The 54,771-nt window shown below is 63.6% G+C and carries 53 protein-coding genes (1 of these 53 only partly in view); 20 read left to right on the top strand and 33 right to left on the bottom strand.

The genetic code is table 11. The features are described from left to right. The 3 genes in view from ccoG to AC07R0_RS16875 are tightly spaced (at most 21 nt apart) and all read left to right on the top strand, a layout consistent with a single transcriptional unit that may run on beyond the window. Positions 1-1,035 carry the 3' portion of a cytochrome c oxidase accessory protein CcoG gene (gene ccoG / locus AC07R0_RS16865; RefSeq protein WP_495105701.1) on the top strand. Its footprint begins 405 nt before the window's first position, so the window shows 1,035 of its 1,440 coding nt (coding positions 406-1,440); its start codon lies off the left edge, out of view; it ends in the stop codon at positions 1,033-1,035. A gap of 21 nt (positions 1,036-1,056) precedes the next feature. Further along, positions 1,057-1,329, top strand: coding sequence for a FixH family protein (locus AC07R0_RS16870; protein WP_495076743.1), 273 nt, complete (start codon positions 1,057-1,059; stop codon positions 1,327-1,329). A gap of 12 nt (positions 1,330-1,341) precedes the next feature. Beyond that, a complete protein-coding gene (locus tag AC07R0_RS16875; protein WP_495076742.1) occupies positions 1,342-1,590 on the top strand; it encodes a hypothetical protein in 249 nt (82 codons plus the stop codon). On the opposite strand, the gene fnr is transcribed toward AC07R0_RS16875, so the two are convergent. Then, a complete protein-coding gene (gene fnr / locus AC07R0_RS16880; RefSeq protein ID WP_495076741.1) occupies positions 1,568-2,287 on the bottom strand; it encodes a fumarate/nitrate reduction transcriptional regulator Fnr in 720 nt (239 codons plus the stop codon). The two genes, AC07R0_RS16875 and fnr, sit on opposite strands and share 23 nt — an antisense overlap. Before the next feature lie 146 nt (positions 2,288-2,433). Here fnr and hemN point away from each other — a divergent pair, with 146 nt between their 5' ends. From hemN to AC07R0_RS16895, 3 genes are read left to right on the top strand one after another with little or no spacing between them, the layout of a single operon-like run. Beyond that, entirely contained in the window at positions 2,434-3,816 is a 1,383-nt protein-coding gene (hemN, locus tag AC07R0_RS16885) for an oxygen-independent coproporphyrinogen III oxidase (protein WP_495105702.1), read from the top strand. 2 nt (positions 3,817-3,818) lie between these two features. Next, positions 3,819-4,505 carry a sulfite exporter TauE/SafE family protein gene (locus AC07R0_RS16890; RefSeq protein ID WP_495105703.1) on the top strand — a complete coding sequence of 229 codons (687 nt, stop codon included), beginning with the start codon at positions 3,819-3,821 and terminating at the stop codon, positions 4,503-4,505. 10 nt (positions 4,506-4,515) lie between these two features. After that, positions 4,516-5,334, top strand: coding sequence for a creatininase family protein (locus AC07R0_RS16895; protein WP_495105704.1), 819 nt, complete (start codon positions 4,516-4,518; stop codon positions 5,332-5,334). 77 nt (positions 5,335-5,411) lie between these two features. Here AC07R0_RS16895 and AC07R0_RS16900 read toward each other — a convergent pair whose 3' ends face one another. After that, entirely contained in the window at positions 5,412-6,053 is a 642-nt protein-coding gene (locus tag AC07R0_RS16900; protein ID WP_495105705.1) for a LysE/ArgO family amino acid transporter, read from the bottom strand. 112 nt (positions 6,054-6,165) lie between these two features. Further along, entirely contained in the window at positions 6,166-7,053 is an 888-nt protein-coding gene (locus tag AC07R0_RS16905) for a LysR substrate-binding domain-containing protein (protein WP_495105706.1), read from the bottom strand. Positions 7,054-7,197: 144 nt separating this feature from the next. Between AC07R0_RS16905 and AC07R0_RS16910 the strand changes: the two genes are divergently transcribed. Both AC07R0_RS16910 and AC07R0_RS16915 read left to right on the top strand, forming a co-directional pair. Then, a complete protein-coding gene (locus AC07R0_RS16910; RefSeq protein ID WP_495076734.1) occupies positions 7,198-7,485 on the top strand; it encodes a DUF1330 domain-containing protein in 288 nt (95 codons plus the stop codon). A gap of 68 nt (positions 7,486-7,553) precedes the next feature. Then, entirely contained in the window at positions 7,554-8,456 is a 903-nt protein-coding gene (locus AC07R0_RS16915) for an HTH-type transcriptional regulator ArgP (RefSeq protein ID WP_495105707.1), read from the top strand. Positions 8,457-8,502: 46 nt separating this feature from the next. On the opposite strand, the gene AC07R0_RS16920 is transcribed toward AC07R0_RS16915, so the two are convergent. Next, complete coding sequence (locus AC07R0_RS16920; RefSeq protein WP_495105708.1) at positions 8,503-9,456, bottom strand: MrcB family domain-containing protein; 954 nt, start codon at positions 9,454-9,456, stop codon at positions 8,503-8,505. An 869-nt stretch (positions 9,457-10,325) separates the two neighbouring features. Here AC07R0_RS16920 and AC07R0_RS16925 point away from each other — a divergent pair. Continuing rightward, entirely contained in the window at positions 10,326-11,453 is a 1,128-nt protein-coding gene (locus tag AC07R0_RS16925; RefSeq protein WP_495105709.1) for a YHYH protein, read from the top strand. A 13-nt stretch (positions 11,454-11,466) separates the two neighbouring features. Then, a complete protein-coding gene (locus AC07R0_RS16930; RefSeq protein WP_495105710.1) occupies positions 11,467-12,828 on the top strand; it encodes a GGDEF domain-containing protein in 1,362 nt (453 codons plus the stop codon). An 86-nt stretch (positions 12,829-12,914) separates the two neighbouring features. On the opposite strand, the gene pdxR (AC07R0_RS16935) is transcribed toward AC07R0_RS16930, so the two are convergent. Beyond that, positions 12,915-14,405 carry a MocR-like pyridoxine biosynthesis transcription factor PdxR gene (pdxR, locus tag AC07R0_RS16935; RefSeq protein WP_495105711.1) on the bottom strand — a complete coding sequence of 497 codons (1,491 nt, stop codon included), beginning with the start codon at positions 14,403-14,405 and terminating at the stop codon, positions 12,915-12,917. 85 nt (positions 14,406-14,490) lie between these two features. On the opposite strand from pdxR (AC07R0_RS16935), the gene gabT reads away from it, so the two are divergent. The 4 genes from gabT (at position 14,491) to AC07R0_RS16955 (ending at position 20,366) form a co-directional block, all read left to right on the top strand. Continuing rightward, a complete protein-coding gene (gene gabT, locus AC07R0_RS16940; protein WP_495105712.1) occupies positions 14,491-15,798 on the top strand; it encodes a 4-aminobutyrate--2-oxoglutarate transaminase in 1,308 nt (435 codons plus the stop codon). A gap of 13 nt (positions 15,799-15,811) precedes the next feature. Then, complete coding sequence (locus tag AC07R0_RS16945) at positions 15,812-17,281, top strand: NAD-dependent succinate-semialdehyde dehydrogenase (protein ID WP_495105713.1); 1,470 nt, start codon at positions 15,812-15,814, stop codon at positions 17,279-17,281. 314 nt (positions 17,282-17,595) lie between these two features. Next, positions 17,596-18,714: an ABC transporter substrate-binding protein gene (locus AC07R0_RS16950; RefSeq protein WP_495105714.1), complete on the top strand. Its 1,119-nt coding sequence runs from the start codon at positions 17,596-17,598 to the stop codon at positions 18,712-18,714. Between the two features lie 83 nt (positions 18,715-18,797). Next, positions 18,798-20,366, top strand: coding sequence for a methyl-accepting chemotaxis protein (locus AC07R0_RS16955; protein ID WP_495105715.1), 1,569 nt, complete (start codon positions 18,798-18,800; stop codon positions 20,364-20,366). Between the two features lie 66 nt (positions 20,367-20,432). Here the strand turns inward: AC07R0_RS16955 and AC07R0_RS16960 are convergent, their stop codons facing one another. Beyond that, positions 20,433-20,888, bottom strand: a complete 456-nt coding sequence (locus tag AC07R0_RS16960) for a GNAT family N-acetyltransferase (protein ID WP_495105716.1) — start codon at positions 20,886-20,888, stop codon at positions 20,433-20,435. 12 nt (positions 20,889-20,900) lie between these two features. Beyond that, positions 20,901-21,653 carry a hypothetical protein gene (locus AC07R0_RS16965; protein ID WP_495105717.1) on the bottom strand — a complete coding sequence of 251 codons (753 nt, stop codon included), beginning with the start codon at positions 21,651-21,653 and terminating at the stop codon, positions 20,901-20,903. A gap of 170 nt (positions 21,654-21,823) precedes the next feature. Between AC07R0_RS16965 and AC07R0_RS16970 the strand changes: the two genes are divergently transcribed. Then, positions 21,824-23,752: a bifunctional 2',3'-cyclic-nucleotide 2'-phosphodiesterase/3'-nucleotidase gene (locus AC07R0_RS16970; protein WP_495105718.1), complete on the top strand. Its 1,929-nt coding sequence runs from the start codon at positions 21,824-21,826 to the stop codon at positions 23,750-23,752. Positions 23,753-23,761: 9 nt separating this feature from the next. On the opposite strand, the gene AC07R0_RS16975 is transcribed toward AC07R0_RS16970, so the two are convergent. Then, a complete protein-coding gene (locus AC07R0_RS16975) occupies positions 23,762-24,928 on the bottom strand; it encodes an MFS transporter (protein WP_495105719.1) in 1,167 nt (388 codons plus the stop codon). Positions 24,929-25,108: 180 nt separating this feature from the next. On the opposite strand from AC07R0_RS16975, the gene AC07R0_RS16980 reads away from it, so the two are divergent. Further along, positions 25,109-25,504, top strand: coding sequence for an excalibur calcium-binding domain-containing protein (locus AC07R0_RS16980; RefSeq protein WP_495105720.1), 396 nt, complete (start codon positions 25,109-25,111; stop codon positions 25,502-25,504). Positions 25,505-25,632: 128 nt separating this feature from the next. On the opposite strand, the gene AC07R0_RS16985 is transcribed toward AC07R0_RS16980, so the two are convergent. From AC07R0_RS16985 to AC07R0_RS17020, 8 genes are all read right to left on the bottom strand, one after another. Next, positions 25,633-26,856, bottom strand: coding sequence for an ABC transporter substrate-binding protein (locus tag AC07R0_RS16985; protein ID WP_495105721.1), 1,224 nt, complete (start codon positions 26,854-26,856; stop codon positions 25,633-25,635). A gap of 277 nt (positions 26,857-27,133) precedes the next feature. Then, complete coding sequence (locus tag AC07R0_RS16990) at positions 27,134-27,556, bottom strand: DUF3617 domain-containing protein (protein ID WP_495105722.1); 423 nt, start codon at positions 27,554-27,556, stop codon at positions 27,134-27,136. Positions 27,557-27,644: 88 nt separating this feature from the next. Continuing rightward, positions 27,645-28,457, bottom strand: coding sequence for an NRDE family protein (locus tag AC07R0_RS16995; protein ID WP_495105723.1), 813 nt, complete (start codon positions 28,455-28,457; stop codon positions 27,645-27,647). Positions 28,458-28,521: 64 nt separating this feature from the next. Further along, entirely contained in the window at positions 28,522-29,037 is a 516-nt protein-coding gene (locus AC07R0_RS17000; protein WP_495105724.1) for a BON domain-containing protein, read from the bottom strand. 133 nt (positions 29,038-29,170) lie between these two features. After that, positions 29,171-30,046 carry a lipase family protein gene (locus AC07R0_RS17005; RefSeq protein ID WP_495105725.1) on the bottom strand — a complete coding sequence of 292 codons (876 nt, stop codon included), beginning with the start codon at positions 30,044-30,046 and terminating at the stop codon, positions 29,171-29,173. 147 nt (positions 30,047-30,193) lie between these two features. After that, the gene (locus AC07R0_RS17010; RefSeq protein WP_495105726.1) at positions 30,194-31,111 is read right to left on the bottom strand and encodes a glycosyltransferase family 2 protein; all 918 of its coding nucleotides are present in this window, start codon (positions 31,109-31,111) and stop codon (positions 30,194-30,196) included. Between the two features lie 221 nt (positions 31,112-31,332). Beyond that, a complete protein-coding gene (locus AC07R0_RS17015) occupies positions 31,333-31,749 on the bottom strand; it encodes a cupin domain-containing protein (protein WP_495105727.1) in 417 nt (138 codons plus the stop codon). 125 nt (positions 31,750-31,874) lie between these two features. Beyond that, positions 31,875-32,330 carry a carboxymuconolactone decarboxylase family protein gene (locus AC07R0_RS17020; protein WP_495105728.1) on the bottom strand — a complete coding sequence of 152 codons (456 nt, stop codon included), beginning with the start codon at positions 32,328-32,330 and terminating at the stop codon, positions 31,875-31,877. Positions 32,331-32,438: 108 nt separating this feature from the next. On the opposite strand from AC07R0_RS17020, the gene pdxR (AC07R0_RS17025) reads away from it, so the two are divergent. Beyond that, positions 32,439-33,941 carry a MocR-like pyridoxine biosynthesis transcription factor PdxR gene (gene pdxR, locus AC07R0_RS17025; protein ID WP_495105729.1) on the top strand — a complete coding sequence of 501 codons (1,503 nt, stop codon included), beginning with the start codon at positions 32,439-32,441 and terminating at the stop codon, positions 33,939-33,941. Positions 33,942-33,954: 13 nt separating this feature from the next. On the opposite strand, the gene AC07R0_RS17030 is transcribed toward pdxR (AC07R0_RS17025), so the two are convergent. The 5 genes from AC07R0_RS17030 to AC07R0_RS17050 form a co-directional block, all read right to left on the bottom strand. Next, positions 33,955-34,809 (bottom strand): PhzF family phenazine biosynthesis protein, encoded by an 855-nt coding sequence (locus tag AC07R0_RS17030; RefSeq protein ID WP_495105730.1) that lies wholly within the window; start codon positions 34,807-34,809, stop codon positions 33,955-33,957. Positions 34,810-34,886: 77 nt separating this feature from the next. Then, the gene (locus AC07R0_RS17035; RefSeq protein ID WP_495105731.1) at positions 34,887-35,819 is read right to left on the bottom strand and encodes a PhzF family phenazine biosynthesis protein; all 933 of its coding nucleotides are present in this window, start codon (positions 35,817-35,819) and stop codon (positions 34,887-34,889) included. Between the two features lie 347 nt (positions 35,820-36,166). Further along, positions 36,167-37,339: an aminotransferase-like domain-containing protein gene (locus tag AC07R0_RS17040; protein WP_495098520.1), complete on the bottom strand. Its 1,173-nt coding sequence runs from the start codon at positions 37,337-37,339 to the stop codon at positions 36,167-36,169. Positions 37,340-37,404: 65 nt separating this feature from the next. Continuing rightward, positions 37,405-37,995, bottom strand: a complete 591-nt coding sequence (locus tag AC07R0_RS17045; protein ID WP_495105732.1) for a LysE family translocator — start codon at positions 37,993-37,995, stop codon at positions 37,405-37,407. Positions 37,996-38,011: 16 nt separating this feature from the next. After that, positions 38,012-38,941 (bottom strand): DMT family transporter, encoded by a 930-nt coding sequence (locus AC07R0_RS17050; RefSeq protein ID WP_495105733.1) that lies wholly within the window; start codon positions 38,939-38,941, stop codon positions 38,012-38,014. 152 nt (positions 38,942-39,093) lie between these two features. On the opposite strand from AC07R0_RS17050, the gene AC07R0_RS17055 reads away from it, so the two are divergent. The 3 genes from AC07R0_RS17055 to AC07R0_RS17065 all read left to right on the top strand — a co-directional run bounded on the left by AC07R0_RS17055 (position 39,094) and on the right by AC07R0_RS17065 (position 42,008). Next, complete coding sequence (locus tag AC07R0_RS17055) at positions 39,094-40,500, top strand: aminotransferase-like domain-containing protein (RefSeq protein WP_495098517.1); 1,407 nt, start codon at positions 39,094-39,096, stop codon at positions 40,498-40,500. A 12-nt stretch (positions 40,501-40,512) separates the two neighbouring features. Further along, positions 40,513-41,502 (top strand): TraB/GumN family protein, encoded by a 990-nt coding sequence (locus tag AC07R0_RS17060; protein ID WP_495105734.1) that lies wholly within the window; start codon positions 40,513-40,515, stop codon positions 41,500-41,502. 266 nt (positions 41,503-41,768) lie between these two features. After that, positions 41,769-42,008, top strand: a complete 240-nt coding sequence (locus AC07R0_RS17065) for a hypothetical protein (protein ID WP_495105735.1) — start codon at positions 41,769-41,771, stop codon at positions 42,006-42,008. Between the two features lie 43 nt (positions 42,009-42,051). Here the strand turns inward: AC07R0_RS17065 and AC07R0_RS17070 are convergent, their stop codons facing one another. The 12 genes from AC07R0_RS17070 to flgC all read right to left on the bottom strand — a co-directional run bounded on the left by AC07R0_RS17070 (position 42,052) and on the right by flgC (position 54,754). Then, positions 42,052-43,254, bottom strand: a complete 1,203-nt coding sequence (locus AC07R0_RS17070) for an ammonium transporter (protein ID WP_495105736.1) — start codon at positions 43,252-43,254, stop codon at positions 42,052-42,054. A 252-nt stretch (positions 43,255-43,506) separates the two neighbouring features. Beyond that, on the bottom strand, positions 43,507-44,727 hold the full coding sequence (locus AC07R0_RS17075; protein WP_495105737.1) for an HDOD domain-containing protein: 1,221 nt from the start codon (positions 44,725-44,727) through the stop codon (positions 43,507-43,509). A gap of 10 nt (positions 44,728-44,737) precedes the next feature. Beyond that, positions 44,738-46,021 (bottom strand): flagellar hook-associated protein FlgL, encoded by a 1,284-nt coding sequence (flgL, locus tag AC07R0_RS17080; protein ID WP_495105738.1) that lies wholly within the window; start codon positions 46,019-46,021, stop codon positions 44,738-44,740. A gap of 16 nt (positions 46,022-46,037) precedes the next feature. Then, positions 46,038-47,936, bottom strand: coding sequence for a flagellar hook-associated protein FlgK (gene flgK, locus AC07R0_RS17085; RefSeq protein WP_495105739.1), 1,899 nt, complete (start codon positions 47,934-47,936; stop codon positions 46,038-46,040). Positions 47,937-47,945: 9 nt separating this feature from the next. Next, the gene (flgJ, locus tag AC07R0_RS17090; protein ID WP_495105740.1) at positions 47,946-48,800 is read right to left on the bottom strand and encodes a flagellar assembly peptidoglycan hydrolase FlgJ; all 855 of its coding nucleotides are present in this window, start codon (positions 48,798-48,800) and stop codon (positions 47,946-47,948) included. A gap of 115 nt (positions 48,801-48,915) precedes the next feature. After that, the gene (locus tag AC07R0_RS17095; protein ID WP_495098585.1) at positions 48,916-50,013 is read right to left on the bottom strand and encodes a flagellar basal body P-ring protein FlgI; all 1,098 of its coding nucleotides are present in this window, start codon (positions 50,011-50,013) and stop codon (positions 48,916-48,918) included. 114 nt (positions 50,014-50,127) lie between these two features. Then, positions 50,128-50,811 carry a flagellar basal body L-ring protein FlgH gene (locus AC07R0_RS17100; protein ID WP_495105741.1) on the bottom strand — a complete coding sequence of 228 codons (684 nt, stop codon included), beginning with the start codon at positions 50,809-50,811 and terminating at the stop codon, positions 50,128-50,130. 21 nt (positions 50,812-50,832) lie between these two features. Continuing rightward, positions 50,833-51,615, bottom strand: a complete 783-nt coding sequence (flgG, locus tag AC07R0_RS17105; RefSeq protein ID WP_495098505.1) for a flagellar basal-body rod protein FlgG — start codon at positions 51,613-51,615, stop codon at positions 50,833-50,835. A gap of 27 nt (positions 51,616-51,642) precedes the next feature. After that, positions 51,643-52,383, bottom strand: coding sequence for a flagellar basal-body rod protein FlgF (flgF, locus tag AC07R0_RS17110; protein ID WP_495098504.1), 741 nt, complete (start codon positions 52,381-52,383; stop codon positions 51,643-51,645). Positions 52,384-52,412: 29 nt separating this feature from the next. Then, the gene (gene flgE / locus AC07R0_RS17115; protein ID WP_495098503.1) at positions 52,413-53,630 is read right to left on the bottom strand and encodes a flagellar hook protein FlgE; all 1,218 of its coding nucleotides are present in this window, start codon (positions 53,628-53,630) and stop codon (positions 52,413-52,415) included. A gap of 38 nt (positions 53,631-53,668) precedes the next feature. Then, positions 53,669-54,328, bottom strand: a complete 660-nt coding sequence (locus tag AC07R0_RS17120; RefSeq protein WP_495098502.1) for a flagellar hook assembly protein FlgD — start codon at positions 54,326-54,328, stop codon at positions 53,669-53,671. Positions 54,329-54,349: 21 nt separating this feature from the next. Continuing rightward, positions 54,350-54,754 carry a flagellar basal body rod protein FlgC gene (flgC, locus tag AC07R0_RS17125; RefSeq protein ID WP_495098501.1) on the bottom strand — a complete coding sequence of 135 codons (405 nt, stop codon included), beginning with the start codon at positions 54,752-54,754 and terminating at the stop codon, positions 54,350-54,352. Between the last annotated feature and the right edge of the window lie 17 nt (positions 54,755-54,771).

Below are 54,771 nucleotides of genomic sequence, written 5' to 3' on the forward strand. Positions count from 1 at the left end.
GAGCGCCATATCGAGGGCGACCGCGCCGCCCGCATGCGCTTGGATGGCGCGCCCATGTCGGCTAACAAGTTGGCCCGCAAGTCGGCCAAGCACGGCGCTTGGCTGTTACTGTCCCTGTGGACCGGTTTTACCTTTGTCTCGTATTTCACACCCACCTATGCGCTGCTGCAGGAGTCCATGAGCGGTAGCTTTGGTTCGTGGGAAGTGTTCTGGGGTCTGTTCTACAGCTTTGCCACCTATGGCAACGCCGGCTTCATGCGCGAGCAGGTCTGCAAATACATGTGCCCCTATGCGCGCTTCCAGAGCGCCATGTTCGACAAGGACACGCTGATCGTCAGCTACGACACCACCCGTGGCGAGCCCCGGGGCTCGCGTTCGCGCAAGGCGGACCCCGCGGCCCTGGGCCTGGGCTCTTGCGTGGACTGCACGCTGTGCGTCCAGGTCTGTCCCACCGGCATCGATATCCGCGAGGGCTTGCAGTACGAATGCATAGGCTGCGCCGCCTGCGTGGATGTGTGCGACGGCGTGATGGACAAGATGGGCTATGCCCCTGGCCTGATCCGCTTTGCCACCCAGAACGGCATGGCCCAGGGCTGGTCGGGCCGGCAGATACTACGGCGTGTGCTGCGGCCTCGGGTACTGGTCTACGGCACGGTGCTGCTGGTGTTGACGCTGGCGCTGCTGGGCAGCCTGTTGACGCGTACCCCGCTGAAGGTGGACGTGGTGCGTGACCGTGCCGCGCTATCGCGCATTGTGTCCGGTGGCCAGCTGGAAAACGTGTACCGCCTGCAGGTCATGAACGCCAGTGAAGTGCCGCAGCGCTACCGCCTTACAGCCCATGGGCTGGGCGGGTTGGTGCTAGCCTCGGACGAATGGGTGGACCTGGAGCCGGTAGCCTCGCGCTGGGTGGCGGTGCGCCTGCATATCCCTTACGGTTCTGTCGAACCGGGCTCTTACCCGGTATTCTTCGATATTCAGACTGCTGATGGAAGCACCAAGGTATCGGAAAAGTCCACGTTCTTTGTTCCCCGCTGACCATAACTCCAGGAGACTGCCATGCCCTCTCATGTATCTGCTACACCGGTGCCGCTGCCATGGTGGCGCTACGGCTATGTCTGGCTGGTGATTTCTGGCCCGCTGGCCGTGGTGGTGGCGGCCTTGGTATCGGGCTGGATCGCCATCCGCCAGCAGGACCCGGTGTTGGCCCAGGACTACTACCGCCAGGGGCTGGAGATCAATAAGACCCTGGCCGCCCAGGGTCCGCTGGCACCGGCCGAGCAGGGGCGCAACCATGCTGCGTCGCCGCCCGGCTCGGTGCGTACCAAGTAGCCGGAGGGCACTATGCAAAGCTTTAGGGTGGTAGGTGTGGTCTGGCCCGCGTTCCTGGGCGCATGCATACTGGAGATGCTGGTGTTTGCGGTGGTCGATCCCTACAGCCTGCAATGGCTGGGGCAGCCGCTGCCTTTGTCACGCCAGGGCGTGTACAGCCTGGCGTTCTTTGCGTTCTGGGCGGTGGCGGTGCTGGTGGGTTGCCTGACGCTGCTGGTGGGCCAGCCGGTGACAGTGCCTAGAGACAGGGCTGAAGATTGACGATGCGCTTGAGCGCTTCGGTGTCCAGGATGCGGATGTGGCGCTGCTTGACCTCGACCACGCCGTCTTCCACAAATTTGGAGAAGGTGCGGCTCACGGTTTCCAGTTTCAGGCCCAGGTAGCTGCCGATTTCCTCGCGCGTCATGCGCAAGATCAGTTCGGACTGCGAAAACCCGCGCGCATGCAGACGCTGCACCAGGTTCAGCAAAAAGGCCGCCAGGCGTTCCTCGGCGCGCATGCTGCCCAGTAGCAGCATCACGCCGTGCTCGCGCACGATTTCGCGGCTCATGATCTTGTGCACATGGCGCTGCAGGGAGTTGACCTCGCGCGAGAGCTCTTCAATGCGGTGGAAGGGCATTTCGCACACTTCGGCATCTTCCAGGGCCACCGCATCGCAGGTGTGGTGGTCGTTGACGATGCCGTCCAGGCCGATGATTTCGCCAGCCATTTGAAAGCCGGTAACCTGGTCGCGGCCATCTTCGGTGGTGACGGTGGTCTTGAAGAAGCCTGTGCGGATGGCGTACAGCGCCTTGAAGGTTTCGCCGTTATGGAACAACGCCGTGCCTCGCAGTACCTTTCGGCGCACTGCTACCAGGTCGTCAATGCGCTCTAGCTCTTCTTTGTTCAGGCCCAAGGGCATGCACAGCTCACGCAGGTTGCAGTTGGAGCAAGCGACTTTGATTGAGGTGGGGACCATGCGCAGAGTATGAACTTGATGGAGATCAATGGAGCTATTTGATGTATCTCATTGTCTCTGGTGCCATCTGCTGCGGTTTTGATCCACGTCAATGAAACAAGCGTGGCTTCGCGGCACATTCCAGTCATGCAACCTGACTGCCCGCCATGACCCGTGTTTTGCCCGAATTGTTACGCCGTTTTGATGTGCCTGGGCCGCGGTACACGTCCTATCCTACCGCCGACAGGTTTGTCGAGGCCTTTACCTGTGAGGACTATGGCCGGGCCCTGCAGCAACGCAATCAGGGGGCGGCAGCACTGAGCCTGCCCCTGTCGCTATATGTGCACATACCGTTTTGCGAGTCGCTTTGCTACTACTGCGCCTGCAACAAGATCATCACCAAGCGGCATGAGCGCGGAGCCGCCTATCTGCGCTATCTGGAGCGCGAAACCGCTCTGCACACCGCCCAGCTGGGCGAGCGGCGCAATGTCAGCCAACTGCACCTGGGCGGCGGCAGCCCTACTTTTTTGAGTGACGACGAGCTGGCCCAGCTGATGGCCATGTTGCGGCGCCATTTCGTGTTGGCCCCCGGCGGCGAATACTCCATCGAGGTGGACCCCCGCACCGTGGATGCCAAACGCCTGCAGGCCTTGGCCACCTTGGGCTTCAACCGGCTCAGCTTTGGGGTACAGGACTTTGATGCCGACGTGCAAAAAGCGGTGCACCGCATCCAGCCCGCGCAGCAAGTGTTCGAGCTGGTGGAGGTGGCCCGCACGCTGGGCTTTGAGTCCATCAATGTGGACCTGATCTACGGCTTGCCGCGGCAGACGCCGGCATCCTTTGCACGCACGCTGGAGCAGGTGGTAGAGCTGCGGCCCGACCGCATTGCCCTGTACGCCTATGCCCATCTGCCCGAGCGCTTCAAGCCCCAACGCCGCATTCTGGGCGCTGAGCTGCCGGCGGCGGCCGACAAGCTGTCCATGCTGTCGCAGGCCTTCGACACCTTTTTGGAAGCCGGCTATGTGTACATCGGCATGGACCACTTCGCCTTGCCCAACGACGCGCTGGCCATCGCCCAGCGCCAGGGCCGGCTGCACCGCAACTTTCAGGGCTACAGCACCCAGCCCGACTGTGACCTGGTCGGCCTGGGCGTGTCGGCCATAGGCCGCATAGGCGCCACCTACAGCCAGAACGCCAAGACCCTGGAGGAGTACTGCGACCGTATCGACCAGGGCCAGCTACCGGTGGTGCGTGGCCTGGCGCTGAACCGTGACGACCTGGTGCGCCGCGCCATCATCATGGGCCTGATGTGCCAGGGCGAGGTGCAGTTCGAATCCATCGAGCTGGCATTTCTGGTGGATTTCAAAAAGACCTTCGCCGCCGAGCTGGCGGCTCTGCAGCCATTGGTGGAGGCCGGCCTGGTGCAGCTGGAAGACAGCGGTATCCGCGTCACGGCCACCGGCTGGTTCCTGGTGCGCGCGGTGGCCATGGTGTTTGACCGCTACCTGCAGGCTGACCGCAATCGCGCCCGCTTCTCAAGAATCATTTGAACATGCAAACGGGCCTGGCCTGGACCGCACTGCTGATGGGCCTGGCCGGCGGTCCGCACTGCGCCGCCATGTGCGGCGCAGCCTGTGGCAGCCTGGGCCGTCTGGCCGGCGCGCAGCGGCCCTGGCTGGGCATGCTGCAGCTGCAGGCCGGGCGCCTGGTGGGCTACAGCCTGGCCGGTGCGCTGGCGGCCTGGGCGGCCGACAACCTGGCCTGGCTGGCTCGCCAGTCAACCGCGCTGCAGCCGCTGTGGACCCTGTTCCATGTGGCCGTGCTGGTCTGGGGCGGGACTTTGCTGGTTTTGGCACGCCAGCCGGTATGGGTAGACGGCATGGGCCGCAAGCTGTGGGCGCGCCTGCGGGCGAGCTCCGGCGGATATGGCTGGGCCTTTGGCGTGGGCGCGGCCTGGGCCTTCATGCCTTGCGGCCTGCTGTATTCGGCCCTGCTGGTGGCGGCCCTGAGCGGCGGGCCACTGGATGGCGCTTTGTGCATGGCCTTGTTTGCCGCAGGCAGCGCCATCACCCTTATAGCCGGCCCCTGGCTGTGGCTGCGCCTGCAGGCCTGGCGCAGCCCAAAGCGCAAGGAGTGGGGCATGCGCGCGGCAGGTGGCGCCCTGATGGCCGTGGCCTTGTGGGCCGTGGTGCACGACATGGATCCGCGTGTGGCCGACTTTTGCCGCAGCCTGTGGTGAAATTCACCGCATGCACGCTAAATCCTATTTCTGGGCCGACCTCAGCACCCGCGACTTCGCGCAGCTGGACCCGGCCCGCACCGTTGCCGTTCTGCCTGTGGCCGCTACCGAGCAGCATGGCCCGCACCTGCCCCTGAGTGTGGACACCACGCTGGTGGATGGCGTGGTGGCGGCGGCGCTGCCGCACCTGCCGGCCGATGCCTCGGTGCTGTTCCTGCCAACCCAGCAGGTTGGCTTCAGCCCCGAGCACCAGCGCTTCCCCGGCACGCTGACTTTGTCGTCCGAAACCGTCATCCGTATTTGGACCGAGCTTGGCGCCTGCGTGGCGCGCAGCGGTGTGAAGAAGTTGCTGATCTTCAACTCGCACGGTGGCCAGGTCAGCCTGATGGACATCGTGGCGCGCACCCTGCGTACCGAGCATGATTTGCTGGTTTATAGCGCCAGTTGGTTCAACTTGCCGCTGGGCGCTGCGAACCAGCTTTTCAGCGCCGAGGAACAGCGCTTCGGCGTACATGCCGGCGACGTGGAAACCTCGATGATGCTGACCCTGCGCCCGCAGTTTGTGGACATGGCGCAGGCGCGCGATTTCAAGTCCAGCTCGCAAGACCGGGCTGCCAAGTACCCCATTCTGGGCAACGGCAAAAGCGCCAAGCTGGGCTGGCAGATGCAGGACTACAACGCCACCGGTGCAGCCGGCAACGCCGCCGCCGCCACGGCAGACAAAGGCCTGGCGTTGGTGGATGCGTCAGGTCAGCAGCTGGCGCTGCTGCTGCAGGAGATTGCCGAGCTGCCGCTGTCTACTCTGGTGGATGAGCCTGATCTGGGTTGATGCATAAAAACAGGCGCCAGCGCAGCTATATCCTGCGCTGGCAGCTATGTTTTAAATAGCAATCTGTTTTTGACCGGCTACACAAGCCCCCAGGCCAGCACCAGGGCTGTGCCCCACATCATCAGCGCCACCAGCCCGTCCAGCGCACGCCACAGGGCCGGGGCGCGCAGGCGCTGGCCCAGCAGCATCAAACCCAGGCCCAGGCCGGCAAACCACAGGGTGGATGCCGTGATCGCGCCCAGGCCAAACCAGGCATTGCCCGGCCGACCCCAGGCCAGCGAGGCGGTGCCGATCAGCACGGCTGTATCCATCCAGGCATGCGGGTTCAGCCAGGCGAAAGCCAGGGCCGCAGTTACTGCTTGGCGACGCGTCATCGGCGCCTGTGAGGGCAGGCCCACGGCCCCCGGATGGGTGCCACTGCGAAAGCGTGCAAACGCCTGCCAGCCGTAGTACAGCAGGAAGACGATGCCCGAGCCCACCAGTGCGCCCTGCAGCTTGTCCGACATGCCGCCCAGCTGGGCCAGGCCCAGCACGCTTAAGGCTATCAGCCCGATGTCCGACACGATGCATACCGCCACCGTCAACCACACATGCTGGCCGGTCAGCCCCATGCGCAGCACATGCGCGTTCTGCGGCCCCAGCGCCACGATCAGCGACAGGCACAGCACTAGTCCAGCGGTGAAGGCGGGTGTGAACAGCAAAGAGGGCAGGGTGGACATGGTGGACTTTGAACGGGGCTGTGGAACGGCCTGCAGTGTCTGGCATCTGTGCTGCTAATTAAACAAAGCTAAATTCAAATTACATTGGATAAAAAATAATTGAGTAAAAGTTCTATTCGCCCAGGCGCGCCAGCACAAAGTCAATAAAGCTGCGCAGCTTGGCCGTGGGCTGGCGTTCCGCACGGCGCACGATGTGCATGGCCCGCTGGGGCAATTGCCAGTCAGGCAACAGGCGGATGAGCTGGCCGGCCGCTATGGCCGGGTTCAGCAGGTAGTCCGCCTGCACGGCAACGCCCATTCCGCCCACCGCCGCCGCCAGCAAAGCCTGGCCGTTGTTGCTGACGAATGTGCCTTTCACCGGCACGGCCACCGTCTCACCGCCACGGCTGAAGCGCCATTGCGGCTTGCTTCCCCAGGCCGCAAATGCCAGGCAGTCGTGCTGCGCCAGATCCGCAGCATGGACGGGTACGCCCCGGCGCTCCAGGTAGGCCGGGCTGGCCGCAGCCCAGACCTCGGTGGGGCGTAGGGGACGCGCGACCAGTTCGTTGTCTGTGATGGCACCCGAGCGCAGCGCGACATCAATGCCTTCTTCCGCCATGTCCACCACCCGGTCATTCAGCACCAGGTTGATGTGTACGGCAGGGAAGGCCGCGGCGTAGGCGCTGAGCAGTGGCGTCAGGCAGTACACGCCGTAGGCTACGGGCGCGGAAATATGCAGCGTGCCTTGCGGTGCCTCGCGCAGGCTTTCTGCCACCCGGTCGGCGGCCTCCACGCTGGCGAGCGCTTCGCGGCAACGCTCCAGGTAGCTGTTGCCGATGTCAGTCAAGGCTTGCTTGCGGGTGGTGCGCTCTATCAGGCGGGCGCCCAACTGCTCTTCCAGTGCGCGCACATGTTTGCCGACCATGACGGCAGACAGGTCCAGCATCTGCCCCGCCGCGGCAAAGCTCTCTGCCGTTGCCGCCACCACGAAGACCTGCATGCTGCGCAATTTGTCGCTCATATTCGGAAGTATTGGTTACGGGTGTCGCAATGATCATCCCATTTACTGCAATGGTAGTGCCTTAAACAATGCCTATACGCCCAGGCCGGTGGCTTTGCATGCCGCCGTGCAGATGGGTGGTACTACGCATCTAAGGACTATCTGATGACTACCTACGCGATTGGCTCCCTCGTGATCCACAACACCGATTGGCAAAAGGAATACGGTGCAAAAATGCCCGCCTTGGTGGCCAAGCACGGCGGCATCCTGCGCGCCCGGGGCCCCGTACAACTGCTGGAGGGCGAGGCGCATCTGCCGGGAACCACCGTGATGATCGAGTTTCCCAGCGCGGCCCAGGCCCATGCTTGGTACGACGACCCGGCCCACGCTCCGCTGAAGCAGCTGCGCCTGAGTGGCGCCAAGTTTGACCTGGTGTTGCTGGACGGTATTTGAAGGTGCAGGTTTAAATTTGGCTCGGCATAAACTCCATCACGTAAAAAATACTTGATGGAAGTCGCCGCATGCTCGACGCGAAACAACTCGAAGCCCTGGCCGCCGTGCTGGAACACGGTGGCTTTGGGCCAGCGGCCACCGCGCTGAACCTCACGCTGGCGGCGGTGTCGCTGCGCATCAAGGGGCTGGAGACGGCGCTGGGCCAGCGCCTGCTGGTGCGCGGCAAGACCGTGCGCGCCACGCCCGCCGGTCAGGCCCTGCTGGCCCATGTGAAGCAGCTGCGCCTGATGGAGGCCGATTTGGTGGGTGCCTTGCCCCGCGCCAAAGGCAGTACGCCAGCCTGGCAAACCTTGGGCGTGGCTATCAACGCAGATTCTCTGGCCAGCTGGTTCCTGCCGGGCGTGGCCGCCTGCGTGGCGCGCTACCGTCTGCTGCTGGATCTGCAGGTCTATGACCAGGACCACACCCATGAGGCTCTGAAGAACGGCGAAGTCGTGGGCTGCGTCAGCACCCTGGCCCAGCCCATGCGCGGCTGTGTGGCCGAGCCGTTGGGCGTCATGCGCTACCGTTGTGTCGGTGCGCCTGCGTTGGTGTTGCAGTGCCGCACCAAGTCGGGGGCCGTATCGGTGCACCGCATGCTGGCTACGCCGGCCATCATCTTCAACCGAACGGACGGGCTGCAAGACGCCTTTTTGCAGCAGCACTTTGCCTTGTCCGCGCCGCAATATCCCCGGCACTTCGTGCCCGCCGTCGATGCGTACGAAACCGCGCTGGAGCACGGCATGGGCTGGGGCATGGTGCCCGACCAGTTTTTGGCCCGCCGCGAGGGGCGCTTGCCGCTGGAAGAAGTGCTACCCGGCAGCGCCGTGGAGGTGGCCCTGTACTGGCACCACTGGGAGCGCGAGCCCCTGTCCGCGCAGCGCTTGACGCAGGGGGTGCGGGAGGCGGCGGGTGGGTTGAGGGGTGGCTAGTGTGGGGAACGAGCTGGAGATAAAAATAGGCTCTAGCGCAGAAGTCTTAGCTGTCATTCTTGACAACATACTCGGCTCTGAATTCTTCCACGTTGTGGACGAAAGCTGTTCGATGAATCATGCGATGACAGTTCGAGCACAGGACAGAGAAGTCCTTCTTCGGATCAAGAGTCAGTCGTTGCCCTTTCAATTCGGAGAGTGGTGTCAGGTGATGGGCTTCGATGAACTCTCGTCCTATGCCACCGTACTTGATCTCAAAATCGAACCCACAGGCCTTGCATACGTATCCTTGCGCTAGTTTGGCTCGGTGCGCAAGTTTCCGGTTGCGCTCAATTCGTTTGTGCTCGCGAAGCTTACGAAGATCTTCTTCGCCAAGGCTGACCTCGTCTTCTTCGGCGTCGACTTTTTCAAATAACTGTGCTTCGCGTGATACGAGAACGAAATACAGGTCGACGAATTGGCGAAGGTCTGCGCTTAGGATCTCGTCGTTTGGTAGGTTGTCTCTCGGGTAATACTTGGAGCAGACCGCGCCAGCTTGGTAATAGGCGCTTAGATTCGAGCTGCCCGTTGCAGCGAGTTCGATTGAACCCGTTTGCAGTCCGGCTGAAAGAGGACCGAGCCGGGCTAGAAAGTCTGACGATCGCACTCGAAGGGCGGCCTTCGCTTCTGCTCCGTATTGCTTCTTGGCAGAAGTAATGCCCTGGTTCAATGATAGGTAGACGCCGCTGAAGTCCTCCTTGACGAGGTAGACGACGTAGTAACCGTCTTGAGCACTCTCGGTGACGAACCGATCGTAGACAGCAGCCCAAGGCGCTCTTGCCCAATTGCCTTGTCCGGGGCTTCCGCTCACAACGTACCGGGGATTGGGACCAATCACGGTCGTCAATGTTTCGACCAAATCTTTGCGAATGAATTCGGCGACAGCATCATTTGCGAACGGCCGCAGGATAGCCTTTGGGTATTCATTGAGAAACAGACTTAGTGCGGCGTGGAGGCTCATGACAGCTAATGTTTGTGAGTGGGGCGCGGGTGAGTGTAGGGCTGGCTGTCCGTCAAGCGATGCAGATCGTTCTGCTCTACTTTTCGTAGCTGTTTGCGCAGGTAATTCGTGCGCTAGTGACCAATTTAGCTTATAGGCTCCCTGCGGTTTGTGGATGCCACTGGCATCCTCGGCCGGGATATGCGCCCGGCGGCGCAGTAACTTGTTCTTTTGCGCAAAAGAAAAGTCACCAAAAGAAAGGCGCCCCCACTGTCTGCGTCCCAGTGCTATCGCACTGGGAAACCTGCGGTGCGCGCTTTGGTCGGGGTCTGGCTAAACTCGCTGCGCTCAGACAACGCCAGCCCTGATCCGCCCAAAGCTGTGCTCCTCGGCGCATACAGAGGGGGACCCCGGGGATCGGGATCGGTGGCGCTGTGCGCCACATCGCGCCTAGGGCGCGAGCGGGTGGATTCGCGCCTGCGGCGCGATGCCCGGCTGCGCCGGGCCGGATGTTCGCTCCCGCTCCCACGCCGAGCAACGCAGCGTACCCCGTAGCGCAGCGTAGGGGGCGACGACTTCGGCTCGCCTTTTCTTTGGTGACTTTCTTTTGGCGAAGCAAAAGAAACGTTACTGCGCCGCCGGGCGCACGTCCCGGCCAGGGATGCTGGCAGCACCAAGCGAATCCAAAGCTTCAAGCCAAATCGCTCTCTAGCGCGCGAATTACCTGCGTAAATAGCTACTAATTTAAGAGCAATCGTCCATCCATCCCTGACTCCATAACTGAACGCGGGTGGTCCAGTAGCTGGTACGGCCCGGGTTGATCGGGAGCCAATTGCTTTACAAACCGCTTTATCCTCACCCCCCACTACAGCGAAGCAGCGGAGGCGGGAATGAACAAGATGGCGGCCACCATGGCCTTGGTTTGTGTGTCCAATCTGGGCTATGGTCATGACTTGAAGGCGCTGCCCCTGGGTGACGGCAAGTTGTCGCAGGCGCCCAAGGTGGGTTGGATCTGGGCCTGCCATGTCGATCCGCAGGCGGGCGGCTCGCAGCGCGACGGGCCTTGGATCAATGCGGCAAAGGGCACTTATGACGTGACGGCCAAGGCCGTGGTGCCGGGGCAAGTGGCCTGGCCTTCGCAGTTCAGCCTGACGGTGCGGCAGGACCAGCGCGTGTTCAGCAGCAACGATCTGCCCAGCCACACCACGGGCACCTTCCCGGTGCCCAGCGATAGCGAGGCCTACCGCTACGACCGCAACCCCAACCGCATTGGCGCGCAGTCCCTGCAAGTGGCTTTGCCGCTGTGGCCCGCACTGGCGGCGCAGGCCAGTTGCGTGCCGGGGGCGTTGGGCTTTTTGCTGACCGGGGCCGTGTTGTTCAATGCGCTGGACGCGCCAGGGCGCGACGCCGTGGCCCATGAAACCCAGGACGCCTGCCAGGGACACCCGCAGGAAAGCGGCGTGTACCACTACCACAGCCTCAGCAACTGCCTGCCCGACAAGCGCGAACCCGGCGGGCATTCCGTGCTGGTGGGCTATTTGCTGGACGGTTTTGGGCTGTACGGCACGTATGGCGAAAACGGCCAGGCCTTGGCCAGCCAGGACCTGGACGAATGCCATGGCCATATCCACACCATTGCGTGGGAGGGCAAGCAGGTCGCTATGTACCACTACCACGCAACACCGGACTTCCCCTATACCGCCGGCTGTCTGCGTGGCAAGTACAGCAACGCCGACGTGATGGCTCTCAGCGGACCACATCCGCAGCGCGGACAGGGCGGAAGGCCCGGGGCCGAGGGGCGCAATCCACCTGGGTCGGGCATGGCCATGCCTGGCGGTGGTGCGCCGCGCCCCATGGACGGCCCGCCGGACCTGAGCCGTGCCGCAGCTACGCTGGGTATTTCGGTCCAGAAGTTACGCGATGCCCTAGGCCCGCCGCCTCCAGACCTGGGGGGCGCGGCAGGCCGGTTGGGCATCAGCGTGGATGTGCTGCGCTCGGCCCTGGATGCAGCACGTTAAGTTGAGCCACTCTATGCCGTTCTCATTTTCTTTTAGCAGCCTTTCGCTCAGAACCAAGCTCATCTGCTATCTGCTGGTGACCAGCCAGGTGTCTATCGCCATCGTGGGCGTGCTGGCGCACCAGCGTTTGATGCAGAAGTTCGACACCCTGGTGATGAAAGAGTCCAGTCGCAACTTCCAGGCCGATGTGCAGCAGTATTTCCGCACCTACGGAACCTGGGCCGAAGCACAGCGGCGCGAGCCCTTCCGCGCCTTTGTTGAACGTCGACATGCCACCATGCGCCCGGATGCCGGCGGTGGGCTGCGTCCGCCGCCGGTGGAACAGCTGGGGCTCGCGCCCGAGCCGGGCCAGCGGCCGCCACCACCGGGAAATCTGCATCGGCCGCCTTTCCGCTTCTATCTGTTTGATGCGGACTACCGCTCGCTTTTCGAGTTGGAGCCCTATCACCCGGGTGACCCTATTCGTGACGAAGATCGGGGCCGCATGCAACCCATCTTGCTGGACGGCCAGCTGGTAGCCTACGCCTCTCCGCAGGGGAAGGTGAACTATTCCGATCTTGACCTGGGCTATCTGGCCGCCATGCGTGAGTCTCTGCTGATGGGTACGGCGGCTGGCATGCTGTTGACCCTGGTGCTGGGCGTGGTGCTGGGCAACCGCCTGAGCCATGCCCTGCGCAAGCTCACCCGCGCGGTGCATGCCATGGGGCAGGGGGATTTGCGCCAGCGCGTACCCGTGGAGTCACAGGACGAGGCAGGTGTGCTGGCCCAGGCCTTCAACCGCATGAGCGACGTCATCGCCCAGCAGTACGAAGACCTGCGCCAATCCCACGCGCAGATCGAGGCCATGGCCGCGCAGATGCGTGAACTCAGCCTGCGCGACGTGTTGACCAGCCTGCACAACCGACGCCATTTCGACGAGCAGTGCGCGCAGTTCTTCGCCAGCGCGCAGCGTTACCAGCGGCCGTTCAGTGTGATGCTGGGTGACATAGACCACTTCAAAAGTGTGAATGACCGGTTTTCTCATGCCACGGGGGACGAGGTGTTGCGCCGCATCGGCCAGATTCTGCAGAGCAGCATGCGTGCCTCTGATCTGGTGGCGCGCTACGGCGGCGAGGAATTCGTGGTGGCCTTCCCCGAGGCCGATTTGCCGCACGCGCGAGAAGCCTGCGAGGCCCTGCGTCAGCGGGTCGAGGCCTACCCATGGCACGAGGTGCACCCGGATCTGCGCATCACCATCAGCATGGGTTTGAGCAGCAATACCCAGGTGGAGAGTTTTCACACCATGCTCGACGCGGCCGATGCGCAGCTTTACCGCGCCAAGCGCGAGGGCCGCAACCAGGTTTGCAGCGATGCGGACGTACCCGCAGAGGGTTAAGGCAACGCAGACCAAGTCTCTCGCGGCCTGCGCATCCCTGGTCTCGGGCGGTCTGCGGCGCGCAGCCTTGTTCAGTGTCGCCTTGACTACAAAAATCCCCGCACCACCTGTGCCAGCCGCGCAAAACTGGGGCCAATTTCTTCCTCGGGCACCGCACCGTAGCCCAGCAGCAGGCCCTTGTTCGTGGCGGGTTGCTGCAGGTGGTACAGCGACAGCGGGCGGGTGCTGATGCCGGCGCGCTGGGCCACTTCCGCCACGGCGGCGTCGTCCACATGCTGGGGCAGGCCCAGTACCAGGTGCAGACCGGCATCGCCGCCGATGACGGGTAGCTGGCCGCCAAACTCATGCTGGATGGCGTGGATCAGTGCGTCGTGCCGGCTGCTGTACACGCCGCGCATGCGCCGGATATGGGTGGCGTAATGCCCTTCGGACAAGAACTGCGCCAGCACCGCCTGCTGCACGGTTTGCCCCTCGCGAAACAGTTCGTTGAGAGCGCGCGCGAAGCCGTCCACCAGGTCGGGCGGCAGCACCAGATAGGCAATGCGCAGCGCGGGGAACAGGGTTTTGGAAAACGTACCCAGGTAGACCACACGGTCGTGCACGTCCAGGCCCTGCAGCGCCGGCAGGGGGCGGGTGCCGTAGCGGAATTCGCTGTCGTAGTCGTCCTCCACCACCCACACGCCGTGCACCGCCGCGTAGTCCAGCAGCTGCTGGCGTCGGCCGTGGCCCATCAATGCGCCCAGCGGGTACTGGTGCGATGGGGTGACGAACATCAGGCGCGGCGGCTGGCGCAGCTGCTCGGGGCTGGGCGCCATGCCCTCGGCGTCCAGCGCCACCGGCTGCAGATCCAGACCGTGGGCGCGCAGCACGCTGCGGGCGCCCCAGTAGCCGGGGTCTTCCATCCACACCTTGTCGCCGGGGTCGCTGAGCAGCTGCGCCACCAGGTGCAGCGACTGCTGGGTGCCACTGGTGATCACCACCTGCTCCGGGCTGCAGACCACGCCGCGCGTGCCCTGCAGGTAGTCCGACACGGCCTGGCGCAGGCCTGCATCACCCGGACCGGTCGCATAGGTCAGCTGGTCCGGCGTGTGCCTGCGTGCCAGCCGCGCCTGCAGCCGGCTCCACACCTGGGTGGGAAACATGCGCACCTCGGGTACGCCGGGGGTGAAGGCGCCCCATTGCAGCCGCGCGGCCCGCGCCTCGCTGACCAGCTGGCTGCCGCGTTTGGACAGCAGGGCGCTGCGCGCGCGGGCGGGCGTGCTGCTGCGGTCCACCAGGCGCGGGCCTATGGCTGCCACATAGGTGCCGCGGCCCACGCCGGCCTGTACATAGCCTTCCAGCGCCAACTGCTCGTATACGTGGACCACGGTGTTGCGCGCAATGCCCAGGGCCTGGGCCAGGGCGCGCGTGGGCGGCAGCTTGGTGTCCGCCGCCAGCACCTGCTGGCGTATGCCTCCCTGCAAGATGGTGTAGAGCTGGCGGTGGTCCGGCTGGCCGCTGTGCCGGTCGAACTGGCGCAGCACAAAGTCGGGCAGGGTGCTGGCCTTGGCCACCCGGTTGTGCTTAATTGGTTCCATAAAGTATTCGATATTGGTTCTAATTTTGGGGCCAAATTAATTTTAAACTTCGCCACACTCACCATCCACCGTCTTCAAGGACTCTATGAACTCCGCTACCGATACCCAGCATCTCCGCCCTGCCACCGCCGCCAGCAACGCAGCCCTGGATGCGCGCCGTGCCGCAGCCACGCCGCGTGGTGTGGGCATCGGCACGCCGATGTACGCCGCCCGTGCCTTGAATGCCGAGCTGTGGGATGTGGAAGGTAGCCGTTTCATTGACTTTGCGGCCGGCATTGCCGTGCTGAACACCGGTCACCGCCACCCGCGCATGGTTGCCGCCATCCAGGCCCAGCTGGACTGCTTCACCCACACCGCCTACCAGGTCGTGCCCTATGAAAGCTCGGTGCACCTGGCCGAGCGCCTGAACGCGCTGACCCCCGGCAGCCACGCCAAGAAAACCGCCTTTTTCACCACCGGCGCCGAAGCCGTTGAAAACGCCATCAAGATCGCCCGCGCCGCCACCCGCCGCCCCGGCATCATCGCACTCACCGGCGCCTTCCACGGCCGCACTTTCATGGGCATGGCGCTGACCGGCAAAGTCGTGCCCTACAAGGTCGGCTTCGGCCCCTTTCCCGGCAGCATCTACCACGTGCCAGCTCCCACGGACCTGCATGGCGTGACGGTGGACGACACGCTGCATGCCATCCAGCAGCTGTTCAAGTGCGATATCGACCCCGCGCAAGTGGCGGCCATCATTTTGGAACCTATCCAGGGCGAAGGCGGCTTCTATGTGATGCCATCCGCGCTGATGGTGGCCCTGCGCGCCCTGTGCGACCAGCACGGCATCCTGCTGATCGCCGATGAAATCCAAACCGGCTTTGCCCGCACCGGCAAGATGTTTGCCATGGACCACCACAGCGTGGTGCCCGATCTGATGACCATGGCCAAGAGCCTGGCCGGCGGCATGCCCCTGTCCGCCGTGACCGGCCGCGCCGAAGTGATGGACGCACCAGCCCCCGGTGGCCTGGGTGGCACCTATGCCGGTAACCCGTTGGCGATTGCCGCGGCCCATGCCGTGCTGGACGTGATTGAAGACGAGCAGCTGTGTGCCCGCGCCGAGCGTCTGGGCCAGGTGCTGAAAGCCCGCCTGGAAAGCCTGCGCGCCAAGGTGCCGCAGATCGCCGAAATCCGCGGTCTGGGCGCCATGGTGGCGGTAGAGTTCAACAAGGCCGACGGCACGCCCGACGCCGACTTCACCAAGGCCGTGCAAAAGCGCGCGCTGGATGCGGGCCTGATCCTGTTGACCTGCGGCGTCTATGGCAACGTGATCCGCTTCCTATTCCCGCTGACCATTGAAGACAATGTTTTGGCCGAAGGCCTGGACATCCTGGCCGCTGCCATGACTGCATAACGAAGATCATCTGATGACTACCAAGCTCAATCTCAAAGACCCCACCCTCCTGCGCCAGCAGGCCTTCATTGCCGGTGCCTGGGTCGATGCCGATAACGGTGAAACCGTGCCCGTGACCAACCCCGCCACGGGTGAAGTGCTGGGCACCGTGCCCATGTGCGGCACGGCCGAGACGGTCCGCGCCATTGCCTCCGCCGAGGTCGCCCAGCGCCAGTGGCGCAATGTGTCGGGCAAGGACCGCGCGGCCATTCTGCGCAAGCTCAACGACCTGATGCTGCAGCACCAGGACGACCTGGCGCTGATCCTCACCTCCGAGCAAGGCAAGCCCCTGGCCGAAGCCAAGGGCGAGATCGTTTACTCGGCGTCCTTCATCGAGTGGTTTGCCGACGAAGCCCGCCGTAGCTATGGCGACACCATCCCCACGCCCAGCGCCGACCGCCGCCTGATGGCCATCAAGCAGCCTATCGGTGTGACGGCCGCCATCACGCCCTGGAACTTCCCCACCGCCATGCTGACCCGCAAGGCTGGCCCCGCGCTGGCCGCCGGTTGTTCCATGGTGGTCAAGCCCGCCACGCAGACGCCGTATTCCGCCCTGGCCTTCGCCGAGCTGGCCGATCGCGCTGGTGTGCCCAAGGGCCTGCTGTCGGTGCTGACCGGCTCCGCCAGCCAGATTGGTGGCGAGATGACGCGCAGCCCCATCGTGCGCAAGCTGACCTTTACCGGCTCCACCGAAGTCGGCCGCACGCTGATGCGCCAGTCGGCCGACACCATCAAGAAGCTGTCGCTGGAGCTGGGCGGCAACGCGCCCTTTATCGTGTTCGACGACGCGGATCTGGATGCCGCTGTGGATGGCGCGATGATTTCCAAGTACCGCAACACCGGCCAGACCTGCGTCTGCGCCAACCGCATCTACGTGCAGCGCGGTGTGCTGGAAGCTTTCACCGCCAAGCTGGTGGCCAAGGTGAATGCCTTGAAGGTGGGCAATGGCGTGGAAGCCGGCAGCACCCAGGGCCCGCTGATCGACGCCAAGGCCGTGGCCAAGGTCAAGGAGCACATTGCCGATGCTGTGGCCAAGGGCGGCAAGGTGCTGGCTGGCGGCAAGCCGCATGCGCTGGGCGGCTTGTTCTTTGAACCCACGGTCATCGGTGGTGCCACCGAAGACATGCTATTCGCCCAGGACGAAACCTTCGGCCCGCTGGCCCCGATCTTCGTCTTCGACACCGAAGCCGAGGTCATTGAGCGCGCCAACAACACCGAGTTCGGTCTGGCCGCCTACTTCTACAGCCGCGACATCGGCCGTGTGATGCGCGTGTCCGAGCAGATCGAGTCGGGCATGGTCGGTGTCAACACCGGTCTGATCTCCACCGCCGAAGCACCCTTCGGCGGCGTCAAGCAATCCGGCCTAGGCCGCGAAGGCTCCAAGTACGGGCTGGAGGAGTTCATGGAGATCAAGTACATCTGCCTGGGCGGGCTGGATAAGTAAGTTCCGGCTTGCCATCTGCATCCTGCCACTGGCATGAGCCGGTGGCGAATGTTTCCATGCCTGCCATCGATGGTGGCTGTACGGAACAGAGGGGATGCACGTTCGCAAGCTAGCCATCCCCTGCAATCAACCACTAACTGTGCTGGCGTCATAGGTGGCGCGACGCGCTGGCTGGCCATGTCCTGTGCCTGTTCACAGCTTGGTTTAGCGAGGGCGGTGTTGGGCTGTGCAGAGACTTGCTTGGCACCGCATCTTCTCGCGCATAGTGGGTATTCCCGGTGCGCGTTGGTTCCGTAATCTCTTGGAGTTTGCGTATGTACCGGTTCCTTTTGCGTCCGATTTTTGCGCGTGTCTTAGCCCTGGCGGTTGCTTGTGCAGCAAGTGCAAATCTATTGCCTGCCCACGCCGCGGGGCTCACCATCGCCAACTTTGGCGGAGCCAATGCCAATGCACAAGTTGTGGCATTTCAAAGACCTTTTGCGCAGCGCAACAATGTGGTGGCAACGGCAGTGGAATATGACGGGTCGTTGAGCACCATCCGCGCCATGCTGAAAAAGGGGGCGTTCGATTGGGATGTAGTGGAAGTCGAGTCGACAGATTTGCTGGCTGGTTGTGAGGCGGGGCTATTCGAAAGCGTGGACCAGTCCACTTTGCCACATGCTCCACAACTGCTTCCGGGAAGTGTTCAGTCCTGCGGAGTGGGCGCATTCGTGTGGTCAACGGTATTGGCATACGACCCGACCCGGTTCAAAGATGCCCCCAAATCGTGGCAGGATTTCTGGGATGTTGCCAAGTTCCCCGGAAAACGAGGAATGCGTGCTGGCCCGCGCTACAACCTTGAGTTCGCACTTATGGCCGATGGCGTTCCGCGTGACGAGGTGTACCGGGAGCTGGGCACGGAGGCCGGCCTTGCACGCGCCATCAAAAAGCTCAATGCGCTCAGGCCCTACATCGTCTGGTGGACCAGCGGTGCACAGCCCCCCAAGCGCTTGGCTGCGGGTGAGGTCGTGATGTCTACTGCTTTCAATGGACGCATCGCAGTGGCCAATCGTGAAGATCCAACATCCAGGCTTGAGATCGCTTGGCCAGGGGCTATCTACGAGCTGGACTATTGGGTCATTCCTAAAGGAACACCTCGGAAAGACCTGGCCCGCCAATACATTGCTTACGCCACCACAGAAGATGCGCAACTGGCCTTTTCTCGTGAAATTCCATACGGCCCGACCAATATGAATGCCATATTGAAATACGACACCGGCCGCCGTGCGCAAAGTACCTCCACCCACCAGGCGTTGGTTGATTTGTCGATGCTTGGCAGTGAGCTGCCATCGGCACCGGGCAACCTGCGAAAAGCCTTGGCGTTCAATCCTAATTTCTGGATCAAGCATGGCGCAGCCATTGAAAAGCGTTTTGCCGAAGCAGTGCAGCCCTGAGCATCGGTGTATTTGCACGGCGGCCAGAGCTATATGCCTATTTCCCTCGTGTTGTTTAGATAACCAAGGAAGTTCAGACGGTCATGAAGTTAAAAAGAATGAAGTTGGGGTATCGGCTGGCGTCGACATTTGGCATCTTGCTGATTCTGATCGTGGGTATTGCAGTCGTAGCGGCAGCACAGATTCAGTCGGTTAACGGAGCTCTCAATTACTACACAACTACCACCACGCCGTCATTGAAAGCGGTGAGGTTGTGGCAGGAAAAGATAGCCAACATCCGCATGCTGGAGGCACAGCACCTGATGGCTGCGACGGCCGATGACATGGCGGTACTGGAAACCAGCATTGACCACGAGTACGGCGAATTCAAAACAGCACTGGCCGAGCATGAACGCCTGCTCTCCAGTGACGAGGACCGAGCGCTCTGGAAGAGTGTGGCCAATGCAGCGACCTTGTCCATGGGTTACTGGGACAAGTTAAAAAGCATTTCTCGCGAATCCATAGAGGACCCAGCTAAAACGGAAGAAGCACGGCGCCTTTTTACAGGGCGGTCGGAGCGGCTGTACCGAGCGACTGCCACCACTATCGACAATGAGTGGAAACTGAAGTCCGCAACCGCAGACGACCTGGCCGACAGCAGCGCGAAAACTTATGCGCGGTCGATAAGCCTGCTCATCGGGGGCTGCCTGCTGGCATTGGTTTGCGGTGTGGCCGCTGCTGTTGCCGTGGTGCGTTCCATTGCGATGCAGATGGGCGGAGAGCCAGACGATGTTGCGCGGATTGCTTTGGCTATTGCAGACGGAGATTTGAGCATGCATGTTCCGGTGCATGGGGAAAATAGCAACAGCGTCATGTCTGCCATGGCAACCATGCGCGGGCGCCTTGCCACCATCGTCGGAGAGGTCCGGCAAAGCAGTGAGCACATCGCTTCCGGTAGCGCACAGATTGCTTCCGGCAATCTGGATTTAAGCTTGCGCACCGAAGAGCAAGCCAGCGATGTACAGCAGACGGTCCAGTCCGTGGGGCGCCTGGCCGAGACGGTTCAGCACAATGCGAATACCGCAGAACAGGCCAATCAATTGGCCTCCAAGGCGTCATCTGCAGCGGTGGAGGGCGGGCAGGCTGTGGCACAGGTCGTTGCCACCATGAAGGGTATCTCCGCCTCGTCGAAAACCATCAGTGACATCACCGGCGTCATCGACGGCATCGCGTTCCAAACCAATATCTTGGCACTGAACGCCGCGGTTGAAGCGGCCCGTGCAGGTGAACAAGGGCGTGGCTTTGCCGTGGTGGCCAGCGAAGTCCGCTTGCTGGCTCAGCGATCGGCCGAGGCGGCCAAGGACATTAAAAAGCTGATCGGTGACAACGTTGAGAAGGTCGATGCAGGCATGCGCCAGGTCAACGAAGCTGGCGTATCGATAGAGCAAATTGTGGTTCAGGCGCAAACCGTCAGCCAGCTTATTCTGGACATACGCAACGCAGGTGCCGAGCAACACGATGGCATCAGTCAAGTACGCAACGCTGTCCACAGAATCGACGAAGTCACACTCCAAAATGCCGCATTGGTAGAGCAAAGCAGTGCTGCGGCAGACAGTCTCAAAACACAGGCGAGCAAACTGGCTGCGGTTGTGGGCACCTTTCGTTTGGTGTGATGTTGAAAAAAGCCCTCTCGATGCAGATGCATGCTGCACAAGGCGCTATGTTTTAAATAGCATTTGCTATAGCAGGCGGCTCATGAACACGCTATGTGGGTCCAGCTTGTAGTCGGCAAATGGCCCGCATTCCTGGAAGCCGAAGGCCCCGTACAGCCTGTGCGCGGCGGCAAAGCCGGGGACGGGGCCGGTCTCCAGACTGAGGCGCTGCAAGCCCAGCGCTTGGGCCTGTTCCACGATATGCGCCAGCAGCGCGCGTGCCACACCTTTGCGCAGATGCTGCTCGGCGGTGCGCATGGATTTGATCTCGGCGTGCTCGGCATCCAGCTGCTTCAAGGCGCCGCAACCCAGCAGGTCGGCGCCGTCCCAGGCGGTCCAGAAGCGGATGTTTGGCTGGCGCAGGCCTTCCAGGTCCAGCGCGTGCATGCTCTCGGGCGGCGACAGGGCGTGCATGCCACGCATATGTTCTTCCAGCAGTGCGTGGACCTCAGGGCCTTGGAGGTCGTCTAGTCGGATGTGCATGGACCGATTTTCTTAGGGTGTCGTCTTGGGTGCCAACGCGAGCACGTCCGCCAGTGGTGGCACGGCGGCGAAGGCGTCTTGCGGTTTGTCGTAGCCAATCGCCAGGTTCACACCGGTCTGCAGCTTTTGCGCCCAGGCGGACAGTTTTGTGATGAACTCTTTTTTCACCGGATCGGCCGTCAAGCTCTGCTCGGTCCAGTCGCTGGCCTTGGCATCGGGAAAGCCCAGGTCCTGGAGTGAGAGGTACAAAGCGACGTTGTAGAAACGGCCCCCGTTTTGCGAGTTTCTCACGTTGATGGCTAAAAACAGCGGTTGTTCAGAACCAACGGAGAGTGTTTCTGCGTCGATCGTCAAACAGTTGTCAGAGCGGCCGCCACCTTTATTCACGGCCTGTAAATGGCTCCCTTTGCAGGGCTCCGCCGTGTAGTAAACCGCCGCCTCGTTCAAGTTAGTCGTGGTGACGGCGAGGGCGAAACGGCCATGTTCCGTTGGGCTGAACATTTGAATCTTGCCGAGGGTGAGTCTTGTCGAGGTCAGCGTGGATTTGCCAGATGTCACCCGCCACACTCGCCCGCCTCGGAAAATAGGATAACCGCCGATGGTGCTGTCTGCGGAAAGTTCGGTGGATTTGTCCGTCAGTTTGTAGTCGTGTCCAATGTTGTCGCTGAACAAATCCTCCGCGTAGGCGAAGGGGCAGACAAGGGTAGTGGCCACAGCTAGAAGGCAGGCCAGTTGGGAGAATCGGGGCAGTGAGAGGGAGGTCATGGGTTGCGGGCGTTGGCATTCTTTGCGGATGCGAAGAAAAGAGCGGCAGTGTAGTGGCAGTGTTTTAAGCTAGGCGCCGAGGCCTGTACAAGTTTCAATCATTCACATGAAAATGGCCCGCACCGCAGGTTCCACCTGCACAAGCCGCTATGCAATCAGGAGTAACACAGATGCGTACTGTAGGAATCGTCGCCGGCCTCGCGCTGGCATGGGGCAGCACCGTGGGGGCGGCGGAGCTGCAGCTGCGCATCCTGGAGACCACCGATGTGCACATGAACCTGCTGAGCTACGACTACTACCAGGACAAGCCCACCGACCAGTACGGCCTGGCGCGCACCATCAGCCTCATCAAGGCGGCGCGTGCCGAGGCGCCGAACAGTCTGCTGTTCGACAACGGCGACCTGCTGCAGGGCAGCCCCATGGGTGATGTCATTGCCAAGGTGCACCCGCTGCAGGACGGCCAGACCCACCCTGCCTACAAGGTGATGAACCAGCTGGGTTATGACGCGGCCAACCTGGGCAACCACGAGTTCAACTTCGGCCTGCCATTCCTGCAGCGCTCACTCAAGGGCGCCAACTTTCCCTACGTCAATGCCAACATTTATCTCGACAACGGCGCACAGGAGCAGCATGCATTCACCCCCTACCTGCTGCTGAAGCGCGAGCTGCTCGATGCCGAGGGCAAGAAGCACCCCATCACCGTGGGTGTGATCGGCTTTGCGCCGCCGCAGATCATGCAGTGGGACAAGGCTAACCTGGAGGGCAAGGTAGTGGTGCGCGACATCGTGGCCACGGCGCAGAAATATGTGCCCGAGATGCGTGCTAAAGGTGCGCAGCTGGTGGTGGCTATTCCGCACAGCGGCTTTGAGAAGGGCGAGGTTGGCCTGCTGGCTGAGAACGCGGTGTCCAAGCTGGCCGAGGTGCCGGGCATAGACGCCATCTTGTTCGGCCACGCGCATGCTGAATTCCCCAGTAAAGCCTTCGCCAGTTACCCTGCCGTGGACGCCGCGCGCGGCACCATCCACGGCGTGGCTGCCGTCATGCCGGGCCGCTGGGGCGACCACCTGGGCGTGGTGGACTTCACACTGGACGACAGCAGCGGCAGCTGGAAGGTGGTGAACAGCCTGGCGTCCATCCGCCCCGTCTTTGACCGTGCCGCCAAGCAGTCGCTGGCCGCCGCCGACCCGATGGTCGAGCAAGCCATTGCCACCGAGCACGCGCAGACGCTGGACTATGTGCGCAACAAGGTGGCCTTCAGCAGCGCACCCATCTACAGCTACTTTGCCCAGGTCAGCGACGACCCCTCGGTACAGATCGTCTCCAACGCGCAGACCGCCTATGTGAAGCGCGCCATGCAGGGCACGGACTATGAAAAGTACCCCGTGCTGTCGGCCGCCGCGCCGCTCAAGTCCGGCGGCCGCCAGGGCTGGAGCTACTACACCGACATCCCCGCCGGCCCGCTGGCCATCAAGCACATGGCCGACCTGTACATCTACCCCAACACCCTGAAAGCCATGTTGCTGACCGGCGCGGAGGTGCGGGAATGGCTGGAAATGTCGGCCGGCCAGTTCCTGCAGATCGACCCCAAAGGCGCGCCGCAGCAGCCATTGGTCAACGATGCTTTCCCGTCTTACAACTTCGACACCATCGACGGTGTGGCGTACGAGCTGGACCTGACCCAGCCCGCCCGCTATGACGCCAAGGGTGGTCTGGCGGCCGCCAGCGCGCACCGGGTGCAGAACCTGCGCTTCGACGGCAAGCCGATAGACCCGGCGGCCAAATTCATCGTCGCCACCAACAACTACCGCGCGTTCGGCGGCGGCAACTTCCCCGGCCTGGGCGCCGCCAAGGTGGTGCTGGACGCCCCCGACGAAAACCGCCAGGTGCTGGTGGAATACCTGCAGCTCATGGGCACGCTGACGCCCGGCGGCCAGGTCAACCCGCAGGCCGACAACAACTGGAAGATCCAGCCCGTGCCTGGCGTGCGCATGGCCTTCAGCTCCGGCAGTGGCGGCATCCGCTACCTTGCGAACCACCCCGGCATCCGGCTGGTGAAGGACAACGGCGACGGGTCGGCGCTGTACACACTGGGCGAGTAAGCCGGCGGACTAGGTAAGTCGCTGGCCCGACGTCACACGGGCCACATACACCGCCATCAGCAGCGCAAACCCGGCCATCACCCACATCAGGCCGTTGCCGCCCACGGCATGCATGGCAGCAGCCGCCGCCAATGGGCCGACGACCGCGCTGAGCGTGTAGACCATGGACACCGCGCTCATATTGCGCGCCATGCTGCCGCCCTGCGTCTTGGCGCTGGCGATCAGTGCCAGGGTCAAGTAGGCCGTGACCAGGCCGCCCAGGCAGAACACCGCCGCGTGCAGCAGCAGCGGGCCTAGCGCATAGGTCAGCGCTAGCGCGACCACGGCGGTGCCGATACAGCAGCACAGGCTGGCGAAGGCCATGCCCCGGTGGTCGGCCAGCCAGCCGGCCACGTACTGCATCAGCAAACCGCCCAGGCCGAAGCTGGCCAACAGGCTGGCAATCTGCGCTGCATCCAGTTGCTGCGCCGTACCAAATACCGGGAACAGGCCGATGAATGCCGACTCCGACATGCCTCCAAACAAGGCCACGCCCAGGCCCAGTAGAAAAATCTTCTCGCGCGGCAGCTGCCAGAACGGCGTTGCCGCGGGGGGCTGCGCGGAGGTGTTGGAAGTGGATGCCCGCTCCTCGTGCGCCCACAGCAAGGGCAGGGCCGCCATCAGCAGAAAGCCCATGCCCAGCCACAAGGGCGCCAGCCCCTCAATGCCCCACCAGCCCGACATGGCCGGTGCCACGATGGGTGCCAGCGCAATCAGTGTCTCGTGAAAGCCCACCAGTCGCCCGCGCGCATGGCTGGGCGCGATGTGGTACAGCCAAGGCTCCAGCCCAATCCAGCGCAGCCCCTGTCCAAAGCCGGCCAGCAAACCCGCGGGCAACCACAGCGCCGAGATACCCAGCGCGATGGCCGCCAGGGCCAGGATGGAGCACAGCAGCGCCGCCAGAATGGTGGGCCGCGCGCCAAACTGGCGGGTTAAGCGTGGTGCCACGCCCAGCCCCGGAAGCTGCCCCAGCCACAGGGATGCGGCATACAGGCTGAGCTGCAAGGCCGTCGCGCCTTGCTGTTCCAGCCACAGCGGCAGCACCACGAATGGAATGCCGAATTGCCCGACTTGGGCAAAGGTGGAGACCGCATTCAGCGCGGCGATGCTGCGCCAGTCATAGGTGGTGTGCTGCATGGAGTGAGAGGTTGAAGCGTGGATGGCTTCGCGGTGTGTCTGCTATTTTATTCGTAGCTGCTTGCGAAGGTTTTATACAGGCTAGGGGCTTGTTGGGCTATTGGGGCGCTATACGCCTTGCATTCCATTCCGATCCGCACTACAACATCCTCGCCAGAGTTATACAGAGCATCCCTAGCCATGTTTAGAACCTCATCTCTCCTCACTGCGGTTGCTGCCCTTGTGCTTACTGCCTCTGGAGTCGGGGCTGTGCCAGCGAACAAGTGCGTGGTGAACGGTACTGTTACCTACCAGCAAACGCCCTGTTCGTCTGGCCAAGCTCGAAAGCCACCCACCGTCCAAGAGCTGAATGCAGAGGAGAAACGGCGGCGTGCTGCAGCTGTTGCAACACCGGCCGACAAGGCGGCTCCTGCACCTCCTAGCGTGTCCAGTGGCTTCCGTTGTGACGGACGGCAGTACTGCTCACAAATGAAGTCTTGTGCCGAAGCAAAGTACTTCCTCGCCAGTTGCCCCGGCGTGAAGATGGACGGCGACAAGAATGGAATTCCCTGTGAACAGCAATGGTGTGCTCGCTAGCGTCAATGCACCACCTGGCGCCCGGACGCGTCTAAGCGCTCACATCCAACTACAAGCGCACGGTACCCAACAGCGCCTCTACCCCCGCGCATGCTGTGCCAGCCTGCTGGTGTTTTTTTCCGCTACCGTTACCTTTTGCGTTGGGCCACGATGCTGCGGGCGCTGTCTTCCGGGTAGGCGTAGGTCACCACCCCGTTTTTGACAACACCCATCAGCAGCATGTTGGCGCTGAAGGCATCTTTGTCCTCGGGGCTGAACGGGTGGTTGTAGGTGGCCACCGCGCCGTAGTAGACCTTGTGCAGGTTCTCTAACGAGCTCTTGATGGCCGGACCAGTCAGCACCGCGTTCGGCACGCCGAAAAATCCATGCAGCAGCAGATAGGTGCCGTCATAGGCCTGGGCCGCCGGGATCGGCGCGGGAATGGTTTTCAGGGCGTATTTGCGGGCATAGGCGCGCAAAAAGGTGGCGCGCCGCTCGTTGGTGACCTGGTCTACGATGAAAGTCTGGGCCATCATCGTGCCTTCGGCCGCGTCCTTGGCTACATCGATATACGCCGGAAAGCTCAAGGACCAGGGGCCGACTTGACGCACATTCCATTTCAGCGACTTGCGGCCATTGGCGATGGCTACGCTCTCCGGTCCCAGGCTGTAGCTGAACACCACATCGGCGCCGGCGGCGCGGGCGGCGGAGAGTTCGCTGGTCAGGTCCTTTACGCCCAGCGGGAAGCGGGCCACAAACACCGGGCGCAGCTTCTTCTCGGCCAGTGCGGCGGTCACGTCGGCCAGGCCACTCTCGCCGTAAGCGGTGCTGTCGGCAAATACCGCCACCTTGGTCCAGCCCCGGCTGACGATGTCGTTCACCACAAAGGTGGACTGGATCGCGTCCCGGGCCGAGGTACGAAAGATGTAGCTGTCCGCCGGCGGGTATTTGGCGGTGAGTTGCGTACCTGTGGCGCAAGGAATGATCAGCGGCAGCTTGTGGTTCTGGAATACCTCGAGCGACTTCGCTGCCACCCCGGAATTGCAGAACGCAATGGCGGCCACCACCTTCTCGGCTACCAGGGCTTCGGAGGCCTTGTAGCCCTCGTCGGGGTTGGCCGTGTCGTCCTTCACCACCAGTTCCAGCGGATGCGCCATGTAGCCGCCGGCCGCGTTGATCTCTTCCACCGCCAGCTTGATGCCATTGAGCATGGGCACGCCAAAGTCGGCCGAGGGACCGCTCAAAGGGGCGATTACACCGATGCGCACGGCTTGCGGCGCTTGCGCCGGCACACCGACTACAGCCAGGCTGCAGCATGCCGCGATGAGACTGCGGCGCAGAGCCCGGAACGGAGGGAACGCGGTCAAAGTCATCAAAAACCTTCTTATATAAATGGTATGCAGCTCGAAATGTGGTCGCAGAAATGCGGAACCGTACCCTCACGTTGTGGGCTTGAAAGACGTTACAGAGCTCTACTGGCCGAAGCCAAAGGCCGCAATTATCGGGCCACCCCGCCCTGGTGATCCAGGTCCAGCACTAGGCGCACGGTGGCCAGAGGCAACTGGGCACCGAGGCCGCACTCCAGATATTTGCGAAAGTCTTGACGGACAAGGGCGCTGGGTGCGAAGCAGTAAGCGGCGCACCAGAACATTAGCGCTCAGTGCATTGCCCGACTTTTTTGCCGGTTGCCGTACCCGTCATTTTGAAATCACCGCCAGCCAACGCCTGGTTGCCGCCGACCGTGATGTTGTAGCGCATGTCGAATGTGCTGGCGCTCAGTTTGGCGTCGCCCGCCACCTTCATGGAGCCAAGGTCGGCAGGCATGCCGGGTGTGCGACAGGTCATGGCAAAGTTCATGGCTGATGCGTTGCCACTCTTTTGGTCAAAGGTGCAACTGCCCAGGTTGCCCAGCATGCTGGTCGGGTCCATGCCGTCTTTGGGAAAACAACTGGTCTGCGTAAAAGGCATGGGCTTGCCATCGGGGCCGACGGAGGTGGACATGACTTCCCACAGGTCTCCGGCAAATACCGGATTGGTCAAAACGGCCAACAGGACAAGACAATTCTTCTTCATCAATCTCTCCGTAACCCTTATGGTCCGCATAGTGTAGTGTTGGGCTTCATTGACTCGCCTACCGGAGCCAGAGGCCGCAATTATCGGGTCACCCCACCGCGCACGGATGATCCAGGTCCAGCACCAGGCGCACGGTGGCCAGAGGTACCTGGGCGCCTTGCGCATCAAAGCTGCGTTCGACTAGCGTAATGCGGCCCCGCGCACAGTGCACCAAGGTGCTGGCGCGCGTGCCGTAGTGCGGCAGGTGGATGAAGGCGGCCGACAGGCCGCGCTCCAGGTCCAGGGGGATGCCGGTGTGCGGCAGGTCCGCATCATCGGCCAGGCGGGTGTCGGTCAGCAGGGGCCAGAGCTCGGTTTCCAGGGCGGGGCTGAGGTGGTCGGACTCGGCGGCTCGGTGCTGCTGTAGGGCCTGGGCGAATCCGTGGTGCAGGCGGACCAGTTTGGGCCAGGGGGTGTGGAAGTCGGCATTCGATACGGCCCAGACGCCGGGCTCGGGTGCGAAGTGCTTGCGGTGCCGGCTCTCATACGCGTGCAGCTGCTGGCCGTCGAACAGCAGCAGGTTGAACGGGTTGTAGGCGTCGGACTCGGCGGCCAGGGCTTGCGCAAACTCCTCGGCCGTTTGTTGGCCCTGCAAAAAGGCGGTGACGATGCCACCACGCGACGGGGCCTTGGGGTTGTGCCGGCTGGGGTCGCGGTAGTTGGTGAGCGCGGCCAGCCGGCCGCTGGGCGTGTGCAGGCCCATCCAGGTGCCGCCGCCTTGCAGGTCCTGGCCGGCGACGATGGGGCTGTTGGCCCAGCGGTGCAGCGGCAGGGCGGGACGGGCATAGAACTCGTCGCGATTGGCGGCGATGGTCAGCGGGGCTATGGCGTCGGGCTGCCACTGGAATGCAATCAGGCACATGGTGTTTGCTATGGTTTTGGTAGCTTCTGGCGCAGGTGGAATGTGCGCTGCGGGCAGATTTTCTTCAAGGGGCGGGCAGCACACTGAGCTCGTTGATGACGGCTTCCACATCGTCGATGCCGCGCACCAACTGCTCCACGGCTTGGGCTGCTTCGCGGCTGCGTACGCAGCCCTGCAGCCAGACCCAGCGTCGCTGACCCAGCACCCAGATGCTGGAGTCGGCAAAGCGCCCGTCGGCCAGGATGGCCTTGGCCGCGCGGGGGATGATTTCGGCGTCGTACAGATAGGCGTTGGGCAGGCGGCAGCGGCCGGAACGGTAGCAGCTGGTGCCGCGCTCGGCCCGCCAATGGGTTTCAGCCTGCATCTCGGCCAGGCTGATGCGCGGGCCCAGTTGGGGCGGGCAACTGGTGATGGCCGAGGTGACCTGCAGGAAGGGGTCGTTGAAGTAGTTTTGCAGCGCCTGGTCGGATGGGGCGGCCTGGGCGCAGGCGTAGCCGGCTAGGGCTAGCGCCAGGCTGCTGCGGCGCAGACGGTACAGAGTGTGCAAGGAGGGCAAGAAGGTCTTGGGCATGCGGGGCATGAAGCTGATGCTGCGCCGATTGTGCGCCTCCGTCAGTGCCCGTGCAGGCGACCCCACAGGTTTCAAGGATTTTATGGCCCTGGCGCAGGTGGAATCTGCGCAGGCAGCTTCTTTTTTGATAGCGGTTTGCGGCTCAGGCGTTCTTGCCCCGCACGCATTTGGCGCAGGCAATGTCGTCGTCGGTGGGCATATTCGCCATGACCTCGGTGTACGTGGGGTAGTCAAGCATGGCCATATAGCAGACCAGGTGGTGGAAGCAGGCCTTGTCCTGGCAGATTTTGGCCATGGAGAAGTCGTCGTTGAAGATCTTGGCCTGCAGCAGGTCGTGGTACTTGGAGCAGTGCAGTATGTCGAAGGGCGGCAGCTGGGGCACCAGGTCGTGCGCGTAGTTGAACACGTCGTAGTTGGGCACGTTCTGCTCGAAGGCGTTGACGAAGTTGCTGTCGCCGGTTTTGGGCGATGCGAACAGGCAGGCGCTGGCGTTCAGGCCCAGGCGGCGCAGGTCCAGTGTCAGATAGGTGCTGATGGCCGAACCCAGGCTGTGGCCCAGCACCGTGACCGGGCTGGCGCCCACCAGGGCGCTCATCCCGCTGGCCAGGGGCGACCAGCCCGGGCCGCCACCCAGCACATGCAGCTGCATGCTTTGGTAGATGTTGTAGAAGCCGCGGTCCACCAGCCCGCCTACGGGGTGGGGCACCATCAAGAAGTCCAGGTCGTCTATCCATTCGGGCAGGCTCTTGGTGCCGCGTATCGCAACCGCGAAGTTGCCGCCGGCGTCCTGCGCCACAAAGCCGTAGCAGTGCACATCGCCCATGCCCATGACGGTGCTGGTGGAGGTGAGCCCGCTTTGGCGAGACACGTCGGCGCCGGAGATGTAGGCCCGTAGCGTCCAGCCGTCGGGGGCGATGCGCGGATCGGGCGGCGGCGTCAGCTGACTCCAGTTGGCCTCGCACATGTCGAAGGCGTACAAAACCAGTTTGGCCTGTTGGGCGGCAGCGCGTCTGTCCATGGTGTTCTTTCGGTGGAGGGGGTGGGGCGGCAGCCCGCATGCGCGTACCGCGGCCAAGATGGTTCACCTGGGCGCGGGCAATGTCAATCCAGGCGCCACCGCAGGGCGGCTGGATTTCTCCTAGAGAAGGAGGATGTGTCAGCCAGGTCAGGCTTGGCTTTTGTTTTGCGCCAATCGCAGGTAGCGCAGCGCCCCGCGGCCCAGCTGCAGCAGGCTATGCAGGCGGGAGCGGCGGTACAGGCCTTGGCGCATCGGCTCTGTGTGCGGACGCAGCAGCTTGCGGGCCTCCCAGTAGGCCCAGCGCATCACCAGGGCATCACGGCGCAATATGTATTTGGCATAGAACGCGCCTCGTCCGGCGTAATAGCCGGCGTACAGCCCCCGCAACTGTTCCGCAGAGCGCCGGCCATGGTTGTGCTGGACCAGCAGGCCGGGCACATATTCGATCAGCCCACCGGCACGCACGACGCGGTACAGCATGTCGAGGTCTTCGGCCACGCCGATAGCACTGCCGGGGCCGATATTGGTGTCGAAGCGGCCCAGGCTACGCAGCCAGTCGGCCCGAAAGGCCATATTGCAGCCGATGATGGGAATGTTGTCCGGGCTGAACCCGGTGAGCCCGGTGCGGCTGGCCTGCAGGGAGCGTTTGATAGTGACCGGTGCGTCCAGCGGATCGTGCAGCTCGACCCGCCCGCCTATGCAGTGCGAAGCCGGGTGCGTGCGGAAATGCGCCACCACCGTGGCCACCCAGTCGTCGGCGACAAGGATGTCGTCGTCGATGAAGGCCAGCAACTCGCCGCGCGCCAGACCCAGTGCCTGGTTCAGGCCATAGGCTTTGCCGCGCCGCGGCTCATACAGAGTGACCACGGCCATGGGCGCTGTGGCGGCAAAGTCCTGCAGCACGGCGGCGGTGTCGTCGCTGGAGGCGTTGTCGGCCACCAGTACCTCCCAGCGCAGGCCTGCTTCGGTGTGGTTGCGTGCCAAAGCGTCCAGCATGCGGCGCAGGTCCGCCGCGCGGTTGTAGGTGCTGACGACGACCGACAGGTCGAACGCGGTCGTGCTCATGCTCGTGCGCTGCAGGCCAGATGGCAGACGCTGTTCATTTCGCCATAGCACGCTTGGCCCAGCAGGTGCTTGGTATGGCGCTTGTCACCGGTGACAAGCATTTGGTCGCCATGGACGGATTGCATCTGGGCCTATCGTGTGTCGTTTGTGCACGCACACTATACGCAAAGCCCTGGCCCACTTGGCGTGGGTTCTGGTTTTTAGTTCTCCTGGCTACAGGCTCAATCGGGTGTGGTCAGATCCTTGGCATCGCTGTCCACCACAAATACCGCCAGCAGCTTGGCCGGTTGGGTGTTGCTGGCGTTTTCGCTGACGCCGTGGTGCTGGCCCGGTGTCTCGTAAAAACTCTCGCCCGCGCGGTAGATGCGCACCGGCCCGCCGTCGACCTGGCTGCGGATCGCACCCTGCACCACGTACGCAAAGATGAACGCCGAAGCCGCATGCCTGTGCGCAGGCGAGCCGCCGCCGGCCGGGTAATCGACCGTCACTGCAACCATGGTTTTGCCGGCGATATTCGTGATGGCCTGGTTGAAGATGGGCTGGACGCTGGAAGCGCGCTCGCTGTCGTGGGCCTGTGCGATCGAGGCCAGCGGCAGCGCCAAGGCCAGGCCGAGGAGGATGGGTTTCACAGAGTGCATGGTGTAGACGATCGTTGGTTGAAAACCGGGATGGCTGAGCTGTCACAAGGGCAGGGCGTTGCGCAGCAGCCATGCATGCACGGCTGCATCGTCCGCAATCTCGAACAGGCCATCGGTGGTGGACATCAAGCCGTGGGGGCAAAGCCCAGCGCGATGGCGACGCGGTTCCAGGCGTTGATCGCGACGATGGCGACGCACAGGTTCGCGGCTTCGGCTTCGCTGAAGACCTCGCGCAGCGCGGCCCAGGCTGCATCGGGGGCGCCCTGGCGGCTGACGTCGGTCAGATGCTCGGTCCAGGCCAGCGCGGCCAGTTCGCGCGCCGAGTAAATGCCCGCCTCGCGCCATACCGGCAGCATGTCGATCTTGGTCTGCGGCAGGCCGGCCTTGCGCGCCAGGCCCAGGTGGTATTGCACGCAGTAGGCGCAGCCGTTGATCTGCGAGGCGCGCAGCTCCAGCAACTCGACCAACTGGTCATCCAGGCCGCTGTGGGAGGCGGTACCCAGGCCGTACAAGGCGGTGACGGCCTTCGGGGCCAGGCGTTCGAAATCGGGGTAGCTGATGCGGGTTGGGTGGCTAGACATGCTGTTTCCTAGAGGGTGACTGAACGAAGAGTTCCCATTCTCAAACTACACTGGTCCAAGCATTAGGCCAATATTTATCAAAATGATTAGTCCACTTCTCGCCACGCCATGGCCGGAAAACATACGCAGGCCCCGCTGATCGGCGACCTGCCGCTGGGTACGCCCGCACCTGGCGAAGGCCTGCAGCACTGGCTGCACGGCGCGCTGCGCCGGGCCATCCTCGATGGTCGGCTGCCGGCCGACAGCATCTTGCCCAGCACGCGCAGCCTGGCGCTGCAGCACGGCCTGGCCCGTGGCACGGTGCAGGCGGCTTACAGTCAGCTGGTGTCAGAGGGCTACCTCCTGGCCCAGCCTGGCAGCGGCACGCGTGTCAGCCATGCCTTGCCGGACCTGGTCTTGCGCGTCGGTCCGATACCCCGACGGCGCAGCCCGCTGCCGGCCGCCAAGCCGGCGCCTCCGTCCGGCCCATGGTTGCAGCGCGTGGCCCACTTGGAGCCGCCGTTTCCGTTGGGTGGCGGTGGGGCTCCGTTGCCCTTCGCGCCCCACCGCTGCGATGTCAGCGCTTTCCCCATGACCCTGTGGCGCCAATTGCATGCGCGCCAGCTGCGCCCGTCCCGGCTGCACGCGCTGTGGGACGCCGACCCCGCCGGCCTGCCCGAGCTGCGCGAGGCCATCGCCGCGCATTTGGCGATTGCCCGGGGTGTGGCGGTGTCGGCCACGCAGATCGTGGTGTTGAGCAGCGTGCAGCAGGCGCTGGACCTGTGTGCGCGTTTGCTGCTAGCGCCCGATGACGCGGTGTGGATGGAAGACCCGGGCTACCTCGGCGCGCGGCAGGTGCTGCTGGCCGCTGGTGCCCAGGTGGTGGATGTGCTAGTGGACGCGGACGGTCTGCGGGTGGAAGACGGGCTGCGCCTGGCACCCGCGGCGCGCCTGGCCTATGTGACGCCATCGCGCCAGGCGCCTCTGGGCGTGGCCTTGTCGCCCGAGCGGCGGTTGGCGCTGCTGCGCTGGGCAATCGCCAACCAGGCCTGCATTTTCGAAGACGACTACGACAGCGAATACCGCTTCGTCGCCAAGCCGATTCTGGCGCTGAAAGGCCTGCCGGGCGCAGACGCCCATGTGGTGCTGGCCGGCACCTTCAGCAAGCTGCTGTTCCCGGCCCTGCGCCTGGCCTATGTGGCGCTGCCGACGCACCTGGTTGAGCCGTTTCAGCGCGCCGCCTCGCTGACCTCCCGCCATGCGAATGGTCTGGCCCAGGCGGTGCTGGCCGACTTCATGGCCGACGGCCATTTCGACCGCCATGTGCGCCGCATGCGCAAGCTCTACGCAGCCCGTGCCGCGGCGCTGGAGCAGGCGGCCCACACGCACTGGCGCGGGCTGATCGAGCTGCCCACGGTGCAGGCCGGGCTGGACGTGGTGGGCCGTTTGGTGGACATGGATGAAGCCACGGCCCTGCGCCGTTTGGCCCCCATCGGAATACAGGCTGCGCCCTTGGGGCGCTACACCAGCAGCCACCCGGTGGGCCAGGGCCTGGTCATGGGCTTTGCGCCCTTCAGCCCGGAGGCAATCGACCAAGCCGCCCGCCAGGTGGCCGCAGCCCTGCGGCGTTGATTACCAGCTTTGACTACAGGAGCACCCGGCCCTCGATGCAGGTGACGGACTCGCCGCCCACCCACACCTGGCCGTCCGCGTCCTGGTAGGCGTGCACCCGGCCTTGGCGGTTCAGGCGTGTGCCCTGGGCGGCCTGGTATTGCGCGGGAGCAAAGCCGTCGGCGATCAGCCACTGGGCCAGGCTGGCGTTCAGGCTGCCGGTGACCGGGTCTTCGGGCACTTCGACGGCGGCGGCGAAGGCGCGCACCTCCAGCAGCGGGTCGGCCGGGGCCGCGTGGATGCCGACCACGCCGACACAGATGCCTGTGTTCTTCAGCGCCGTGTGGTCGGGCTCCAGCGCCAGCACGGTCTGCGGACTGTCCAGCAGCAGGCCCAGCCAGGGCAGGCCGTTATCCAGCATTTGCGCGGCCAGCAGCTGCTGGGGTTTCAGCCCGAGGGCCGCGGTGATTTGCGCCATGAGCGCTGGGGCCAGCGTGCTGCGTTGCATAGGCGGCGCGGCAAACTGCAGGCGGCTGCCGTCGCGGCGTATGCGCACCAGGCCGACCTGGCATTCCTGCACCACCACATCTTGTCGTTGCGGCTGCCCACCGGCTTGCAACCAGGCGTGGCAGCTGCCCAGCGTGGGGTGGCCGGCAAAGCGCAGCTCGCTTACCGGGTCGAAGATGCGCACCCGGTAGTCGGCACCGGCGGTGCGGCCTTCGGGCGTGGGTGGCAGCAGAAAGGTGGTTTCGGACAGATGCGTCCAGTTGGCGAAGCGCTGCAGCTGCGCCTCGCTAAGGCCCGTGCCGTCCATCACCACGGCCAGCGGGTTGCCTTGGTAGGGGACGGCGGTGAATACATCGACTTGCTGGAAGGCGCGGGTGGGCATGGCAGGCTCCATAAAGAAAAAAGGCCGCCAGCGCAGGTATTTCCTGCGCAAGCAGCTATTAAAAACCTAGCGTTTGGCTAGAGCAGCACGCTGCCGCTGACGCAGGTAACGGACTCGCCGCCGACCCACACCTGGCCCTGCGCATCGCGTTCGATGTGGATACGGCCGGCGCGGTCCAGGCAGGTGCCTTGGGACACCAGGTATTCCTCAGGCGCGTAGCCGTCGGCGATCAGCCACTGGGCCAGGCTGGCGTTCAGACTGCCGGTGACCGGGTCTTCCAGGATGCCCACCGGGGCGCCAAAGGCGCGCACTTCCAGCAAGGGCTCGGGTTCGCTGGCCGGGGCCGACTTGGCGAAGGCGCGGGCCTCGCGGTTGGAGCGGCCGATCAGCGGCGGCGCCTCTTCCCGGGGGTAGATGCCCACCACGCCGACCTTGTGGCCCAGGTTCTTCAGCGCCAGCTGGTCGGGCTTGAGCTGTAGCACGGTGTGCGGGCTGTCCAGCAGCAGGCCCAGCCAGGGCGAGCCGTTGTCCAGCATCTGCGCGGCCACCACGTCGCGCGCCTTCAGCCCCAGGGCGGTGGCCAGCTGGGCCAGCAGCATGGGGCTGGGGGCGCTGCGCTTCAAAGGCGGCGCGGCAAAGAACAGGCGGCTGTCGCGGCGGCGTATGCGCACCAGGCCGACCTGGCATTCCTGCACCACCACACCGCTCTGCCGGGGTTGGCCGCCAGCTTGCAGCCAGGCGTGGCAGCTGCCCAGCGTGGGGTGGCCGGCGAAGCGCATTTCGTCGATGGGGCTGAAGATGCGCACCCGGTAGTCGGCGCCAGCGGCCCGGCCCTCGGGCGTGGGGGGCAGCAGAAAGGCGGTCTCTGACAGATTGGTCCAGTTGGCGAAGCGCAGCATTTGCGCCTCGCTCAGACCTGTGCCGTCCATCACCACCGCCAGGGGGTTGCCCTGGTAGGGGGTGGGCGTGAAAACATCGACTTGCTGGAAAGGGCGTTGCAGTGCGGACATGGCGGGTGTTTCAGAGTGGCTGTCGGTGGTGTCCCCCAGTCCCCCCCGCCGGGGGAGAGGGGGATTGGGTGCGAGTTTAGAACCTGTTCCAGGCCTTTTTGAGGCCGCGTTGGGGAGCAATCGGGATGAGTTGGCCGTCAGCGCCCGCAGCATGGGCTCCCTGCCCATGCAAGGGTGATGGCGGTCAAATCGCCCGATTTCTCCCCAACCCGCAGGGCAGCATCCTTCTCGGGCAGTCTGGGGCGTTGCGACTCTTGCCCATAGCCGAGCTATGGCCGGCGAGCCGCGCCTACCAGCCCCTCCCGAGAAGGCTGCTGCGCGGCCCCAAAAAGACCTTGAACAGGTTCTTAGAGCGCGCGAATGGCCGCGGCCAGGGCCTTGATGCCGATATTGATTTGTTCCACGCTGGCCGTCACAAAGGACAGGCGCAGGGTGCGTGGGTCGGCCTGGTCGGCGTAGAACGCGCTGCCGGGCACAAAGGCCACGCCCTGGTCCACCGCCTTGGGCAGCAGGTCCACGGCGTGGATACCTTCGGGCAGGCGGGCCCACAGGAACATGCCGCCGTCGGGCGTATTCCAGGTCACGCCGGCGGGCATTTCACGCTCCATGGCGGCCAGCATGGCATCGCGCTGGGCCTTGTACAGCGTGCGGATGGTCGGCACATGGCGGGCCAGGAAGCCGTCCTGCATCACCGCCACCACCATGCGCTGGTTGAAGCTGGGGCTGTGCAGATCGGCGGCCTGCTTGGCCTGCAGCAGCTTGGGCATCAGCGCCTTGGGGGCGATCACATAGCCCAGGCGCAGGCCGGGCGCCAGTACCTTGGAGAACGAGCCCATGTAGACGCAGCCGTCGGGGTTGCGGGCGGTCAGCGGCGCGGGCGGCGGCGCGTCGAACCACAGGTCGCCATAGGGGTTGTCTTCGACCAGGGGCAGGCCGAGGGCGGCTGCGCGCTCTACCAGGGCGGCGCGACGGGCTTCGGTCATGGTGCGGCCGGTGGGGTTCTGGAAGTTGGGCAGCACGTAGAAGAATCGGCCGTTGTCTGCCTTGCGGGCCAGGTCGTCCAGGTCCACACCCTCGTCATCGCTGGCTACGCTGACCACCTTGGGCTCCATGGGGGCGAAGGCCTGCAGCGCGCCCAGGTAGGTGGGCGTCTCCACCAGCACCTTGCTGCCCGGGTCGATCAGCACCTTGCCCAGCAGGTCCAGGCCTTGCTGCGAGCCGGTGGTGATCAGTACCTGGGAGGTTTCCACATTCCAGGGCAGCTGGGCGGCGACGATCTCGCGCAGCGGGCCATAGCCTTCACTGGCGGCGTATTGCAGCGCGCCCCGGCCGTCTTCGTGCAGCACTTTTTCGCAGGCGGCGGCGAACTCGGCCACGGGGAAGGTCTTGGGTGAGGGCAGGCCGCCGGCAAAGCTGATGATGCCAGGGCGTTCAGTCACCTTGAGGATTTCACGGATCACCGAAGAGTTCATTTTCTCGGTGCGGGCGGCCAGATGCCAGGGGTTCGCGGGGATGCTCATGGTGCTCTTTCAAGGTGCCGAATAGCGCGGCAGGTTTTTACGCGTAGTTGGAAAGGGATTGTCGGCTAGGACAGCATGGGTGCGAGCGAAGCGACCAGCAAAACTGCCATCAAACCGTTGAAAAGTCGCCGGTAGTGGGGTATGCGCAACCAGTGGCGCAGCCGGCTGCCCGATAAGGCCCACAGGCTGATGGCGGGGATGCCGACAATCGCAAACCAGGCGGCCGCAGCTACGACCAGTGCGTGGCTGCTGTGGGCTGGCACATAGCTGCTGAAAGCACCCACCGCCATCACCCAGGCTTTGGGGTTGACCCACTGGAAACCGGCCGCGCCCCAGAAGCTGATGGGGTGGCTGGCCTCGGCGTCTTTGGGAGCACCGGCCGTGGCCACGCCCCAGGCCAGGTACAGCAGATAGGCCGTGCCCAGCCACTTCAGCACCAGGTAGAGCTGCGGAATTTGCTCGAACAGCAGGCCCAGTCCCAAGCCGACAGAGGCCAGCAGGATGAAGAAGCCGATCGACACCCCGGCCATATGCGGCAGCGTGGCGCGGAAGCCGTGGTTCACGCCCGAGGCCAGCAGCATCAGGTTGTTCGGGCCGGGGGTGATGGAGCTGACGAAGGCAAACAGCGTCAGTGCGAAGAAGAGTTGGGTCGTCATGGTGTCTCCAGAACCATCAGTGAACGGGCATCCGTTTGCCGATAAACACTACGGCGATCACTGCGAGGCCGAAACCCACCGTGACGGCGTCCAGGCGTTCGCCCAGCAGCGGCACGGCGAACAGCATGCTCAAAAAGGGTTGCACCAGCTGCACCTGGCTGACGCGCACCGTGCCGCCCAGCGCCAGGCCCCGGTACCAGGCGAAGAAGCCCAGCCACTGCGAGAACACCGCCAGGTAGCCAAAGGCCAACCAGCTGGTGGGCTGCAGCGCGGTTGCAGGCCAGGTGATCGCCGCGCCGGGCACGGTCAGCGGCAGCGAGATCACCAGGGCCCAGCAGATCACATGGTCGGCCCGCATGCGCCGCGACAGCAGGCCGCCAAATCCATAACCCACCGCGCCAAACAGCATGGCCAGCAACAGCAGCACATCGGCGGACTGTATGGACAAGCCGCTTCCAGAGCGCAGCATCGCAAAGCCCACCACCAGCGCGCTGCCCAGGGCAGCACACAGCCAGAAGCCTTTGGACGGACGCTGGCGGTGCAGCAGCGCACCGGCGGCGGCGGTGGTCAGCGGCAGCACGCCGACGATCACGCTGGCGTGTACCGCTTCCACATGCCGCATGGCGATGGAGGTCAGCAAGGGGAAGCCGAACACCGCGCCCGAGGCGGTCAGGGCCAGCGGCCACCAGTCGGCGCGCTGCGGCAGCGGGGCCCGGGTGGCGAGCAGGAAGGCGATGGACAGCAGCCCGGCGGCTGCGGCGCGGGCCATGGCGATGAATACGCCGGACATCTGCGGGTCGGCCGACGTGCCCACGGCCAAGCGTGTCATCGGCAGGGTCAGCGCAAAAATCACCACCCCCAGCAGGCCCAGCCACAGGCCGCGGCGCTCGGCGGCACTAAGCGGGGTAGGTGCGGTGTGCAGTACGGTGCTGTGCAGGGTGGACATGGTGGTTAGGCCCGGAGTGGACATTCAATGTAGTGGCAATACCAGCACACTAGCAGTACACTTTGTGGCGTCAGTTTTTGAACTGTATTGATAGAAAAAGCAGCACAGACTTGGGTTTGCTGTCTGCCACCGTCTTTGGAAAGGGGCTCTCCATGCTCATGAAAGCCGCATCCCAGTCTTTGACCGAGCAGCTCGCCAGCCATTTCGCCGAGCGCATACGCAGCCGCCTGTTGGCCGGCGGGGCACGCCTGCCCTCGGTGCGGCAGTGTGCGCAGCAGCACCAGGTCAGCGCCTCCACCGTGGTGGCGGCCTACGACCGGCTGCTGGCCCTGGGCCTGGTGGAGGCCCGCAAGAACCGCGGGTTTTATGTGCGAGAAACGGCGCAGGCGCAGGATTTATCTGCGCCAGATGCTACGGATTCAGGAGCAAGCCGGGTGGCACGCCGGCCCATTGATGCAGCCGCTCTGATGCGCGGCATGTTCCATGGCGACAGCGACAAGCCCCAGCCCGGCATGGGTGTGCTGCCGCCCGACTGGCTGGTCAACAACTTCATGCCCGCCGCGGTGCGCCGCGTGGCGGCCGGCACGGCCGACTTCACCCTGCGCTACGGCGAGCCGGCGGGCGACCTGGGCCTGCGCAAGACCCTGTCGCAAAAGCTGGCCGGCCTGCACATACCGGCCGCGCCCGAGCAGATCATCACCACCGTGGGTGCGACCCACGCGCTGGACATCGTCAGCCGCGCTTTGCTGCGCGCCGGCGACTATGTGATGGTGGAGGAGCCGGGCTGGGCGGTGGAATTTGCCCGGCTGGCGGCCATGGGCATGCGCATACTGCCGGTGCCGCGCAGCGCCGAGGGGCCGGACCTGGCGGTGATGGCGCGCTACTGCGAGGCACACAGCCCGAAGCTGTTCGTCAGCGTCAGCGTGCTGCACAACCCTACCGGCTACTGCCTGACGCCGGGCGCAGCGCACCGGGTGCTGACGCTGGCCAATGCACACAACTTCTACATCGTCGAGGACGACACCTACAGCCATCTGGCGCCCGAGCACGCCACCCGCCTGTGCGTGTTGGACGGCCTGCAGCGCACGCTGTACGCCAGTGGTTTCTCCAAAATTCTGGCGCCGGGCTGGCGCGTGGGCTACCTGGCTGCGCCCGAGGCGCTGGTCGAGCGCCTGCTGGACACCAAGCTGCTGGCCACTTTAACCACGCCGGCCCTGCTGGAGAAGGCGCTGGCCTGGTGCATAGACCAGGGCCAGCTGCGCCGCCATGCCGAGCGCGTACGTGCCCGGCTGGACCAGGCCCGTACCCGCAGCGTGCGCCTGGCGCTGGCGGCGGGCTGCACATTTGCGTCTGAACCCGCGGGCCTGTTCGGCTGGGTGGATACCGGCGTGGATACAGACGCTCTGTCGCAGCGCATGCTGGACGTGGGCTACATGCTGGCGCCGGGTGGGCTGTTCCATCTGGCGCGCCCACCCAGCAGCCTGATGCGCATCAACTTCGCCAGCACGCAGGACGCGGCGTTCTGGCGGGTGTTCGAGCGGGTGCGCAATGGCGCTTGATATGCTGGCGCGATGTCTTTAAGCCTTCCGCTGCCCCGTATCCTTTGTGCCGCTTTGGCGGCCTGCCTGATGGCTCCGCTGCTGGCCTGGGCCCAGCCGTCCAGCGCAGGCGAACCGCCCGCCGACTGTGCCAGCCGCTACCCACCCCTGGTGGCCATGCCAGACAGCCCGGTGCGCGACCGCGGTTTTCTGTGGCGTATCAGCAAGGGCGGCCGCACCTCCTACTTGTACGGCACCATGCATATAGGCAAACCCGAGTGGGCCCGGCCAGGTCCACAGACCCAGGCCGCGCTGGACGCGAGCCAGCAGCTGGCGCTGGAAATGGACGCTGTGCCCGCCACCATCCAGGCCCTGATGGCAGGCTTGGCGCGCCAGCCCGACCAGATGCTGGCGCCCGCCTTGGAGGCGCGTTTGCGCCAAGCGGTGGCCCAAGCCTGCCTGCCCCCGGCTTTGAGCGATATGTTTGCGCCTGAAATGCAGGTGACCATGTTGGACATTGGCATGCTGCGCGCCGACGGATATTCGGGAGATTGGGGCGCAGACGTCCAGCTGGCCGCCATCGCCCACGCGCGCGCCATGCCGGTGGTGGGGCTGGAAACACCGCAAGACCAGGTGCGCTTGCTGCTGGCCGCCAATGCAGAAGAGCGAAACGAGGGCGTCCAGGAGCAATTGGACGATATGGCTTCTGGCAAGGTGCGCCGTATCACCTTGCGTATGGTCCACATGTGGGACGAGGGCGACCACGCCACTTTGCAGGCCTACAAGGCCTGGTGCGAATGCGCTCCAGCGAACGACCGCGAGCGCCGCACAATGAAAGCCCTGCTGGACGACCGCAACCTCGGCATGGCGCAGGCCATAGACCGCCTGCATGGGCAGGGTACTTCTGTCTTCGCTGCGGTCGGCAGCCTGCACATGGTGGGCTCTACCGGCATTCCGGCCTGGATGGCCCGACATGGCTACCGGGTGCAGCGCGTGGCATTTGGCTCTGCGGGTAAAAATTAAGCTGCGGCAGACGTGGCGCGTATGCCGGTTGGATTTGCTATTAGTTATGTAGCTTTTCGCGCATATATTTCTTGCGCCGGAGGCACTTTTTCTATGTCTTTTCGTAGGCCTCAAGCGTAGCGAAGGGCACCCATGTGCGTAGTTTGATGCGCATCAAGTTTTGCAGAGTTGGGCGTGGTACCGGCAGCATGGGCTGCAGTTTGTTACCCATGGGCTGGGGTATCCAACCTACACTCAAGCCCGCTACTTTTCACGGGAGTGGACTTATGCCTACACACGCATTCGGCTTGGATAGTCTTTTGGATGACCTGCGCAGCCGTTATGGGGAAGGCGATGCGGTCGTGGTGCAGCTCAAGGCCGAGCTGGACAGGCGGCTGCAGGAAGAGCAGTCGCGCCCCGTAGTGGAGCGGCGTGCCAAGAACTCCCCGGCCAGGTCCCATTCGCGGGCCGGCTGGCAGGGCAAGTTCAAATCATCCCACGACGCGCCGCCCAGCTTTTTGCACTAGGGCGTTGCAGGGGCCTGCAGCAGGCCCCGGGGGGGGCAAGCTGCTACCAGCTGGCTTCGCGGTCGGGCGTGGCGCCGATCTTGTGGATGGACAGGTCGGCGCCGTCAAATTCTTCTTCGGCCGATAGGCGCAGGCCCATGCTGGCCTTGAGTGCGCCGTAGACCACGGTGCCGGCCAGCAGGGCCCAGCCCGCGCCCATGGCCGTGCCGATCAGCTGTGCCGGCAGGCTGACGCCGCCGATGCCGCCCAGGGCCTTGCTGCCAAAGATGCCTGCCGCGATGCCACCCCAGGTGCCGCACAGGCCGTGCAGCGGCCACACGCCCAGCACGTCGTCGATCTTCCATTTGTTCTGTGTCAGGGTGAACATCTGCACAAAGATGGCGCCGGCCACGCCGCCCACCACCAGCGCGCCTAGCGGGTGCATCAGGTCGGAGCCGGCGCACACGGCAACCAGGCCGGCCAGCGGGCCGTTGTGCACAAAGCCGGGGTCGTTGCGGCCCAGCACCAGGGCCACCAGCGTGCCGCCCACCATGGCCATCAGCGAGTTCACGGCGACTAGGCCGGAGATCTTGTCCAGCGTCTGGGCGCTCATCACATTGAAGCCGAACCAGCCCACGCACAGCACCCAGGCGCCCAGCGCCAGGAAGGGGATGTTCGATGGCGGGTGGGCGCTGAGGCTGCCGTCCTTGCGGTAGCGGTTGCTGCGTGCACCCAGCAGCAGCACGGCCGGCAGCGCCAGCCAGCCGCCCAGGGCATGCACCAGGACGGAGCCGGCAAAGTCGTGGAACTCGGCGCCAGTCGTGGCTTTCAGCCAGGCTTGCACACCGAAATGCTGGTTCCAGGCAATGCCTTCATAAAAGGGATAGACAAAGCCGACGATGACCGAGGTGGCGATCAGCTGCGGCCAGAAGCGCGCGCGTTCGGCAATGCCACCCGAGATGATGGCCGGAATAGCGGCCGCGAAAGTGAGCAGGAAGAAGAACTTCACCAGCGCGTAGCCATTGTGCAGGGCCAGCTCTTCGGCGCCGACGAAAAACGAGGTGCCATAGGCCACGGCGTAGCCGACCACGAAATACGCCACGGTGGAGACCGAGAAGTCCACCATGATCTTGACCAGCGCATTGACCTGGTTCTTCTTGCGAACCGTACCGAGTTCTAAAAATGCGAAACCGGCATGCATGGCCAGGACCATGATGCCGCCGAGCAGAATGAACAAGGCGTCAGCGCCCTGTTTTAGTGCTTCCATAGCTTCCCCGAGAGATAAATTGTTTTGTTTTGGTGCGCCAAAGTAGGATTACATAGGCATGCTCCAAAACAAAGCAAGAATCGCACCGTATATGTGCGCGTACGCTGTGTTGCCGGAATCAATTGGTTTGAGTTGCTATGTTTTGCATAGCTATTGGCGCAGGTATTTCCTGCGTTGGGGTCTATTTTCCTATATATTTTGAGTGAGGTGCATGGCAGACGCGGTAGGCGCCACCTCGGTGCACGGGTCGGCTCAGACGGCGAGTTTCAGCGCGGCCAGGGTGCGCAGCAGGGCGCGGTTCACGTCTTCCAGCGGCATGCCCAACTGGTGGCAGAGTGCGCGGGTGGCAGTGCCGTGGCCGTTTTCCAGCGCGCAGGCAATCTGCAGCAGGGGCGCGTAGGGGCCGCTTCCGTGCAGTGTGGCCGCGTAGATGCGGCTGGACAGCGGCACCCGGTGCAGAGCCGTGCCCAGAGGCTCGCCCATCAGCACGTCGATTTGCGAGAACAGGCCGCAGAGGTAGATCTCGCGGCTGAGCTCCTGCTCGGCGCCGGCGTGCATCAGGTGCTCCATCAGCTTGGCGCGCAGCACGATGGATGCTTTGACCGGCCGCAGATTCGGGTCGCTGGAGGCGCCGGGCAGGATTTCATACAGCCAACGGCGCAGCGCCTGCAGGCCCAGCATCATCAGGCCGTGGCGCACCGACTCGATGGTGTTGCGCAGGCCCACGGAGGCCGAGTTGGCGTAGGCCAGGAAGCGGAAGGTGAGTATGGGCTCGGCGCACAGCAGGGTTTCGATGTGCTCGGTGCTGCGGTCTTCGTCCACGGCGCGGATCATTTGCAGCACGGCCTGGCGGTCCGGGCCGGTGGCCCTGTGCTGCAGGGCGTAGAGGATGTCTTCGTCCGGCCAGCCCAGCAGCGCGGCGGCGTTTTGCTGGTCCAGGCAATGCTCCATCAGCAGGCGGCTGGCAATACCCTCGTAGATTTGGCCAGCCTGCACCGGGCTGTGCAGCGCACTCTGGGCGCCGGCCCGCTTGCGTGCGGCGGTTTGCAAAGCACTGAGCGCGGCCTGGGGCGACAGGTAGAGCAGGTGGGTGAAAAAGCAGCGCTCCAACGCACCACCGGGCAGCAGATCGGCCTCGCCCCGCCACACCATGCGCAGGCCGCGCCGCTGCGCACGCTGCACGCGGTCGCTGATGGCGGGGGCCTGCAGCCAGTCACCGCGCACTTCTATCCAGTGCCGGCTGGAGCTGGTCTGGTCCAGTAGGTCGCGCAGCAGCTCGGGTGAGTTGGGTGAGAGCAGCCAGGGCGGGGTGCTGGCGTCGCCCTGTTCCTGCAGGGCGGCGAGCAGGTGGCCCGCATCCACGGCGGTGTCGGGCCGAGCTTCTATGAGCAACTGCACTGCCGACAGCGAGCGGCGCCGGTCCCACAGTGGCCGGTAGCCTAGGCTGACGCTGCCCAGCACGGTGGCGTTCATGGCATGGGGCTCAGCTGATGAAGTTGAACAGGGACAGCTTCTGTATCGAGGCGTAGGACTGCAGGGCGGCTTGGTAGGCGGTTTGCTGGTTCTTCTGGTCGGCCACGGCGGCGTACATGTCGATGTCTTCCGCGTTGGATCGGTCGGTCTCGGCCTGCGTGGACTTGAGGGTTTGCGCGTCGGTGATGCGGTCGGCCCGGTTCAGCAGGTCGCCTGCGTGGCCGCGGCTGGCACTGATCTTGGCCAGGCTGTTGTCGATCTGCGCCAGGGAGATGGCCTGTTCCTGGTTGAAGTTGGCATCGGTGCTGGTGGCGCCGGTGGTGGTGGTGACGCCCGCCGAGTTCTTGGCAAACATGGAGGTGATGGCTCGGTCCAGCACGCTGAAGATGCTGGGACGGTCGGTCAGCACATTGGCATTCACCTCGAAAGAGTCGCCATTGGCGGGGGTGCCGCGTATCACGGTGGAGATGCCCCCCATGGTGATGGTCTGGCCGGCCGTGTAGGTCTGGGCCGCCGAGGTCGTGGCAGTGGTGTTGTTGGTGATCGTGTAGGTGGTGGCTCCGATGGCCGGGGCCACGGGCGCGGTGAAATTGATGGTGTAGTCGGTGCCCTGGGCGGCGGCGGTGGTGGCATCCACCACCGTACCTACATCGGAAAACGCGGTGCCGGTATTGGTGCTGCCCAAGCTGATGTTGAACACACCATTGCCTTGCGGCACATCCATCCAGGTGGCGCGGCCATCCAGTGCGTAGGGGATGGCGACCGTGGTGGCTGAGGTCTGGCCCGGCAGTCCGTTGAAGTTGTAGTCGGGGTCCGGGGCCACGCCGTCGGCGCTGGTCTGGAACGGCGTGGCCGTGCTGCCCAGGCCGTTGAACAGCGGCATGCCGTTGCTGTCCTTGGTGTTGGCCAGGGTTAGCAGCTCATCGCGGATGCTGCTGAGTTGATTGGCGATAGTTTCGCGCTCGGTCGGGCTGTTGGCGCCGTTGCCGGCCTGTACCACCAGGTCGCGGAACGAGGTGAGCAGGTCGTTTGCTTTGCCCAGGGTGGACTCCGCCTGGCTGATGGAGCTGACCTGGTTGTTCAGGGCGCGGGCTTCCGTCTTGATGCGTTCAATGCGGGTGGTGGCACGCTCGGCCTGGCCGGCTCCGGTGGGGTCGTCGCTGGCGCGCAGGATCTTCTTGCCGGAGGTCACATTTTCTTGCAGCGACGAGAGCTGGGCATAGCGGTTGCTCAGGTTGCGCAGGGCTTGGTCGTAGCCGTTGGCGGAGCCCAGACGGGTGAAGCTGTTGCTCATCTAACTCTCCTCGGGATCAATGGCCAATGCTTTGCAGCATGCTGTCGAAAACGCTCTGCGAGATCTGGATCATCTTGGCCGATGCCTGGTAGGCCTGCTGGTATTGCAGCAGGCGGGCGGCTTCTTCGTCCAGGTTCACGCCGGAAACGCCGGTACGCGATGTCTCCAGGTTGTCGGAGATCGATTTGGACACGTCGGCGGTGTACTGCACGCTTTGCACTTTGACGCCGACCTGCGACATCAGCGCGGCATAGCCATCGGCCAGCTTGGCGCCGTCGAACAACTGTAGGTCACGCAGGTCCAGCATGGCGTCGGCATTGCCGGCATTGAGCTGGGCGAAGCTGGTGTTGGCCGGCCCCAGGGTCACGGTGTCGCCAGCCTGGGCGACGCCTGCCATGGTCAGCGACCAGCCGGTTGCCGCGTTGGTGGTGTCGGCCGGAATCGCCGTACCCGGACTGTAGGTGAAGGTGCCGGCCACGTCCGAGCGCGTATAGGTGTTGGTCCCCGTGAAGGTCAGCGTGACGGCTGCGGGGATGGGCACAGACTTGGCCGCAAGACTGGCCACCGACAGGCTGCCGGTATTGGTGGTGCCCATGCTGGCCTGCACCGGGCTGGAGACGGCCAGTTGGCGCGGCGAGGAGAAGGCGGCCGTGATCTTGCTGGCTGCGGTGTTATAGGGTTGCAGCAAGAAGCTGTCGCCGGCGTTGGCGGTGCCGCCCATGGTCAGCATCAGGCCGTCATAGCTGCCGGTGGTGGCATCGGGGGTGATGACGGTGTTGTCGGACGTGCGTGTGACTGTAAATGTGCTGCTGGAGGAGTAGGTCACCACGTAGTCGGATGCCTGCAGCTTGGCTACGTTGGCAGGGTCTACCGCCAGGGCAATTGTGCCGCTGCCTGTGTTGGCTGTTGCGGCAGCGCCGTTGGACATGGAGACGGGACTGAACAGATTTCCACCCGCGTTGCCGTCCAGGTCTAGCCCCAGTTGGTGTTGCGCGTTGACGACCGTGGTGATGCTGACCGCCAGGCGCCCCAGCAGGTTTTTCCCCTCGGCCAGGTCGGTGTTCTGGAATTTCAGCAGGCCGGCTATTTCGCCGCCACCCATCATGTTCTCGTCCATCACCACGGAGGAATTGCCGCGCACGATGGCGACCTGGCTGCGTGAGGCGTCCTGTGGATCGGCCTGCACCTTCAGGGTGGCCGCGGTCGTGCCCAGCACCAGCGGCTGGCTGCCGGAGGCCAGCACCGTGACGGTGCCGTCGTCGGCCTCGATCTGGCTGGTTTGTACGTACTGGTTGAGCTGGTTGATCAGGTTGTCGCGCTTGTCCAGCAAGTCATTGGGCGATTGGCCTGTGCCTTTGGCGCGCTGGATCTGGCCGTTGACTGCGGCGATATTGGTGGTCAGGGTGTTGATCTGTGTGATCTTGTCCTGTAGCTCGGTGGTGAGGCCGCTCTGGATATTGTCCAGCTGTGATGCAGCGTCATTGAAGCGGGCGGCGGCTTCGTTGGTACGACTCAGCACCACGGTGCGCGCGGTCAGGTCAGTCGGCGCGCTGGCTACGTCAGAGTAGGCGTTCAGCATGTCGTTGACCGCAGCGCCCAGGCCATTGGTTCCGCCGGTAAAGACGTTTTCCATGAGCAGCAGCTTGTTGGCGCGGGACACGTCAGATGCCGTGACCGACTTGGACAGGGCCGCTTGGCGCGTCAGGTATTCGTCGTGGTTACGTTGGATCGTAGCCAGGTCAACGCCCTGGCCGATATAGCCACCACCCGTAAACTGGCCTTCGACCGTCTGGAGTACCACGGACTGGCGTGAATAGCCAACCGTATTGGCGTTGGCGATATTGTTGCCAATGGTTTGCAACGCGGATGCATTGACAACCAGCGCACGCGCCCCGAGATTGAGAAGGTCAGCCATGGTGCTCTCTTATGCGTAGGCCCGACGCAGCTGCTGCGTGGTGCTGATGGCCCGGTTCAGCTTGGCAGCGTAGTCGGGGTCGGTGGCATAGCCGGCGCGCTTGAGCTCGGTGGCATAGGCCTGGGCAGAGCCGGTTTGCTGGCGAGCCTGGGCGTAGCGCGGGTTGTCGTTGATGAGCTTGGCGTAATCGCGGAACGAATCTTGGTACGAGTCGTAGGCGCGGAACTTGGCCTTGACCTTGCGCACTTCGCCGTTCACGACCTCGGTGGTCGTGACGGTGGCGGTCTTGCCGGTCCAGCCGGCACCAGCCTTGATGCCGAACAGGTTGAACGAGGTGCTGCCGTCGGCGTTCTTGATTTCATGTTTGCCCCAGCCGGTTTCATGGCCGGCCTGGCCCAGCATATAGCTGGCGGGGATGCCGGTGGCCTGCTCCACCACGGAGGCGGCAGTGTTGTGTTTTTCCACAAACTCTGTTTGGCTGATGGTGGCTGGCTTGGCGGGAGCGGGGCTGGGTGCGGGGCCCATCTTGAGCTCCGAGCTGTCGCTGGGCACGGTCTGGCGTGACAGCTGGCGTTCGATGGCCGCCGAGATACCACCGGGTTGGCCGGACATCATGACCGAGAACTGCTGGTCCAGCAGATCGGTGCCAAGGCTTTCTCCAGCGCTGTCCATCATGCCGGACTTGGTGGTCGCTTCGCGCATGCTTTTGATCAGCTCGCGCATGAACAGGGATTCCAGCTGCTTGGCGGTTTCCTTGATGGCCGCCGGGCTGTCCTTTCCCGCCTGCAGTTTCAGCGCGTTCAGCGACTTCGCGTCTGCGGCGAGCGAGTTGGTTGCGACGGATGATGTCTGCTGGATGGACATATCAACCTTTCATCGTCTTAAACGCGGCGGAGCCTGAAGGAGGTCATGTAGGTCATGTAGGTCATATGGGTCATATGGGTCATATGGGTCATATGGGTCATATGGGTCATATGGGTCATATGACCTCCAGTTCCGCATTCAATGCGCCCGCGGCCTTGATGGCTTGCAAAATGGCCAGCAGGTCCTGCGGCGTAGCGCCCAGGGCGTTCAGGGCGCGCACCACGTCCGCCAACTGGGGGGAGGGCGGTACCTGTATCAGGATGCCAGGTTCCTGCTTGATCTGGATATTGCTTTTTTCGGTCACCACGGTTTGGCCTTGGGACAGCGGATTGGGCTGGCTGACCGACGGTGTGGTGCTGATGCTGATGGACAGGTTGCCGTGGGCGATGGCGCAAGGGCCTAGCGTGACCGACTGGTTCAGCACGATGGAGCCGGTACGCGAATTTATGACCACCTTGGCGGCTGGTGCCGAGGCCTCCAGCGGTAGCTCTTCCAGGTCGGCCAGGAAGTTCACGCGGGAGTTCGGGTCGTTCGGGGCGCGCACACGGATGGTGCGGCCATCCAATGCATTCGCCAGGCCGCGGCCCAGCTTGCTGTTGATGGCTTCTGCGACCCGGCGGGCGGTCTGGAAGTCGGATGAGTTGAGGCCCAGGGTGATGAAGTCACCGTCTTGCAAAGGTGTGGGAACGCTGCGTTCCACCTGGGCGCCTTCGGGGATGCGACCTGCGCTGAGGTGGTTGATCTGGACCTTGCTGCCGCCAGCGGCTGCACCAGCGCCGGCCACCACCATATTGCCTTGGGCCATGGCGTAGATTTCACCGTCGGCACCGCGCAGGGGGGTGGCAATCAGCAGTCCACCCTTGAGCGACTTGGCATTGCCCATGGAGGCGACGTTGATGTCAATTTTCTGGCCTGGTTGGGCGAATGCGGGCAATTGAGCTGTGACAATGACCGCCGCCACGTTCTTCAGCTGCAGCGACGAGGTCAGGCTGGCGGGCAAGGTGATGCCCATTTGCTGCAGATAGCTGCCCAGGCTCTGGGTGGTGTAGGGCATCTGGGTGGTCTGGTCGCCGGTGCCGTCCAGACCCACAACCAGGCCGTAGCCGGTCAACTGGTTGCTGCGTACGCCTTGGACTTCGGCCAGTTCCTTGATGCGCAAAGCCTGGGCCGGCAGGGCTGCCAGCATGCCGACGGCCATGCATAGCGCTGCCATCCATGTCGAAACACGGAGTGCTGGCTGGCGGCGGAAGAAATGCATGGCGAACAACCTGTTCTACAGAGTGGTTCGGCCGATTTGGCTAAACCTTTAGCACTATTTTCCGGCGCATCAGAAAGGCAGAACGTTCAAAAAGAACCGGGACAACCAGCCTAATGCCTGGGCTTCGCCTTGTGCGCCACGGCCCTTGGATTCAATGCGTGTATTCGCGACGGCCGACGAGCTGACGATGCTGCCTGGCTGGACGGAACGCGGGTCCACCGTGCCTGTGAAGCGCAGAACGTCCACGTTTTCGTTGACGCCGATCTGCTTCTCGCCGGCCACGACCAGGTGGCCGTTGGGTAGAACCTGGACCACGGTAGCGGTAATGGAGCCGGTAAAGGTGTTGGCGCTGCTGGTGCCGCCCTTGCCGGAGAACGCATTGGACGAATCTGCGCCTACGCCCAGTTTGCCCAGCATGCCGGTACCGGTAAACGGCAGTGCCGTTACGCTGGAGGCCAGGGTGTCCTTGCGGTCAATCGTGGAGGTGGAGGTTTGGCTGGCCGTGACGTTTTCCACGATCTGGATCGTCAGCGTATCGCCAACCATGCGGGGGCGGCGGTCCTCGAAACCGGGCCGGTAGCGGTTGGTGGAAAACAGGCTGCCTGTGGCCGGGCCCGTGGATTCCGGCGACATGGTGGGAATGGCGCGCGGTGTGGTTGCTTCGGCGAAATCGACCTTGGGCGAGTTGTGTATGGTTGCGCAGCCGGTGCAAAGCAGGCCCAGTGCGATAGCGGCAGTCAAGGGGATACGCATGGTGAAACTCCTCGCGCAGTTTTAGAGCTGCGCCAGCTTTTGCAACATCTGATCGGAGGTTTGCACGGCCTTGGAGTTCATCTCGTAGGCGCGCTGGGTCTGGATCATGGTGACCAGCTCCTGCACCATGTTCACGTTCGAGCTTTCTACGAAGCCTTGCTTGATCACGCCCATCCCGCTGACGCCGGGGGTGCCGGTGGTGGGTTGGCCCGAGGCAGCAGTTTCGATATACAGATTCCCGCCCTTGGGCTCCAGGCCGGCCGGGTTGATGAAGTTGGCCATCGTGATATTACCTGCAGGCTGCGGCGTGGCATTGCCGGCCAGCATGACGGTCACCGAGCCGTCGGTGCTGATGGTGACGCTTTGGGTGTTGACCGGAATGGTCACGCCGCTGGCCACAGTCAGGCCTTCGGCCGTGACCAGGCGGCCTTGTGAATCGACCTGAAAGGAGCCATCGCGGGTATAGCCTATGGTGCCATCCGACTGGTTGACCTGGAAGAAGCCGTTGCCGTTGATCGCTACGTCCAGGGTGTTGCCGGTTTGCTGCAGACTACCCTGCGCGAACGAACGGGTGGTGGACACCGTGCGCACACCCAGGCCCAGATGCAGACCGGTGGGCAGCTGGTTTTGTTCCGTGCTGTTGGCTCCGACCTGGCGCAGGTTCTGGTAGATCAGATCTTCAAAAACCGCGTTGGCACGTTTGTAGCCCGTGGTGGAGGAGTTGGCCAGGTTGTGCGAGATGACGTCCAGCTGGGTTTGCTGGGCTTCCATGCCGGTCTTGGCGATCCACAGGGAGTTGATCATGGCAGTTCTTTCTCTTTAGCGGGCATTTCAGCCCTGTACGTTCAGCAGCTGGCTGGCGCTCTTGTCATTGGTTTCGGCGGTTTGCAGCAAGCGCATCTGGGTCTCGAACTGGCGTGCCACTTGGATCATGCCGACCATGGTTTCCACGGCATTGACGTTGGAGCCTTCTATGGCGCCGGCCAGTAGTTTGGCCGTGCCGTCCTGGGGCAAGGGGTCGCCGGAGGTGGCACGAAACAGGCCGTCGTCGCCCCGTTTGAGTGGGTCGTCGGTGGTAGGGGTCACCATCTTCAGGCGACCCAGGTTGGTGGGCGCTTGCCCAGCCACCTTGGCGCTGATGGTGCCATCGCTGCCCAGGGTGATTTCTGCGCCATTGGGTACGTCGATGGGGGAGCCACCGTCGGACAGCACGGGCAGACCGGTCGGTGTGACCAGGGTGCTGGTAGGGGAAATCTCAAACACGCCGGAGCGGGTGTAGGCCTCGGTACCGTCCAGGCCTTGCACGGCAAACCAGGCATTGCCTTGGGCCATGGCATCCAGGTTGCGGCCGGTGCGCTGTACCGGGCCAGGTAGTTCCGAGTGGCCAGTGGTGGTTTCCAGAGCGAAGACGCGGGTGCTGGAGCCGGGGCCGTTCAAGGGTACCGAGCGGAATGTTGCCAGCTCTGCCCGAAAGCCGTTGGTGGACACGTTGGCCAGGTTGTTGGCCAGCACCGCTTGTCGGTTCGACGCGGTGTTGGCACCTGTCATCGCGGTGTAAATGATGTGGTCCATGGCGGGGCGTCCTCAGGCAGGCCAGCTTATTAACGCAGGTTCACCAAGGTGGACATCACCTGGTCCTGGGTCTTGATGGTTTGTGCATTGGCCTGGTAGGCGCGCTGGGCGGTCATCATGTTGACCAGCTCTTTGGTCAGGTCTACGTTGGAGTCTTCCAGTGCGCCGGCGCGCAGGGAGCCCAGGTTGCCGCTGCCGGGTACACCTTTGGCCGATGGGTCGCCGCTAGACGGAGTGGCGCGCCAGAAATTGCTGCCAATCGGCGCCAGGCCCTGCACATTGGTGAAGGTGGCCAGCTGGATTTGCCCCGCCGCCAGCGACTTACCGTTGGAGTAGGTGCCCTGGACGATACCGCTGGCGTCGATGGTGATCGCGGTCAGCGTGCCGGGGGCCTGGCCATCCTGGGTGGCGGTATTCACCGCGAATTTGGAGCCGTATTGGGTGGATGCGCTGGCGTCCAGTGTGGCAGTCACGGTGCCACCGGTGGCGGTGGGCAGCGTGAGGCTGGTCAAACTGGGTGAGATTGGGTTGCCGTTCACGTCATAGGTTAGCGTGCCTTGGTCGGTGACGGTGCCACCGTCCACGCTGGCGTAGACCTCCCAGGTGTTGGCTGCCGTCTTGGTGAAATACACGCTCACTGGGATTTCTGTGCCCTGTGCGTTGTAGGTGGTAATGGAGGTGCCGTAGGTTTCCAGCACTGGAACCAGTGCTGTGGGTGGTGGTCCTCCGGTAGCTACGGCGGCCGACGCGTCGAGGTTGAAGCCCAGGGTGACCGCCGAGGTGGCGACTGCTGGGATCTCGCCTCCGGTGGGCAGCGTCAAGGGACCGACGGCGCCGCCGGTTGGAATGGTGCCATCGGCGGCGGCGGTGAGTCCCAAGAGGTGGGCGCCATCATTGGTGATGATTTCACCGGATTTATTCAGCTTGAATGCGCCGTCCCGACCATAAGCCGTACTGCCGTCGGTCAGTTGCAGCTGGAAGAAGCCATTGCCGTTAATGGCCACGTCCAGCGAATTGCCGGTGACGCTGATGTTGCCTTGGGTAAATTGCTGTGAGATGGTTTGTACTTCCACCCCAAGGCCCTTGCTCACACCTCCGGTACTGCCCAGGGACGAGGCATACAGCTCGGCAAACTCGGCGCGCGAGGCTTTCATGCCGGTGGTGTTGGCGTTGGCAATGTTGTGGCCAATCACGTCCAGGTTTTGGCTGGAGGCGTTCAAGCCGGAAAGGCCTTGTTGAAAGCTCATGGAGTGCTCCTGAAAGTACGGTGAGAGAGGGGCTGGATTTACAGAATGGCTTTGACGTCGGCGTAGGCCACCGACGATCCGTTCTGCAATTGCAGATTCAGAACGTTGTTGTCATTGCTGACGGCCACCACCTTGTTGCGTTGCAGGGAGGTCGTGGTAACGGCAGTTCCGCCATTGGTGGCCGTGACTTTGAAGCTCAGATCGCCGGTGCCGGTGTAGGACGAGGCATCCCAGGTGAAGGCTTGGCGGCCCTTTTCCTGGGCGCCCAGGTTGACAGTACCCAGCACGGTTCCACCGGCGGTGCTGACTTCCACCTTTACCGCATCGGCGTTGGAGCTCAGATCGAACGAGCCTTTGCCAACCCCATCCACGATGTCCAGTGTGGAGCCTTCGGTGAGCACGTCATGGCCAATGGTGGAACTGCCCTGCAGGGATTGCAGTGCCGCGATTTGCGTGGCCATGCTTTTCATGGTGTCGTTCAGCGTCTGTATGCCCGACACGGTGTTGATCTGCGCCAGTTGACTGGTCATCTGCGCGTTGTCCATGGGGTTCATGGGGTCCTGGTTGTTCAGCTGGGCGACCAGCAGTTTCAGGAACCGGTCTTCGGAGGCTGCTGCCGTCGTGCTGTTGCTGCTGGACGTGGATGTGCCTGCGATGGAGCTGCTGACGGCGTTGATGGCGGAGTAATCGACGGCCATGGCTGGATTCCCTGTAAAAAATTATTGACCCATCTGCAGCGTTTTGAGCAGCAGGGTTTTGGCCGTGTTCATGACTTCAACGTTGTTCTGGTACGAGCGCGAAGCGGAAATCATGTTCACCATTTCGTCCACGGCGTTCACGTTGGAGTGGGTGACATAGCCGTCGGCATCGGCCATGGGGCTGGTCGGGTCCAACACCTTGCGGCCGGGTTGCTGGCTTTCCGTGATCTCTTTTACCTTGACGCCCGCGGCGCTTTCGGCGCCCATCAGCGTGGTTTGGAACACCACCTGGCGCGCCTTGTAGGGCTGTTGGTCTGGCCCGGCCACCGCATCAACGTTGGCCAGATTGCTGGCCACCACGTTAAGGCGCTGCGACTGGGCGCTGATGGCGCTGCCAGAGACATTGAATATGGAAAACATGGACATGCGTCACTCCTTGGAAT

The organism is Rhodoferax sp. GW821-FHT07F03 (assembly GCF_059418745.1).

Excerpts from the sequence above, each read along its gene's own strand:
- AC07R0_RS16870 (WP_495076743.1), top strand. The coding sequence starts at position 1,057 with ATGCCCTCTCATGTATCTGCTACACCGGTGCCGCTGCCATGGTGGCGC.
- AC07R0_RS16875 (WP_495076742.1), top strand. The coding sequence starts at position 1,342 with ATGCAAAGCTTTAGGGTGGTAGGTGTGGTCTGGCCCGCGTTCCTGGGC.
- fnr (WP_495076741.1), bottom strand. The coding sequence starts at position 2,287 with ATGGTCCCCACCTCAATCAAAGTCGCTTGCTCCAACTGCAACCTGCGT.
- hemN (WP_495105702.1), top strand. The coding sequence starts at position 2,434 with ATGACCCGTGTTTTGCCCGAATTGTTACGCCGTTTTGATGTGCCTGGG.
- AC07R0_RS16890 (WP_495105703.1), top strand. The coding sequence starts at position 3,819 with ATGCAAACGGGCCTGGCCTGGACCGCACTGCTGATGGGCCTGGCCGGC.
- AC07R0_RS16895 (WP_495105704.1), top strand. The coding sequence starts at position 4,516 with ATGCACGCTAAATCCTATTTCTGGGCCGACCTCAGCACCCGCGACTTC.
- AC07R0_RS16900 (WP_495105705.1), bottom strand. The coding sequence starts at position 6,053 with ATGTCCACCCTGCCCTCTTTGCTGTTCACACCCGCCTTCACCGCTGGA.
- AC07R0_RS16905 (WP_495105706.1), bottom strand. The coding sequence starts at position 7,053 with ATGAGCGACAAATTGCGCAGCATGCAGGTCTTCGTGGTGGCGGCAACG.
- AC07R0_RS16910 (WP_495076734.1), top strand. The coding sequence starts at position 7,198 with ATGACTACCTACGCGATTGGCTCCCTCGTGATCCACAACACCGATTGG.
- AC07R0_RS16915 (WP_495105707.1), top strand. The coding sequence starts at position 7,554 with ATGCTCGACGCGAAACAACTCGAAGCCCTGGCCGCCGTGCTGGAACAC.
- AC07R0_RS16920 (WP_495105708.1), bottom strand. The coding sequence starts at position 9,456 with ATGAGCCTCCACGCCGCACTAAGTCTGTTTCTCAATGAATACCCAAAG.
- AC07R0_RS16925 (WP_495105709.1), top strand. The coding sequence starts at position 10,326 with ATGAACAAGATGGCGGCCACCATGGCCTTGGTTTGTGTGTCCAATCTG.
- AC07R0_RS16930 (WP_495105710.1), top strand. The coding sequence starts at position 11,467 with ATGCCGTTCTCATTTTCTTTTAGCAGCCTTTCGCTCAGAACCAAGCTC.
- pdxR (WP_495105711.1), bottom strand. The coding sequence starts at position 14,405 with ATGGAACCAATTAAGCACAACCGGGTGGCCAAGGCCAGCACCCTGCCC.
- gabT (WP_495105712.1), top strand. The coding sequence starts at position 14,491 with ATGAACTCCGCTACCGATACCCAGCATCTCCGCCCTGCCACCGCCGCC.
- AC07R0_RS16945 (WP_495105713.1), top strand. The coding sequence starts at position 15,812 with ATGACTACCAAGCTCAATCTCAAAGACCCCACCCTCCTGCGCCAGCAG.
- AC07R0_RS16950 (WP_495105714.1), top strand. The coding sequence starts at position 17,596 with ATGTACCGGTTCCTTTTGCGTCCGATTTTTGCGCGTGTCTTAGCCCTG.
- AC07R0_RS16955 (WP_495105715.1), top strand. The coding sequence starts at position 18,798 with ATGAAGTTAAAAAGAATGAAGTTGGGGTATCGGCTGGCGTCGACATTT.
- AC07R0_RS16960 (WP_495105716.1), bottom strand. The coding sequence starts at position 20,888 with ATGCACATCCGACTAGACGACCTCCAAGGCCCTGAGGTCCACGCACTG.
- AC07R0_RS16965 (WP_495105717.1), bottom strand. The coding sequence starts at position 21,653 with ATGACCTCCCTCTCACTGCCCCGATTCTCCCAACTGGCCTGCCTTCTA.
- AC07R0_RS16970 (WP_495105718.1), top strand. The coding sequence starts at position 21,824 with ATGCGTACTGTAGGAATCGTCGCCGGCCTCGCGCTGGCATGGGGCAGC.
- AC07R0_RS16975 (WP_495105719.1), bottom strand. The coding sequence starts at position 24,928 with ATGCAGCACACCACCTATGACTGGCGCAGCATCGCCGCGCTGAATGCG.
- AC07R0_RS16980 (WP_495105720.1), top strand. The coding sequence starts at position 25,109 with ATGTTTAGAACCTCATCTCTCCTCACTGCGGTTGCTGCCCTTGTGCTT.
- AC07R0_RS16985 (WP_495105721.1), bottom strand. The coding sequence starts at position 26,856 with ATGACTTTGACCGCGTTCCCTCCGTTCCGGGCTCTGCGCCGCAGTCTC.
- AC07R0_RS16990 (WP_495105722.1), bottom strand. The coding sequence starts at position 27,556 with ATGAAGAAGAATTGTCTTGTCCTGTTGGCCGTTTTGACCAATCCGGTA.
- AC07R0_RS16995 (WP_495105723.1), bottom strand. The coding sequence starts at position 28,457 with ATGTGCCTGATTGCATTCCAGTGGCAGCCCGACGCCATAGCCCCGCTG.
- AC07R0_RS17000 (WP_495105724.1), bottom strand. The coding sequence starts at position 29,037 with ATGCCCCGCATGCCCAAGACCTTCTTGCCCTCCTTGCACACTCTGTAC.
- AC07R0_RS17005 (WP_495105725.1), bottom strand. The coding sequence starts at position 30,046 with ATGGACAGACGCGCTGCCGCCCAACAGGCCAAACTGGTTTTGTACGCC.
- AC07R0_RS17010 (WP_495105726.1), bottom strand. The coding sequence starts at position 31,111 with ATGAGCACGACCGCGTTCGACCTGTCGGTCGTCGTCAGCACCTACAAC.
- AC07R0_RS17015 (WP_495105727.1), bottom strand. The coding sequence starts at position 31,749 with ATGCACTCTGTGAAACCCATCCTCCTCGGCCTGGCCTTGGCGCTGCCG.
- AC07R0_RS17020 (WP_495105728.1), bottom strand. The coding sequence starts at position 32,330 with ATGTCTAGCCACCCAACCCGCATCAGCTACCCCGATTTCGAACGCCTG.
- pdxR (WP_495105729.1), top strand. The coding sequence starts at position 32,439 with ATGGCCGGAAAACATACGCAGGCCCCGCTGATCGGCGACCTGCCGCTG.
- AC07R0_RS17030 (WP_495105730.1), bottom strand. The coding sequence starts at position 34,809 with ATGCCCACCCGCGCCTTCCAGCAAGTCGATGTATTCACCGCCGTCCCC.
- AC07R0_RS17035 (WP_495105731.1), bottom strand. The coding sequence starts at position 35,819 with ATGTCCGCACTGCAACGCCCTTTCCAGCAAGTCGATGTTTTCACGCCC.
- AC07R0_RS17040 (WP_495098520.1), bottom strand. The coding sequence starts at position 37,339 with ATGAGCATCCCCGCGAACCCCTGGCATCTGGCCGCCCGCACCGAGAAA.
- AC07R0_RS17045 (WP_495105732.1), bottom strand. The coding sequence starts at position 37,995 with ATGACGACCCAACTCTTCTTCGCACTGACGCTGTTTGCCTTCGTCAGC.
- AC07R0_RS17050 (WP_495105733.1), bottom strand. The coding sequence starts at position 38,941 with ATGTCCACCCTGCACAGCACCGTACTGCACACCGCACCTACCCCGCTT.
- AC07R0_RS17055 (WP_495098517.1), top strand. The coding sequence starts at position 39,094 with ATGCTCATGAAAGCCGCATCCCAGTCTTTGACCGAGCAGCTCGCCAGC.
- AC07R0_RS17060 (WP_495105734.1), top strand. The coding sequence starts at position 40,513 with ATGTCTTTAAGCCTTCCGCTGCCCCGTATCCTTTGTGCCGCTTTGGCG.
- AC07R0_RS17065 (WP_495105735.1), top strand. The coding sequence starts at position 41,769 with ATGCCTACACACGCATTCGGCTTGGATAGTCTTTTGGATGACCTGCGC.
- AC07R0_RS17070 (WP_495105736.1), bottom strand. The coding sequence starts at position 43,254 with ATGGAAGCACTAAAACAGGGCGCTGACGCCTTGTTCATTCTGCTCGGC.
- AC07R0_RS17075 (WP_495105737.1), bottom strand. The coding sequence starts at position 44,727 with ATGAACGCCACCGTGCTGGGCAGCGTCAGCCTAGGCTACCGGCCACTG.
- flgL (WP_495105738.1), bottom strand. The coding sequence starts at position 46,021 with ATGAGCAACAGCTTCACCCGTCTGGGCTCCGCCAACGGCTACGACCAA.
- flgK (WP_495105739.1), bottom strand. The coding sequence starts at position 47,936 with ATGGCTGACCTTCTCAATCTCGGGGCGCGTGCGCTGGTTGTCAATGCA.
- flgJ (WP_495105740.1), bottom strand. The coding sequence starts at position 48,800 with ATGTCCATCCAGCAGACATCATCCGTCGCAACCAACTCGCTCGCCGCA.
- AC07R0_RS17095 (WP_495098585.1), bottom strand. The coding sequence starts at position 50,013 with ATGGCAGCGCTATGCATGGCCGTCGGCATGCTGGCAGCCCTGCCGGCC.
- AC07R0_RS17100 (WP_495105741.1), bottom strand. The coding sequence starts at position 50,811 with ATGCGTATCCCCTTGACTGCCGCTATCGCACTGGGCCTGCTTTGCACC.
- flgG (WP_495098505.1), bottom strand. The coding sequence starts at position 51,615 with ATGATCAACTCCCTGTGGATCGCCAAGACCGGCATGGAAGCCCAGCAA.
- flgF (WP_495098504.1), bottom strand. The coding sequence starts at position 52,383 with ATGGACCACATCATTTACACCGCGATGACAGGTGCCAACACCGCGTCG.
- flgE (WP_495098503.1), bottom strand. The coding sequence starts at position 53,630 with ATGAGCTTTCAACAAGGCCTTTCCGGCTTGAACGCCTCCAGCCAAAAC.
- AC07R0_RS17120 (WP_495098502.1), bottom strand. The coding sequence starts at position 54,328 with ATGGCCGTCGATTACTCCGCCATCAACGCCGTCAGCAGCTCCATCGCA.
- flgC (WP_495098501.1), bottom strand. The coding sequence starts at position 54,754 with ATGTCCATGTTTTCCATATTCAATGTCTCTGGCAGCGCCATCAGCGCC.